General features: G+C 59.0%; 60 protein-coding genes, 1 tRNA gene and 1 pseudogene (2 of these 62 cut by a window edge). 34 read left to right on the top strand and 28 right to left on the bottom strand.

Annotated features, from left to right (window positions below):
- Positions 1 to 547 carry the 3' portion of a 4-hydroxythreonine-4-phosphate dehydrogenase PdxA gene (pdxA, locus tag H3L91_RS00600; RefSeq protein ID WP_007341435.1) on the top strand. 431 nt of this gene lie to the left of the window's left edge, so the window shows 547 of its 978 coding nt (coding positions 432-978); its start codon lies off the left edge, out of view; the stop codon is at positions 545 to 547.
- 64 nt (positions 548 to 611) lie between these two features.
- Positions 612 to 1,298 carry an N-acetylmuramate alpha-1-phosphate uridylyltransferase MurU gene (murU, locus tag H3L91_RS00595; protein ID WP_007341434.1) on the top strand — a complete coding sequence of 229 codons (687 nt, stop codon included), beginning with the start codon at positions 612 to 614 and terminating at the stop codon, positions 1,296 to 1,298.
- Positions 1,299 to 1,627: 329 nt separating this feature from the next.
- On the opposite strand, the gene H3L91_RS00590 is transcribed toward murU, so the two are convergent.
- Both H3L91_RS00590 and H3L91_RS00585 read right to left on the bottom strand, forming a co-directional pair.
- Positions 1,628 to 1,912, bottom strand: coding sequence for a hypothetical protein (locus H3L91_RS00590; protein ID WP_007341433.1), 285 nt, complete (start codon positions 1,910 to 1,912; stop codon positions 1,628 to 1,630).
- Between the two features lie 253 nt (positions 1,913 to 2,165).
- Positions 2,166 to 2,954, bottom strand: a complete 789-nt coding sequence (locus tag H3L91_RS00585) for an inositol monophosphatase family protein (protein WP_040658500.1) — start codon at positions 2,952 to 2,954, stop codon at positions 2,166 to 2,168.
- A gap of 98 nt (positions 2,955 to 3,052) precedes the next feature.
- Here H3L91_RS00585 and H3L91_RS00580 point away from each other — a divergent pair, with 98 nt between their 5' ends.
- Positions 3,053 to 3,772 (top strand): 16S rRNA (uracil(1498)-N(3))-methyltransferase, encoded by a 720-nt coding sequence (locus H3L91_RS00580; RefSeq protein WP_007341431.1) that lies wholly within the window; start codon positions 3,053 to 3,055, stop codon positions 3,770 to 3,772.
- Between the two features lie 136 nt (positions 3,773 to 3,908).
- A complete protein-coding gene (prmA, locus tag H3L91_RS00575) occupies positions 3,909 to 4,796 on the top strand; it encodes a 50S ribosomal protein L11 methyltransferase (RefSeq protein WP_007341429.1) in 888 nt (295 codons plus the stop codon).
- Between the two features lie 257 nt (positions 4,797 to 5,053).
- On the opposite strand, the gene rsmG is transcribed toward prmA, so the two are convergent.
- Positions 5,054 to 5,686, bottom strand: coding sequence for a 16S rRNA (guanine(527)-N(7))-methyltransferase RsmG (gene rsmG / locus H3L91_RS00570; protein ID WP_007341427.1), 633 nt, complete (start codon positions 5,684 to 5,686; stop codon positions 5,054 to 5,056).
- A 183-nt stretch (positions 5,687 to 5,869) separates the two neighbouring features.
- Between rsmG and H3L91_RS00565 the strand changes: the two genes are divergently transcribed.
- The 9 genes from H3L91_RS00565 to H3L91_RS00525 all read left to right on the top strand — a co-directional run bounded on the left by H3L91_RS00565 (position 5,870) and on the right by H3L91_RS00525 (position 12,925).
- A complete protein-coding gene (locus H3L91_RS00565; protein ID WP_007341426.1) occupies positions 5,870 to 6,520 on the top strand; it encodes a pyrimidine 5'-nucleotidase in 651 nt (216 codons plus the stop codon).
- Positions 6,521 to 6,665: 145 nt separating this feature from the next.
- The gene (mnmG, locus tag H3L91_RS00560) at positions 6,666 to 8,618 is read left to right on the top strand and encodes a tRNA uridine-5-carboxymethylaminomethyl(34) synthesis enzyme MnmG (RefSeq protein WP_483406985.1); all 1,953 of its coding nucleotides are present in this window, start codon (positions 6,666 to 6,668) and stop codon (positions 8,616 to 8,618) included.
- A 385-nt stretch (positions 8,619 to 9,003) separates the two neighbouring features.
- Positions 9,004 to 9,459, top strand: coding sequence for an HvfX family Cu-binding RiPP maturation protein (locus H3L91_RS00555; RefSeq protein WP_007341423.1), 456 nt, complete (start codon positions 9,004 to 9,006; stop codon positions 9,457 to 9,459).
- A 75-nt stretch (positions 9,460 to 9,534) separates the two neighbouring features.
- Positions 9,535 to 9,819, top strand: coding sequence for an HvfA family oxazolone/thioamide-modified RiPP metallophore (locus H3L91_RS00550; RefSeq protein ID WP_007341422.1), 285 nt, complete (start codon positions 9,535 to 9,537; stop codon positions 9,817 to 9,819).
- 205 nt (positions 9,820 to 10,024) lie between these two features.
- A complete protein-coding gene (locus H3L91_RS00545) occupies positions 10,025 to 10,900 on the top strand; it encodes an HvfB family MNIO-type RiPP peptide maturase (RefSeq protein ID WP_007341421.1) in 876 nt (291 codons plus the stop codon).
- Positions 10,890 to 11,618, top strand: a complete 729-nt coding sequence (locus H3L91_RS00540; RefSeq protein WP_007341420.1) for an HvfC family RiPP maturation protein — start codon at positions 10,890 to 10,892, stop codon at positions 11,616 to 11,618. Before H3L91_RS00545 ends, H3L91_RS00540 begins: the two co-directional genes overlap by 11 nt.
- Positions 11,615 to 12,205, top strand: coding sequence for a sigma-70 family RNA polymerase sigma factor (locus H3L91_RS00535; RefSeq protein ID WP_007341419.1), 591 nt, complete (start codon positions 11,615 to 11,617; stop codon positions 12,203 to 12,205). The genes H3L91_RS00540 and H3L91_RS00535 overlap by 4 nt, the downstream gene beginning before the upstream one ends.
- A complete protein-coding gene (locus tag H3L91_RS00530; RefSeq protein ID WP_007341418.1) occupies positions 12,202 to 12,372 on the top strand; it encodes a zf-HC2 domain-containing protein in 171 nt (56 codons plus the stop codon). Before H3L91_RS00535 ends, H3L91_RS00530 begins: the two co-directional genes overlap by 4 nt.
- A 340-nt stretch (positions 12,373 to 12,712) precedes the next feature.
- A complete protein-coding gene (locus tag H3L91_RS00525; RefSeq protein ID WP_007341417.1) occupies positions 12,713 to 12,925 on the top strand; it encodes a hypothetical protein in 213 nt (70 codons plus the stop codon).
- Between the two features lie 11 nt (positions 12,926 to 12,936).
- Here the strand turns inward: H3L91_RS00525 and H3L91_RS00520 are convergent, their stop codons facing one another.
- Positions 12,937 to 13,632, bottom strand: coding sequence for a hypothetical protein (locus H3L91_RS00520; RefSeq protein WP_007341416.1), 696 nt, complete (start codon positions 13,630 to 13,632; stop codon positions 12,937 to 12,939).
- A 369-nt stretch (positions 13,633 to 14,001) separates the two neighbouring features.
- On the opposite strand from H3L91_RS00520, the gene mgtE reads away from it, so the two are divergent.
- Both mgtE and H3L91_RS00510 read left to right on the top strand, forming a co-directional pair.
- Positions 14,002 to 15,441 carry a magnesium transporter gene (gene mgtE, locus H3L91_RS00515; RefSeq protein WP_007341415.1) on the top strand — a complete coding sequence of 480 codons (1,440 nt, stop codon included), beginning with the start codon at positions 14,002 to 14,004 and terminating at the stop codon, positions 15,439 to 15,441.
- Positions 15,442 to 15,807: 366 nt separating this feature from the next.
- Positions 15,808 to 16,347, top strand: a complete 540-nt coding sequence (locus tag H3L91_RS00510) for a gamma carbonic anhydrase family protein (protein ID WP_007341413.1) — start codon at positions 15,808 to 15,810, stop codon at positions 16,345 to 16,347.
- Positions 16,348 to 16,710: 363 nt separating this feature from the next.
- Here H3L91_RS00510 and rsfS read toward each other — a convergent pair whose 3' ends face one another.
- From rsfS to minC, 5 genes are read right to left on the bottom strand one after another with little or no spacing between them, the layout of a single operon-like run.
- Positions 16,711 to 17,100, bottom strand: a complete 390-nt coding sequence (gene rsfS / locus H3L91_RS00505) for a ribosome silencing factor (protein WP_007341411.1) — start codon at positions 17,098 to 17,100, stop codon at positions 16,711 to 16,713.
- A gap of 57 nt (positions 17,101 to 17,157) precedes the next feature.
- Entirely contained in the window at positions 17,158 to 18,078 is a 921-nt protein-coding gene (locus H3L91_RS00500; RefSeq protein ID WP_007341410.1) for a hydrogen peroxide-inducible genes activator, read from the bottom strand.
- Complete coding sequence (gene minE / locus H3L91_RS00495; RefSeq protein WP_007341409.1) at positions 18,075 to 18,350, bottom strand: cell division topological specificity factor MinE; 276 nt, start codon at positions 18,348 to 18,350, stop codon at positions 18,075 to 18,077. Before minE ends, H3L91_RS00500 begins: the two co-directional genes overlap by 4 nt.
- A gap of 1 nt (position 18,351) precedes the next feature.
- Complete coding sequence (gene minD / locus H3L91_RS00490) at positions 18,352 to 19,164, bottom strand: septum site-determining protein MinD (RefSeq protein ID WP_007341408.1); 813 nt, start codon at positions 19,162 to 19,164, stop codon at positions 18,352 to 18,354.
- 43 nt (positions 19,165 to 19,207) lie between these two features.
- Positions 19,208 to 19,921: a septum site-determining protein MinC gene (gene minC, locus H3L91_RS00485; protein WP_007341407.1), complete on the bottom strand. Its 714-nt coding sequence runs from the start codon at positions 19,919 to 19,921 to the stop codon at positions 19,208 to 19,210.
- Positions 19,922 to 20,135: 214 nt separating this feature from the next.
- Here minC and H3L91_RS00480 point away from each other — a divergent pair, with 214 nt between their 5' ends.
- The 7 genes from H3L91_RS00480 to H3L91_RS00450 all read left to right on the top strand — a co-directional run bounded on the left by H3L91_RS00480 (position 20,136) and on the right by H3L91_RS00450 (position 24,335).
- Positions 20,136 to 20,789 carry a cell division ATP-binding protein FtsE gene (locus H3L91_RS00480; RefSeq protein ID WP_007341405.1) on the top strand — a complete coding sequence of 218 codons (654 nt, stop codon included), beginning with the start codon at positions 20,136 to 20,138 and terminating at the stop codon, positions 20,787 to 20,789.
- The gene (gene ftsX / locus H3L91_RS00475; protein WP_007341404.1) at positions 20,786 to 21,697 is read left to right on the top strand and encodes a permease-like cell division protein FtsX; all 912 of its coding nucleotides are present in this window, start codon (positions 20,786 to 20,788) and stop codon (positions 21,695 to 21,697) included. Before H3L91_RS00480 ends, ftsX begins: the two co-directional genes overlap by 4 nt.
- Positions 21,698 to 21,875: 178 nt before the next feature.
- Positions 21,876 to 22,265, top strand: a complete 390-nt coding sequence (locus H3L91_RS00470; RefSeq protein ID WP_040658495.1) for an ElaB/YgaM/YqjD family protein — start codon at positions 21,876 to 21,878, stop codon at positions 22,263 to 22,265.
- 88 nt (positions 22,266 to 22,353) lie between these two features.
- The gene (locus tag H3L91_RS00465) at positions 22,354 to 22,755 is read left to right on the top strand and encodes a phage holin family protein (RefSeq protein WP_007341402.1); all 402 of its coding nucleotides are present in this window, start codon (positions 22,354 to 22,356) and stop codon (positions 22,753 to 22,755) included.
- Positions 22,748 to 23,029 carry a hypothetical protein gene (locus tag H3L91_RS00460; protein WP_007341401.1) on the top strand — a complete coding sequence of 94 codons (282 nt, stop codon included), beginning with the start codon at positions 22,748 to 22,750 and terminating at the stop codon, positions 23,027 to 23,029. Before H3L91_RS00465 ends, H3L91_RS00460 begins: the two co-directional genes overlap by 8 nt.
- Positions 23,030 to 23,307: 278 nt before the next feature.
- Positions 23,308 to 23,844 (top strand): COG4648 family protein, encoded by a 537-nt coding sequence (locus H3L91_RS00455; RefSeq protein WP_040658493.1) that lies wholly within the window; start codon positions 23,308 to 23,310, stop codon positions 23,842 to 23,844.
- Positions 23,845 to 24,062: 218 nt separating this feature from the next.
- Positions 24,063 to 24,335 (top strand): hypothetical protein, encoded by a 273-nt coding sequence (locus tag H3L91_RS00450; RefSeq protein WP_182109843.1) that lies wholly within the window; start codon positions 24,063 to 24,065, stop codon positions 24,333 to 24,335.
- Between the two features lie 189 nt (positions 24,336 to 24,524).
- Here the strand turns inward: H3L91_RS00450 and H3L91_RS00445 are convergent, their stop codons facing one another.
- From H3L91_RS00445 to H3L91_RS12525, 6 genes are all read right to left on the bottom strand, one after another.
- Positions 24,525 to 25,733, bottom strand: coding sequence for a beta-ketoacyl-ACP synthase (locus H3L91_RS00445; protein WP_007341398.1), 1,209 nt, complete (start codon positions 25,731 to 25,733; stop codon positions 24,525 to 24,527).
- A 3-nt stretch (positions 25,734 to 25,736) separates the two neighbouring features.
- A complete protein-coding gene (locus H3L91_RS00440; protein ID WP_007341397.1) occupies positions 25,737 to 26,267 on the bottom strand; it encodes a hypothetical protein in 531 nt (176 codons plus the stop codon).
- Positions 26,268 to 26,390: 123 nt separating this feature from the next.
- Positions 26,391 to 27,218, bottom strand: coding sequence for a CPBP family intramembrane glutamic endopeptidase (locus H3L91_RS00435; protein WP_007341396.1), 828 nt, complete (start codon positions 27,216 to 27,218; stop codon positions 26,391 to 26,393).
- A gap of 160 nt (positions 27,219 to 27,378) precedes the next feature.
- Positions 27,379 to 27,555, bottom strand: coding sequence for a hypothetical protein (locus H3L91_RS12535; protein ID WP_007341395.1), 177 nt, complete (start codon positions 27,553 to 27,555; stop codon positions 27,379 to 27,381).
- Positions 27,510 to 27,782, bottom strand: a complete 273-nt coding sequence (locus tag H3L91_RS12530) for a hypothetical protein (RefSeq protein WP_007341394.1) — start codon at positions 27,780 to 27,782, stop codon at positions 27,510 to 27,512. Before H3L91_RS12530 ends, H3L91_RS12535 begins: the two co-directional genes overlap by 46 nt.
- Positions 27,783 to 27,785: 3 nt before the next feature.
- The gene (locus H3L91_RS12525; RefSeq protein WP_007341393.1) at positions 27,786 to 28,124 is read right to left on the bottom strand and encodes an alpha/beta fold hydrolase; all 339 of its coding nucleotides are present in this window, start codon (positions 28,122 to 28,124) and stop codon (positions 27,786 to 27,788) included.
- A gap of 216 nt (positions 28,125 to 28,340) precedes the next feature.
- On the opposite strand from H3L91_RS12525, the gene H3L91_RS00425 reads away from it, so the two are divergent.
- The 4 genes and pseudogenes from H3L91_RS00425 to H3L91_RS12155 all read left to right on the top strand — a co-directional run bounded on the left by H3L91_RS00425 (position 28,341) and on the right by H3L91_RS12155 (position 33,143).
- Positions 28,341 to 30,194 carry an ATP-binding domain-containing protein gene (locus H3L91_RS00425; RefSeq protein ID WP_007341392.1) on the top strand — a complete coding sequence of 618 codons (1,854 nt, stop codon included), beginning with the start codon at positions 28,341 to 28,343 and terminating at the stop codon, positions 30,192 to 30,194.
- Positions 30,191 to 31,870: a DUF7017 domain-containing protein gene (locus H3L91_RS00420; protein ID WP_007341391.1), complete on the top strand. Its 1,680-nt coding sequence runs from the start codon at positions 30,191 to 30,193 to the stop codon at positions 31,868 to 31,870. The genes H3L91_RS00425 and H3L91_RS00420 overlap by 4 nt, the downstream gene beginning before the upstream one ends.
- Before the next feature lie 104 nt (positions 31,871 to 31,974).
- Positions 31,975 to 32,700: pseudogene (locus H3L91_RS12240) on the top strand (oxidoreductase).
- Positions 32,701 to 32,810: 110 nt separating this feature from the next.
- Positions 32,811 to 33,143 (top strand): beta/alpha barrel domain-containing protein, encoded by a 333-nt coding sequence (locus tag H3L91_RS12155; RefSeq protein ID WP_007341387.1) that lies wholly within the window; start codon positions 32,811 to 32,813, stop codon positions 33,141 to 33,143.
- Between the two features lie 199 nt (positions 33,144 to 33,342).
- Here H3L91_RS12155 and H3L91_RS00410 read toward each other — a convergent pair whose 3' ends face one another.
- The 8 genes from H3L91_RS00410 to H3L91_RS00375 form a co-directional block, all read right to left on the bottom strand.
- Positions 33,343 to 33,771, bottom strand: a complete 429-nt coding sequence (locus tag H3L91_RS00410) for a type II toxin-antitoxin system VapC family toxin (protein ID WP_007341386.1) — start codon at positions 33,769 to 33,771, stop codon at positions 33,343 to 33,345.
- On the bottom strand, positions 33,771 to 34,016 hold the full coding sequence (locus tag H3L91_RS00405) for a type II toxin-antitoxin system Phd/YefM family antitoxin (protein ID WP_007341385.1): 246 nt from the start codon (positions 34,014 to 34,016) through the stop codon (positions 33,771 to 33,773). The genes H3L91_RS00410 and H3L91_RS00405 overlap by 1 nt, the downstream gene beginning before the upstream one ends.
- 242 nt (positions 34,017 to 34,258) lie before the next feature.
- Positions 34,259 to 35,500, bottom strand: a complete 1,242-nt coding sequence (locus tag H3L91_RS00400) for an NAD(P)/FAD-dependent oxidoreductase (protein WP_007341383.1) — start codon at positions 35,498 to 35,500, stop codon at positions 34,259 to 34,261.
- 481 nt (positions 35,501 to 35,981) lie between these two features.
- Positions 35,982 to 37,136, bottom strand: coding sequence for an HlyD family secretion protein (locus H3L91_RS00395; protein ID WP_007341382.1), 1,155 nt, complete (start codon positions 37,134 to 37,136; stop codon positions 35,982 to 35,984).
- Between the two features lie 86 nt (positions 37,137 to 37,222).
- Entirely contained in the window at positions 37,223 to 38,884 is a 1,662-nt protein-coding gene (locus H3L91_RS00390) for an MFS transporter (protein ID WP_007341381.1), read from the bottom strand.
- A gap of 268 nt (positions 38,885 to 39,152) precedes the next feature.
- Positions 39,153 to 40,583 (bottom strand): efflux transporter outer membrane subunit, encoded by a 1,431-nt coding sequence (locus H3L91_RS00385; RefSeq protein ID WP_007341380.1) that lies wholly within the window; start codon positions 40,581 to 40,583, stop codon positions 39,153 to 39,155.
- 403 nt (positions 40,584 to 40,986) lie between these two features.
- Complete coding sequence (locus H3L91_RS00380; protein ID WP_007341379.1) at positions 40,987 to 43,305, bottom strand: MMPL family transporter; 2,319 nt, start codon at positions 43,303 to 43,305, stop codon at positions 40,987 to 40,989.
- A 44-nt stretch (positions 43,306 to 43,349) separates the two neighbouring features.
- On the bottom strand, positions 43,350 to 43,688 hold the full coding sequence (locus tag H3L91_RS00375) for a hypothetical protein (protein ID WP_007341378.1): 339 nt from the start codon (positions 43,686 to 43,688) through the stop codon (positions 43,350 to 43,352).
- 225 nt (positions 43,689 to 43,913) lie between these two features.
- Between H3L91_RS00375 and pyrH the strand changes: the two genes are divergently transcribed.
- A complete protein-coding gene (pyrH, locus tag H3L91_RS00370; protein ID WP_007341377.1) occupies positions 43,914 to 44,633 on the top strand; it encodes a UMP kinase in 720 nt (239 codons plus the stop codon).
- 132 nt (positions 44,634 to 44,765) lie between these two features.
- On the opposite strand, the gene hemL is transcribed toward pyrH, so the two are convergent.
- Together hemL and H3L91_RS00360 are read right to left on the bottom strand one after the other, a co-directional pair.
- The gene (hemL, locus tag H3L91_RS00365) at positions 44,766 to 46,049 is read right to left on the bottom strand and encodes a glutamate-1-semialdehyde 2,1-aminomutase (RefSeq protein ID WP_007341376.1); all 1,284 of its coding nucleotides are present in this window, start codon (positions 46,047 to 46,049) and stop codon (positions 44,766 to 44,768) included.
- The gene (locus H3L91_RS00360; RefSeq protein WP_007341375.1) at positions 46,046 to 46,474 is read right to left on the bottom strand and encodes a hypothetical protein; all 429 of its coding nucleotides are present in this window, start codon (positions 46,472 to 46,474) and stop codon (positions 46,046 to 46,048) included. Before H3L91_RS00360 ends, hemL begins: the two co-directional genes overlap by 4 nt.
- 140 nt (positions 46,475 to 46,614) lie before the next feature.
- Here H3L91_RS00360 and H3L91_RS00355 point away from each other — a divergent pair.
- The 6 genes from H3L91_RS00355 (at position 46,615) to H3L91_RS00330 (ending at position 51,782) form a co-directional block, all read left to right on the top strand.
- Positions 46,615 to 46,690: transfer RNA gene (locus H3L91_RS00355), tRNA-Lys, on the top strand.
- A gap of 46 nt (positions 46,691 to 46,736) precedes the next feature.
- Positions 46,737 to 48,275 carry a murein biosynthesis integral membrane protein MurJ gene (gene murJ, locus H3L91_RS00350; RefSeq protein ID WP_007341374.1) on the top strand — a complete coding sequence of 513 codons (1,539 nt, stop codon included), beginning with the start codon at positions 46,737 to 46,739 and terminating at the stop codon, positions 48,273 to 48,275.
- Positions 48,276 to 48,751: 476 nt separating this feature from the next.
- Positions 48,752 to 49,411 carry an amino acid ABC transporter permease gene (locus H3L91_RS00345; RefSeq protein WP_040658491.1) on the top strand — a complete coding sequence of 220 codons (660 nt, stop codon included), beginning with the start codon at positions 48,752 to 48,754 and terminating at the stop codon, positions 49,409 to 49,411.
- Positions 49,401 to 50,069, top strand: a complete 669-nt coding sequence (locus H3L91_RS00340) for an amino acid ABC transporter permease (protein ID WP_040658489.1) — start codon at positions 49,401 to 49,403, stop codon at positions 50,067 to 50,069. The genes H3L91_RS00345 and H3L91_RS00340 overlap by 11 nt, the downstream gene beginning before the upstream one ends.
- 1 nt (position 50,070) lies before the next feature.
- The gene (locus H3L91_RS00335) at positions 50,071 to 50,802 is read left to right on the top strand and encodes an amino acid ABC transporter ATP-binding protein (RefSeq protein WP_007341371.1); all 732 of its coding nucleotides are present in this window, start codon (positions 50,071 to 50,073) and stop codon (positions 50,800 to 50,802) included.
- 113 nt (positions 50,803 to 50,915) lie between these two features.
- Positions 50,916 to 51,782: a cysteine ABC transporter substrate-binding protein gene (locus H3L91_RS00330; protein WP_040658486.1), complete on the top strand. Its 867-nt coding sequence runs from the start codon at positions 50,916 to 50,918 to the stop codon at positions 51,780 to 51,782.
- Between the two features lie 295 nt (positions 51,783 to 52,077).
- Here the strand turns inward: H3L91_RS00330 and H3L91_RS00325 are convergent, their stop codons facing one another.
- The gene (locus tag H3L91_RS00325; protein ID WP_007341369.1) at positions 52,078 to 52,869 is read right to left on the bottom strand and encodes a 3'-5' exonuclease; all 792 of its coding nucleotides are present in this window, start codon (positions 52,867 to 52,869) and stop codon (positions 52,078 to 52,080) included.
- 252 nt (positions 52,870 to 53,121) lie between these two features.
- Here H3L91_RS00325 and H3L91_RS00320 point away from each other — a divergent pair, with 252 nt between their 5' ends.
- Complete coding sequence (locus tag H3L91_RS00320) at positions 53,122 to 53,922, top strand: DsbC family protein (RefSeq protein ID WP_040658484.1); 801 nt, start codon at positions 53,122 to 53,124, stop codon at positions 53,920 to 53,922.
- On the opposite strand, the gene H3L91_RS00315 is transcribed toward H3L91_RS00320, so the two are convergent.
- Positions 53,900 to 54,274 carry a hypothetical protein gene (locus H3L91_RS00315; protein WP_154647163.1) on the bottom strand — a complete coding sequence of 125 codons (375 nt, stop codon included), beginning with the start codon at positions 54,272 to 54,274 and terminating at the stop codon, positions 53,900 to 53,902. The genes H3L91_RS00320 and H3L91_RS00315 overlap by 23 nt on opposite strands.
- Positions 54,271 to 54,452, bottom strand: partial view of a hypothetical protein gene (locus H3L91_RS00310; protein WP_244958470.1) — the 3' portion only. Its footprint extends 697 nt past the window's final position; the window shows 182 of its 879 coding nt (coding positions 698-879); its start codon lies beyond the right edge, outside the window — the gene reads right to left on this strand; its stop codon occupies positions 54,271 to 54,273. The genes H3L91_RS00315 and H3L91_RS00310 overlap by 4 nt, the downstream gene beginning before the upstream one ends.

Here is a 54,452-nt window from a genome sequence, read left to right as displayed (position 1 = left end):
ACGCGTCGTCATGATGCTCGCCGGCGGCGGCCTGCGCGTCGCCCTCGCCACCACCCACCTGCCGCTCAAAGACGTGCCCGCCGCCATCACCCGCGCATCCCTGTGCGAAACCGCCCGCATCCTGCACCGCGAACTGCGCCGCCGCTTCGCCCTGGCCGCCCCCCGCATCCTCGTGGCCGGCCTCAACCCCCACGCCGGCGAAGGCGGCCACCTCGGACACGAAGAAAACGACACCATCATCCCCGCCCTCGAAACCCTGCGCTCCGAAGGCATAGACGTGCGCGGCCCCCATCCCGCCGACACCCTGTTCCAACCCTTCATGCTGCGCGACGCCGATGCCGTGCTGGCCATGTACCACGACCAGGGCCTGCCCGTGCTCAAATACGCCGCCTTCGGACGCGGCGTCAACATCACCCTCGGCCTGCCCTTCGTGCGCACCTCCGTCGACCACGGCACCGCCCTTGCTTTGGCGGGCACAGGCCAGGCCGACGGCGGCAGCCTCATCGAAGCCGTCAAAACCGCCGTAGAAATGGCACAGGCCGTCTGAAAACGCAGTTTCGGCGCAGCCAAAAACGCTTTTTCAGACGGCCTCCAATCACCGAAAGGACACCATGAAAGCCATGATACTGGCCGCCGGACGCGGCGAAAGAATGCGCCCGCTCACCGACGCCACCCCAAAACCCCTGTTGCAGGTCGGCCGCGAAACCCTTATCGGCTGGCACCTGCGCCGCCTCAAAGCGGCCGGCATCGAAGAAGTTGTTATCAACCACGCCTGGCTCGGCCGCCAAATCGAGGCGCGGCTCGGCAGCGGCGCGGACTACGGCGTGCGCATCGCCTACTCGCCCGAAGGCGGGCAGGGCTTGGAAACCGCCGGCGGCATCGCCACCGCCCTGCCGCTCTTGGGCAAAAAACCCTTCCTCGTCGTCAACGGCGACATCCTCGCCGACATCAACTTCACCACCGCCGTGCGCCGCAGCGAAACCCTCCTCGGCGACGGCCTCGCCCACCTCTGGCTGGTGGACAACCCGCCGCACCACCCCGAAGGCGACTTCGCCCTGCTGCCCGACGGCCTCGTACGCACCGCCGGCGACACACGCCTCACCTTCGCCGGCTGCGGCCTCTACCGCCCCGAACTCTTCGCCCACACCCCGCCGCACCAGCCCGCCAAACTCGCCCCCCTCCTGCGGCTGGCGATGAAGGAAGACCAAGTGCGCGGCCGCCGCCACAACGGCCTGTGGCTCGACGTCGGCACGCCGCAGCGGCTGGAAGAAGCACGCCGCATCGCCTCGGCCTGGTAGCGCGGCCGCCCCGCCGCATTTGCCCGCCGTAACGGTCTGAGGCCGTCCCCGCCTACGCGGGGATGACGTTTCTGAAAACGCAGTTTCGGCGCAGCCAAAAACATAAAAACGGTTTTTCAGACGGCCTGTTTTCTATCCACCCGTGCCGAACCTAAGGTAGGGTGTGTCGCCCAGAGGCGACGCACACGGTTTCTGCCGCCCAACAAATCCGCGCGGCTTACCAAAAACCAAACCGCGTGCGTGGCTTGCGCCACACACCCTACCTAACGGCAGAGGCCGTCTGAAAAAACAAAATCTGCTTTTCAGACGGCTTGTCGTTTATAAGGCGTTCAGAGGCTGTAAGAGGCGACGGAGGAGGCGATGTCCTGCATGGTGTGCTGGTGTTCGAGGGCTTCGCCGACGGTGAGGCCGTAGCGGGCGGCGGTGTCGCGGCCGGTTTGTTTGGCGATTTCGGCCTGGGTTACGAATTCGAGCAGGGTTTCGCGCTCTTCTTCGCTCAGGCAGCGCAGCGCGCCGGCGTGGAGTTTGAGGTCTTCGTAGTCGTGGATGACGATGGTTTTGGGATCGAAGGCGGCGCGCCATTCGTTGCGCAGCATGTTGATCAGTTTTTTCATAATTGCCCCGTAGGTGTTTTTGTTGTGCGGGGATTATAGTACGGCTTTCTGACGAATGGTATGTTTTTTTGACGGGCGGCGTATCGGGTTTGCGCGGCGGGCGAAAAAAATGCCGTCCGACGAGCGGACGGCCAAACACATTATGGGAAAACGTCATAGAAAACACCGGACGGGCAAGGGATTAACCCGACCGGTGCGGCGGATTATACGGGGGGATGGGCGGGTGTCAATTCTTTTACATTTTAACAAGCGTTTACTGGTTGGCGCGTATCCAGGCGAGCCAGGGGGCGAAGAGTTCGGGGCTGAGGGCGGCGATGGCGGAGCGTTGGAAGGTGTGTTCGCCGCTCCAAAAATCGTCGCCTTCGAGGGTGGCGAGGCTGCCGCCGGCTTCGGTGAGGATGAGCGCGCCGGCGGCGTAGTCCCACAGTTTCTGGCCGCCGTGGACATATACGTCCATGCGGCCGGCGGCGAGATAGCACCAGTCGAGGGTGCTGCTGCCCATGCTGCGGATGCTGCCGACGGGGGAGAGGGTGTTGATGCGGCCGGCGAGTTTGCCCGAGCGCAGGTATTTGATTTCGACGCCGGCGATGGCGCGGTGCAGTTTTTTGCCGCGCACGGCCAGGGGCAGGGGGCGGCCGTTGAGGAACGCGCCGCCGCCGGATTGGGCGGCGAAGCATTCGCCGGCGACGGGGTCGTACACGACGCCGAGCACGGGCTTGCCTTGGCGCATAAGGGCGGCGGAGAGGGCGAAGTGGGGGAAGCCGTTGGCGAAGTTGGTGGTGCCGTCGATGGGGTCGACCACCCACAGGCCGTCGTAGTGGTGCAGCCAGAGGTCGCGCTGGGCGGACTCGTTCATTTCTTCGCCGAGCATGGGGCATGCGGCGATGCGCGGCAGGGCGGCGGCGAAGGCGGCCTGCGCGGCGAGGTCGGCTTCGGTGAGGATGCTGCCGTCGGTTTTTTCGTCGGCGGGCACGCTGAGAAAGCGCGGCATCACTTCGGTGCGGGCGATGTGTTTCACCAGTGTTTGTAGGGCTTGCAGCACGGTGCCTTCCTCCTTTTGTTTGTGTATGGCCGTCTGAAACCCTTTTTCAGACGGCCTCTTGTATAATCGCAAACTATATTAACCGATTTTTACCGATTATGCCCCGCTTCTTCGCCGATGCCGCGCTGTGCCGTGGCGCAACCGTCGCGCTGCCCGACAATGTGGTGCGCCATCTGCACGTTTTGCGCTGCCGCGCGGGCGAAAAAATCGCGCTGTTCAACGGCAACGGCCGCGAGTATGCCGCCGTGCTTGCGCGGGTGGACAAGCGTGCCGCCATGGCGGAAATTTTGGACGAGAGGCCGTCTGAAAACGAGTCGCCGCTGGCGGTTACGCTGGTGCAGGCCGTGTCGGCGGGCGAGCGCATGGATTTCACCCTGCAAAAAAGCGTGGAGCTGGGCGTGGCGGCCGTTATCCCCGTTATCAGCAGCCGTTCGGTGGTGCGGCTGGACGGCGAGCGGGCGCAAAAGCGCGTTGTCCGCTGGCAGGAAATCGTCGTGTCCGCCTGCGAGCAGAGCGGCCGCTGCGTCGTGCCCGAAGTGCGCCCGCTGCTGCCCTACGCGCAGGCATTGGCCGCGCTGCCCGATGCCGACGCGAAGCTCTTGATGAGCCTGAACAACCGCCAAAGCCTGCGCGGCATCCCGCCGCCGCAAAGCGTCATCCTGATGGCCGGCCCCGAGGGCGGCTGGACGCATGAGGAGGAGGAGGCAGCCTTTGCCGCCGGTTTTTCCGGCCTCACCCTCGGCCGCCGCGTGCTGCGCACCGAAACCGCCGCCCTTGCCGCCCTCGCCGCCATGCAGACTTTGTGGGGCGATTTTTAAAACCCGGTATCAAATAAATACATGAGGTAAATACATGAGGCCGTCTGAAAACGCAGTTTCGGCGAAGCCAAAAACGGTTTTCCCACTTTTCAGGCGGCCTCCGAATCCCGCCAACCCGATATTCAGAAAGCCAGCCATGACCTACCGCCAAATCACCCTCACCGTAAACGAGCGCGCCGCCGAAGAACTCTCCGACGCCCTGATGGCGCACGGCGCACTCTGCGCCGCCATCGAAGACGCCTACGCCGGCACCGACGAAGAACAGGCCCTGTTCGGCGAACCCGGCATGAGCACCGAACAGATTTGGCAAAACAGCAAAATCGTCGCCCTGTTTGCCGAAGATGCCGACCCTGCCGCCAGCCTCGCCGCCGCTGCCGCATCCCTCGGCATCCCTGTTCCCGAATACCGCAGCGAAGACGTGCCCGAACAAGACTGGGTGCGCCTCACCCAGGCGCAGTTCGACCCCATCAAAATCTCCGACCGCCTGTGGATCACCCCCTCCTGGCACGACGCGCCCGACCCCGCCGCCCTCAGCCTGCGCCTCGACCCCGGCCTCGCCTTCGGCACCGGCAGCCATCCCACCACCCGCCTGTGCCTGCAATGGCTCGACCGCAGCCTCAAAGGCGGCGAAAGCGTGCTCGACTACGGCTGCGGCTCGGGCATCCTCGCCATCGCCGCCCTCAAACTCGGTGCCGCCGCCGCCGACGGCACCGACATCGACCCGCAGGCCGTGTCCGCCGCCGAAAACAACGCCGCCGAAAACGACGCGCCCGCCCGCTTCTTCCTGCCCGATGCGCTGCCCGCCGGACAATACGACATCGTGCTTGCCAACATCCTCGCCAACCCTCTGCGCCTGCTCGCCGCCCTCTTGGCCGAGCGCACCAAAACCGGCGGCCGCATCGTCCTCTCCGGCCTCTTGGCCGAACAGGCCGAAGAGCTTGCCGCCATCTACGGCCAATGGTTCGACCTCGATCCCGCCGCCACCGACGAAGGCTGGGCCTGCCTGAGCGGCGTGAAACGCTGAATCGCCGCCGCATGCGGAGAGGCCGTCTGAAAACGCGGTTTCGTTTTTCAGACGGCCTCTGCTTCGTATGCAGGGTGTGTGGCGCAAGCCACGCACGCGGTTTCTGCTTGGCAACGGTTTTTCGGCGGCAAATGAAACGGGAGGCCGTCTGAAAACCGGGTAGGGTGGGTCTTGACCCACCGTTTTCACGGGTATCGTTATGGTGGGTCAAGACCCACCCTACCTGTTAAGCCGTTTGCCAAAATCCGCGCGGGGCATTACGGATTCGGCGCGGTTTGCAGCAGCACCATATGCCGTTCCGCGTCCAAACCCGGCACGGTGAGTTTGTCCACCGACACCACCCGCGCCCATTGCGGCAGACGCGCGATTTCCGCGTGCGGGTACACGCCTTTCATCGCCGCCCAGCGGCCGCCCGCTGCGGGCAGGCTGCGGGTGATGGAGACGAAGTCGGCCAGCTCGGCGAAGGCGCGGCTGCTGACGATGTCGGCCTGTTTGCCCGCCAGTTTTTCCACGCGGCCGGCGGCGACGGACACGTTGTCCAGCCCCAGTTCGATGGCCGCCTGTTGCAGAAAGGCGGTTTTTTTCGTGTTCGCGTCGCACAGGGTTACGGCCAGGTCGGGGCGGCAGACGGCGGCGGGGATGCCGGGCATGCCGCCGCCCGAGCCGACGTCGATCAGCGTGGCCGCGCCGTCGAGGTAGGGCAGCAGGGTGAGGCTGTCGAGCAGGTGGTGGCTGACCATTTTGGCGCGGTCGCGCAGGGCGGTGAGGTTGAAGGCGGCGTTCCATTTTTCCAGCAGGGCGAGGTATTCGAGCAGCAGTGCCTGCCGCTCGGGCGCGACGGCCAGGCCCATGGCGGCGATGCCGGATTGCAGTTGCTGTTGTGCGTCCATAGGGGTTTTTCGGTGGTTCGGGAAAACGCGCGATATTAACACGCGGGCGGGAAGCGGTGCTTTGAGGCCGTCCCCGCCTACGCGGAGATGACGTTTCTGAAAGCGCAGCTTCGGCGCAGCTAAAAGCGGTTTTCAGACGGCCTGCCGTTTATAATCGCGCCTTTTGCAAACCGCCCTGAAAACATGTCCCAAACCGTCTGGCTGTTCGACCTCGACAACACGCTGCACCGCGCCGAGGCGGGCATTTTCCAGCTTATCAACCGCCGCATGACCGAATGGCTCGCAGCCAATCTGTGCCTGTCCGCAAGCGAAGCCGACCGCCTGCGCCGCCAGTGGTGGCACGAACACGGCGCAACCCTCGCCGGCCTGCGCCTGCACCACCCGCAGGCCGATTTGGCGGACTTTCTGCGTTTTGCGCACCCGATGGACGGCATTCTCGCCCGCCTTTGCGGCGAAACCGGCGCGGCAGAGGCGGTGGGCGGTTTGCGCGGGCGCAAGGCGGTGTTGTCGAACGCGCCCTCGTTTTATGTGCGCGAACTCGTATCCGCGCTCGGCCTGTCGGAATGCTTCGTCTCACTGTTGGGCACCGACGACTGCGCCTACGCCTGCAAGCCCGACCCCGATGCCTACATGGCCGCCTGCGCCGCGCTGGACGCGCCGCCCGAATGCTGCATTATGGTGGACGACTCCGCCGCCAACCTCGCCGCCGCGAAACGGCTGGGGATGCGCACCGTGTGGTTCGGCGCACACGCACACCAGCTGCCCGTGGCCGACTGCGCCGCACGCGACATGGCCGAATTGGCGGCGTGGGCGGCGGAGGCCGTGCCCGCTTAAAGCGAGCGGCGAAAGCGCGTACAATCCGCGCCTTGCCCGCCAAACCGTTTCCGGCTGCGCCGAAGCTGCGCTTTCGGAAACGGTTTTCAGACGGCCTCAAAACGCGTTGAGGCCGTCCCCGCCTACGCGGGGATGACGGAAGGGGATAGTTTGCAAAGGTTTCAGGCCGTCTGAAACCCTAAAACCCGAAAGACACACACAAATGACCACCATCACCTACCCCCACACCTACGACATCATCATCGTCGGCGGCGGACACGCCGGCACGGAAGCCGCACTCGCCGCCGCACGCATGGGCGCGGACACGCTGCTGCTCACCCACAACATCGAAACCCTCGGGCAGATGTCCTGCAACCCGTCTATCGGCGGCATCGGCAAAGGGCATCTGGTGCGCGAAGTTGATGCGCTCGGCGGCGCGATGGCCTTGGCGACCGATCTGTCGGGCATCCAGTTCCGCCGCTTAAACGCCAGCAAAGGCGCGGCGGTACGCGCCACCCGAGCGCAGGCCGACCGCATTCTCTATAAAGCCGCCATCCGCGAAATGCTGGAAAACCAGCCCAATTTGGACTTGTTCCAGCAGGCGGTGGACGACATCCTGCTTGACGGCGAGCGCGTATCGGGCGTGAAAACCGCGATGAATGTCGTGTTCAAAGCCCGCGCCGTGGTGCTCACCGCCGGCACATTTTTGGCGGGCAAAATCCACATCGGTTTGGAAAACTATTCTGGCGGCCGCGCAGGCGACCCTGCCGCACAGTCGCTTTCAGGCTGCCTGAAAGAGCTGAACCTGCCGCAAGGTCGTCTGAAAACCGGCACGCCGCCGCGCATCGACGGGCGCACGATTGATTTTTCCGTGCTGGAAGAGCAGCCCGGCGACACGCCGATACCCGTGATGTCCGTGCGCGGCAACGCGGCGATGCACCCGCGCCAAGTGTCGTGCTGGATTACCCACACCAACACGCAAACCCACGACATCATCCGCACAGGCTTCGACCGCAGCCCGATGTTTACCGGCAAAATCGAAGGCGTCGGCCCGCGCTACTGCCCGTCTATCGAAGACAAAATCAACCGCTTCGCCGACAAAGACAGCCACCAGATTTTCCTCGAACCCGAAGGCTTAACCACCAACGAATGCTACCCCAACGGTATCTCCACCAGCCTGCCGTTCGATATCCAAATCGCGCTCGTGCGCAGCATGAAAGGCCTGGAAAACGCCCATATCCTGCGCCCCGGCTACGCCATCGAATACGACTACTTCGACCCGCGCAACCTCAAAGCCAGCCTGGAAACCAAAACGATTAACGGCTTATTCTTCGCCGGACAAATCAACGGTACAACAGGCTACGAAGAAGCCGCCGCGCAAGGCTTGCTCGCGGGCGCAAACGCCGTACAGTATGTGCGAAACCAAGAGCCGCTGATTCTGCGCCGCGAACAGGCGTATCTCGGCGTGTTAGTCGATGATTTGATTACCAAAGGCGTGAACGAGCCTTACCGCATGTTTACCAGCCGCGCCGAATACCGATTGCAGCTGCGCGAAGACAACGCCGATATGCGGCTCACCGAAGACGGCCGCAAAATCGGCTTAATCGGCGACGCGCAATGGCGCGCGTTCAACGAAAAACGCGAAGCCGTCGAGCGCGAAATCCATCGGCTCAAAACCACTTGGTACACGCCGCAAAAGCTGTCCGAGTCCGAACAAATGCGCGTATTCGGGCAAAAACTCAGCCGCGAAGCCAACCTGCACGACCTGCTGCGCCGCCCCAATCTCGACTACGCCGCCCTGATGACCCTGCCCGACGCCGCACCGCTCGCCACGCTGCCTGAAAACGTGGCGGAACAGGTGGAAATCCAAGTCAAATACCAAGGCTACATCGACCGCCAGCAGGAAGAAATCAACAGCCGCCGCGACATCGAAACCCTGCGCCTGCCCGCCGAAATCGACTACGCCAAAGTGAAAGGTTTGTCCGCCGAAGTGCAGCAGAAACTCAACGCCCACAAGCCCGAAACCGTGGGACAGGCGAGCCGCATTTCGGGGGTAACCCCCGCTGCGGTCGCGCTGTTGATGGTGCATTTGAAGCGCGGGTTTAAAGGGGCGAAGTAAACGACAAAGGCAGCCTGAAAAGCGTGTAAACCGTTTTCAGGCTGCCTTTGTCATGCTGATCAAGAAACCACCCTGTCCGCCTGCTGCGCCGCCATCACATCAGCCCAACTGCACGGCATCATCAAACCCGAAACCCTGCGCGAAACCGCAAGCTATCAGGGGCAAAGTGCGCCGGACAAATCCCAACCACACAACCGATAGGCAGCCTGAAAATCGTTTTTCAGGCTGCCTATTTGTTGTCTTTCAGGTAGCTTGAAAATTTTTTCTCATTTAAAAACAACACACAAAATATTTTTTTATTCTTCCCTGTAAGAAACCTTGTCAAGCTGCCGTCCAACGCTGCATAAGGAAACACAAACAACGAAACAACAGAAAGGAAGTTATCATGCACTGCACTAAAAAACAGCTTGAAAAGTTTTGTCCGCTCATCGGCGAAGCCGTCGGCCAGCTCGGACTGCGTCTCCTGCTGGCGTATGAATTCTTCGAATCCGGCCTGACCAAATGGAACGGCGAAAACTGGTTCGCCGAAATCCAAGACCAGTTCCCCTTTCCCTTTTCGCTGTTTTCGCCCGATGCAAACTGGTACGCGGCAATGGGTAGCGAGCTGCTGTTTCCCGTGCTGCTGCTGTTGGGGCTGTTCACCCGCTTTTCCGCTTTCGCGCTGATGGTGCTGACCGCCGTGGCGTGGTATGCCGTCCACGCGGGCAACGGCTACAATATCGGGCAGGGCGGCTACAAGCTGTCGCTGATGTACATCGTGATGCTGCTGCCGCTGCTGGGGCAGGGCGCGGGCGCGCTGTCGCTGGACTATCTGTGGAAACGCTACCGCAGCGGCAAATAAACCGATTTTTTAACGCCGACGAAGCCGGGCGTTTTCAGGCTTCATTTTTTAATCTTTTTATTGGAGTACACCATTATGAAAAAATCTTCCGCAATCGCATTGGCCGGCGCTTTGGCGCTGACTTTGGGCACTCAGGCCGTTGCCGCTCCCGCCGCGAAACAAGACGCGCCTGCCGTGAACAAAACCATGAAAGCCAAAGCCAAAACCAAAGCCGCTGAAGGCAAATGCGGCGAGGGCAAATGCGGCGCGTCGTCCAAAGCTGCCGAAGGCAAGTGCGGCGAAGGCAAATGCGGCAGCAAAGCGCCTGCCACCAAAGCTGCCGAAGGCAAATGCGGCGAAGGCAAATGCGGTTCGCACTAAGCCCGCAGGCATAAGCCGACCCCGTTTTCAGGCTGCCTCTGCCAACTGCCTCGGGCAGCCTGAAAACCCCCGCAAGGGCAAACCTCCGCCCTGCCGCCGTTTGGCGGAAAACCGTGCCGCCGCGCCGTTTTCCGCGAAACGGCAGCCTGAAAAACCATACGGCCTGCTCCCAGAGGCAGCCTGAAAACCACAATAAGGAACCGCCATGACCCGAACACTACACGGCGCCGGACTCGGCTACCGCCGCGACCTGGCAGACGATTTTCTCAACCTGCCCGCCAACAGCCCCATCGCCTTTATCGAAGCCGCGCCCGAAAACTGGCTGAAAATGGGCGGCGCGGCGCGCAAACGCTTCGACGAAGCCGCCGAACGCCTGCCGCTGGCCTTGCACGGGCTGTCCCTCTCGCTGGGCGGGCAAGCCCCGCTGGATACCGACCTGCTCGCCGGCATCAAAGACATGATGCGCCGCTACGGCTGCACCTTCTTTTCCGACCACCTGAGCTACTGCCAAGACCTCGGCGGGCATCTTTACGACCTGCTGCCGCTGCCTTTCACCGCCGACAGCGTGCGCCACACCGCCCGCCGCATCCGCCAAGTGCAGGATTTTCTCGGCTGCCGCATCTCGGTGGAAAACACTTCCTACTACCTGCACAGTCCGCTGGCGGAAATGAACGAAGCCGAATTTCTCAACGCCGTGGCGCAGGAAGCCGACTGCGGCATCCATCTGGACATCAACAACATCTATGTGAACAGCGTGAACCACGGGCTGCTCGCGCCGCACGATTTCCTCAACACCGTCGATATGGCGCGGGTGAACTACATCCACATCGCCGGCCACGACGACGAAAACCCGCAAATCCTCATCGACACCCACGGCGCGCCGGTGAAAGACAACGTGTGGGACCTGCTCGCCGCCGCCTACCGCCGCATGGCGCACATCCCGCCCACCCTGCTGGAGCGCGATTTCAACTTCCCGCCCTTTGCCGAGCTGGAAGCCGAAGTCGCCCGCATAGCCGGCATCCAAGCCGCCGCAATGCAACCCGCCGCCGCCATAAAAACGGAGTACGCCCATGCAGCCTGAAAACGCCTCCGCCGCCTTCCAAGAAACGCTTGCCCGCGCCGTGCGCCAAGGCAGCGCCGACCCCGCCGCGCCGCTGGATGCCGAACGCCTCGCCGTGTATGCCCGCCTGGTGCGCAACAACATCAACGGCTTCATCCAACGCTGCTACCCGCAGGCCGCGCGCTACGCCGACCCCGAGCAATGGGCGGACGCCAAAGAAGCCTTTGTTGCCGAAGGCAGCGCCCACAGCCCCTATTTCCAAGACATTCCCGGCGAATTTCTCGCCTTCTGCCGCCAAGGCCGCGCCGCTTTCAGGCTGCCCGAGCACATCTTGCAGCTGATGCGCTTCGAGCACAGCCAATTGGTTGCCGAAACCGCCGCCACCCCGCCCAACGCCGCCTTCGAGTGGGACGAAGACACCCCCTTCGCGCTGTCCCCCGCCGCCGTCATCGCCGAATACCCGTTCAACGTGTGCGCCGACGAACCCGATTTTCAGGCTGCCCCCACCGCCGTAGCCGTGTGGCAGGACGCAGGCGGCAGCGTGTACCACAGCCCGCTGGACGAAATCGACCGCATCCTGCTGCAAGCCGCCGCCCAGTCCCCCCTGTCGCAGGCGCAAATCTGCGAAAGCCTCGCCGGCGTGTCCGAACAAGCCGCCCAATGGCAGCCTGAAATCGAACGCCGCTGGCAGCAATGGGTGGACGCCGACGTGCTGCTGCCCGCGGAGCGCAGCGCGTGAGCGCCGCCCTGCAATGGGACGAAGCCGATTTGGTGGCGCTGCAAAGCGACTTGCTGCGCTTTGCCCGCATCCAAACCGGCAACGCCGAAACCGCCGAAGACCTCGCCCAAGAAACCCTGCTCGCCGCCCTGCGCCACCGTGGGCAGTTTCAAGGGCGTGCCCAGCTCAAAACCTGGCTGTTCGCCATTTTGAAAAACAAAATCAACGACTACCTGCGCCACAAGCAACGCCACAGCAGCGTGTTCGCCGAAACCCCCGCCGAAATGGAGCTGGACGAACTCTACGAAGCCCGGTTTGACCCAAGCGGGCATTGGAATGCCGACGGCATCCCCGTCCACCAGCGCAGCCCCGAACAGGATTTGGAAAACCGCCAGTTCCAAGCCGTATTCCAAGCCTGCCTCTACCGCCTGCCCGAAAACACCGCCCGCGTCTTCATGCTGCGCGAAATCATGGGCTGGGACGCGCCTGAAATCCAAAGCCACTGCGGCATCAGCGCCGCCAACTACTACACCGTGATGCACCGCGCCCGCGAAGCCCTGCGCCAATGCCTGCAAATCAAATGGTTCAACCATCGGGAGCCGACATGAAAACATGCCGCCAAATCACCGCCCTCATCTCCCAGCGCGCCGACCGGCCGCTCACCCGCAGCGAACGCCTCGCCCTGCGCCTGCACCTGATGATTTGCCCCCACTGCCGCGAATACGCCCGCCAGCTTGCGTTGATCCAACGGGCGGCGAAGAAATTCGAGCCTTAGGGCGCAAAAGCCGCCAAAACGTTGATTGCCGACACGCCCCGGGGGCTGTTGGCAATCAGCCTTGCGGAGCGGGGGAATACGCGCCGCCTCGGGAACACGCTCTGCAACGGGCAAAAGGCCGTCTGAAAAAAGGTTTTCAGACGGCCTCTGATGTTTGTGCAGGGTGTGCGGTGCAGCCGCGCACGCGGTTTTGGTATCCCGCACAGTCAAGACCGCGTGCGTCGCCGGGGCGACACACCCTACCTCATGCACCGCTGTTACGTTGTCGGCGTAATGCCGGCTTTTTGTTGTTTCACTATAAATCCCGTCAAAAGGCCGTCTGAAAACGTGAAAACGTTTTTTGGCTTCGCCGAAACTGCGTTTTCAGACGGCCTCTAACATTTTGCAGGATGTGCGGTGCAGCCGCGACGCGGTTTCAGAATCCCTGCACGGCAAAGACCGCGTGCGCGGCTTGCGCCACACACCCTACCTTCGCTACGTTTGGTTTGCCATGGGCGGGATGGGAGAAAGGCCGTCTGAAAAGTGTTTCCACGTTTTCAGACGGCCTTTGTGATGGCGGCCGCTTTATTTCACGAAGCGGGCGTCGGCTTTGAACGGTTCGCTGCTGGTGGGTTTGGCGGTATAGAAGCGGGTGAAGGTGCTGTCGAGCTTGGTTTCCACCGCTTTGCCGTCGATCACCGCGCCGGCGGTGAGTTTCACGCCGCCGCCGCTGGTTTCGCCTTTTTTCATGTTGGGCAGTTCCAGCTCGGTGATTTTCAGATAGGGTTTTTCCACCACGGCTTTTTCGTTCATGAGCTGTTTGCCGACGGGACGGATTTTCTCGTCGGGGGTGTGCGGCGCGCTGCCGCCGTTGTCGTCCACCACGCCGATGTTGATTAGGCGGGCGCGGGCGGGGTCGGGTTTGCCGTTGGCCACGGGGATGCCGACAAACAGTTTCACGCCGCGATGCACATAGGCTTTTTCGCGCCACTGGCTTTGGCCTTCTTTGGGCGGCTTGGTTTCGGCGGCGGCGGAGTAGGTGCGCCCCATAATCATGATTTTGTAGCCGGGGATTTTTTTGCCGGACAGGCCGTCGGTGATGTCGTCCACCAGCTCGGGGGCGGTGAGGTCTTTGTTGGCCAGCACGCGGGCGGAGGTTTCGGCCAGATAGGCGGGTTTGCCGCCGATGGTGAGCTGCTGCTGGTGGCCGAAATCGGCGGCGGCGGCGAAGGGGGCGGCGGCCAGTGCGGCGGCCAGCAGGGTTGCGGTTTTTTTCATCATGCTCTCTCTTTGTTGGAAAAGTTGCGGGAAACGGTTGCCGCGCAGGCGGCGCGGCGGGCGTATTGTGCTATGAATGGTAAATATTATCAAGATTTGTCAGAAAATGTCGGCCTTGTGTAGGCTGCGGGCAACACATCAGGCCGTCTGAAAGTGCAGCTTCGGCGTAGCCAAAACGCGGCTTCGGCGCGGCGCAAACGCTTTTCAGACGGCCTGATACGCCCGCTTGTGCTACAATGCCGCCCGTTTACAACCTTCCCGCCTGTGCCGCAGGCAGCCAGAAATGGACTCTTCCGGTTCGCCCTCTCCCTTATCTTTCATTTACAAATAATCCCGCTGAAGCCCCGCCGCCTTCACGCGGGCGGAGCATCCATGAACGCCCACACACCCGTCCCCGCCCCCCGCGCCGACGCGCCGCGCCTCGATTTGGACATCGACCGCGTACACGAGCTGGCCGCCGCCCTGCTGCCGGTTTACGCGCACATCAACGCCGATACGCCGCTGGCCGATCCCGAACAAAATTCATGCCTGACCGAGCTGCGCGGCATCCTGCACGAGCTGCATCCGGCCGACATGGCCGCGCTGCTCGAATCGCTGCCGCCCAAAGAGCGTGTGCTGGTGTGGAAGCTGGCCGAGCCGGAAGACGACGGTGCCGTGCTTTTGGAAGTGTCCGAAGCCGTGCGCGAAACGCTGCTCGAAGCGATGAACCGCGAGGAAATGCTGGCGGCGGTGGAAGACATGGATGCGGACGAGTTGGCCGAGCTGGCCGACGACCTGCCGCACCAGGTGGTGTACGAAGCCCTGCAAACGCGCGACGAGGAAGAGCGCGAGCAGGTGAAGGCGGCGATGTCCTACGAAGACGGCACCGTCGGCGCGCTGATGGACTTCGAGCTGGTGAGCGTGCGCGCCGACGTGTCCTGCGAAGTGGTGCTGCGCTACCTGCGCCGCTTCGACAGCCTGCCCGACCACACCGACAAAATCTTCGTGGTGGACGAACAAGACGTGCTTATCGGCGTGCTGCCCATCCGCAAGCTGCTGATTTCCAACCCTGAAGAGCTGGTGGAAAACGTGATGGCCACCGATGTGGTACGCTTCTCGCCCGAAGATGACGCCGAAGAAGCCGCGCAGGCGTTCGAGCGTTACGACCTCGTTACCGCGCCCGTGATCGACGCTTCGGGCAAACTCATCGGCCGCATCACCGTCGACGAAATGGTGGACGTGATCCGCGAAGAATCGGAAGCCGACATTTTGAACATGGCCGGTTTGCAGGAAGAAGAAGACCTGTTCGCCCCGGTGTGGGACTCGGTGAAAAACCGCTGGACCTGGCTGGCGGTGAACCTGTGCACCGCCTTTGTCGCCAGCCGTGTCATCGGCGCGTTTGAAGGCAGCATCCAGAAAATCGTCGCCCTGGCCGCGCTGATGCCGATAGTGGCCGGCATCGGCGGCAATTCGGGCAACCAAACCATCACCATGATTGTGCGCGCGATGGCCGTCGGCCAGCTTGCCGACATCCAGGCCGGCCGCCTGCTGAAAAAAGAAGTGGGCGTCGCGCTGGCCAACGGCCTGATTTGGGGCAGCGTGATGGGCGTGCTCTCCTACGCCCTCTACGGCAGCATCGGCATCGGCCTCGTGATGGTGGCCGCCATGACCCTCAACCTGCTCCTGGCCGCCGTGGTCGGCGTGCTGATTCCCATCGTGATGGAAAAACTCGGCCGCGACCCCGCGCTGGGCAGCTCTGTGCTCATCACCGCCGTAACCGACTCCGGCGGCTTCCTGATCTTCCTCGGCCTGGCCACCGTGTTTCTGACCTGAGGCGTGATACGCATAATAAGAGGCCGTCTGAAAACCTGTTTTACGGGTTTTCAGACGGCCTCTGCCGTTAAATTGCAGGTCGGATTCTCGAATCCGACATTTTCCGCAGGCTTTCCCTGCCGCGCGGGATGTCGGATACAAGTATCCGACATCTACGGCTTGTGTTTTCAGACGGCCTCAGAGGCAGATTGAAAGCGGTAGCGTAGGTCGGGCATTCATGCCCGACAAACCGGCAGATTTGAACACGTCGGGCATAAATGCCCGACCTACTGGTCAAGGCAGGGTGTGGCAAGCCGCATACACGGTTTCAGACGGCCTTTTGCTACAATGCCCGCCGCCCGCACCGTTTTTTGAAAGGAAACAGACATGGACAATATCCGCCCCTTCGACCGCCATCTGCCGCAGCTTGGCGCAGACGTGTACATCGACCCCGCCGCCGTGGTTATCGGGCGGGTTGCGCTGGGGGAGGGTGTGTCGGTGTGGCCGTTTGCCGTGCTGCGCGGCGACGTGAACTTTATCCGCGTGGGTGCGCGCAGCAATATTCAGGACGGCTGCGTGCTGCATGTTTCGGGGGCGTCTGCCGCCAAGCCGGAAGGCTCGCCGCTGGTGCTGGGCGAGGACGTTACCGTCGGCCATCGGGCGGTGCTGCACGGCTGCACTGTCGGCAGCCGCGTGCTGGTGGGCATGGGCGCGGTGGTGCTGGATGACGCGGTGGTGGAAGACGAGGTGATCATCGGCGCGGGGGCGTTGGTGCCGCCGCGCAAACGGCTGGCGGGCGGCTTCCTCTACACGGGCTCGCCCGCCAAGGCGGCGCGGGAGCTGACGGCGGCGGAACGGGCGTTTCTGCGGCAGTCGGCAGCGAATTATCTGGCCACGGCGCGAGTGTATCGGGAGGGCGCGGAATAGGGCAGACAGAGGCCGTCTGAAAAACCGGTGTGCGGCTTTCAGACGGCCTCTGCCGCTTTGAAAACGTGCCCATGCTTTATGTGCAACGCCAAAGCAGGTATGGCGGGACAAGATAGAAAATATATGTCGCAGGCCGGGCTTCAGCCCGGCTAAACCATTAATTCACCAATATTTTGCCTGGCTGAAGCCCGCCTACATCCTACGGCAGGTTCGGCGTGGCGGTAAGGCGAAAGGCCGTCTGAAAAACCGGATTTGCGGTTTTTCAGATGGCCTCTGCTGTTTTGGAAAACACGCCGATTTGTTATGCGGCAGGGAACGCGTGCGCCGCCTCGGGGCGACACACCCTACGTCAGGTTCAGGGGTTCAGTTGTCGGCAGCGTGCCAGATTGGGACTGCGCCTTGTTGGTAGCGGGGTTTTTCGCCGCCCCAGAGGGTGTCGATGTCGTAGAAGTCGCGCACGGCCGGCTGCATGACGTGGACGACGAGTTCGCCCGCGTCAACCAGCGTCCATTCGCCGCTGTCGCCTTCGGTGCTGAGGATTTCAAAGCCGGCTTCTTTGAGGCCGACGGCAACGTTGTTGGCAAGGGCTTTGACCTGGCGGGTGCTGTCGCCGCTGGCGATAATCATGCGGGAAAACAGGGTGGTTTTGTCTTGGGTGTGCAGGATGCTGATGTCTTTGGCTTTGATGTCTTCGAGGGCTTCGGTGGCGACGGCCACCATGCGTTCGAGGTTTTGCTGTTCTTGTTCGGTCATGTTTTTTCCTGTGCAGGCCGTCTGAAAAGCGGCTTTCAGACGGCCTGCCGTTGTGGTTCAGAGTTCGGCGAAGGTTACGCCGGCAAGCTGGGAGGCGATGACGGCGCGGCGGATGGCGGAGAGGGCTTTGGGGCGGACGAAGTTGCGGCGGCAGGCGATGGAGACGCGGCGCACGGGGGCTTCGCCGGCAAAGGGGATGATGCTGAACAGGAGGTGGTCGTTTTCGGTGAGGGCGGTGGCGGGCATGACGCTGATGCCCAGGCCGCTGGCGACCATGTGGCGGATGGTGTTGATGGAGCTGCCCTGCAAGGTGCTGGCCAGGCCGTCGATTTTTTGTTTGGCGGCCAGTTCGCTGCAATTTTCGAGTATGTTGTCGCGCATGCAGTTGCCTTCGGTGAGCAGGAGGACGTTTTCTTCGGCGAGTTCTTTTTGGGTTACGGCGTCGAGTTCTTCGAATTTGTGGCCTTTGGGGACGATGACGAAGAAGGGTTCGCTGTACAGCGGCTGGGTGGTGATGCCGGCTTCGCGGAAGGGTTCGGCGATGACGATGGCGTCGAGTTCGCCGCGTTTGAGGGCGTCGGTGAGGACGTGGGTGTAGTTTTCTTCGAGCATCAGGGGCATGCCGGGGGCGATTTCGCGCAGGGAGAGGATGAGTTTGGGCAGCAGGTAGGGGGCGACGGTGAAGATGAGGCCGAGGCGGAAGGTACCGGCCAGTTCGTTTTTGCCTTCGTCGGCCAGGCGGAAAATCATATCGGCTTCGTGCAGTACGCGCATGGCCTGGGTGATGATGCGCCCGCCCGCGCCGGTGATGATGACTTCGTTGCTGCTGCGGTCGAACAGGGGGACGGCCAGCTCTTCTTCCAGCTTTTTGATGGCGATGGAGAGGGTGGGCTGGCTGACGGCGCACCGCTGGGCGGCGCGGCCGAAGTGCTTTTCTTGCGCCACGGCCACGATGTAGCGCAGTTCGGTGAGGGTCATGGCTGTGCCTTTTTCTGTTGGTCGGGCAGGGTGATGTTGAGTTCCAATACGTCCAGCCCGTCTTGTTTTTCCTGCGAGATGCGGATGTCGTCGAGGGAGACGTTGACGTATTTGGACAGCACTTCGAGCAGCTCTTTGCGCAGGGTGGGCAGGTAGTCGGGGGTGGCGTTCGCGCCCTGCGCGCGCTCTTGGGCGATGATGATTTGCAGGCGGTCGCGGGCGAGGGCGGCGGATTTGGGCTTTTTGCCGAACAGTTTGTCTATCAGCGACATGTCAACCTCCGAAGATGCGTTTGAAGAAGCCTTTTTTCTCGGCGTCGAGAAAGCGCATTTCGCGGTTTTCGCCCAGAAGGCGGGCGACAACGTCCTGATAGGCGGCGGCGGCCACGGCGTCTTCCTGGTGGATGACGGGCTCGCCGGCGTTCGATGCCTGCAAGACGTTTTGCGATTCGGGGATGACGCCGATGAGGGGGATGCGCAGGATGTCTTTGATGTCGTCCACGGAAAGCATTTCGCCTTTTTCCACGCGCTCGGGGGAGTAGCGGGTGATGAGCAGGTGCTCCTTCACTTTGCCGCCCCGCTCGGCTTGGCGCGATTTGCTCTGCAAGATGCCCAAAATACGGTCGGAATCGCGCACGCTGGACACTTCGGGGTTGGTGGTTACGATGGCTTCGTCGGCGAAGTAGAGTGCCATCAGCGCGCCGGTTTCGATGCCGGCGGGGGAGTCGCAGATGACGTATTCGAAGCCCATTTCGCCGGTGAGGGTGTTGAGGACTTTTTCCACGCCTTCGCGGGTGAGGGCGTCTTTGTCGCGGGTTTGCGAGGCGGGCAGGATATAGAGTTTGTCGCAGTGTTTGTCTTTGATGAGTGCCTGGTTGAGGGTGGCTTCGTTTTGGATGACGTTGATGAGGTCGTACACGACGCGGCGTTCGCAGCCCATGATGAGGTCGAGGTTGCGCAGGCCGACGTCGAAGTCGATGACGGCGGTTTTGTGGCCGCGCAGGGCGAGGCCGGATGCGATGCTGGCGGAGGTGGTGGTTTTGCCCACGCCGCCTTTGCCGGAGGTTACAACAATGATTTTTGCCACGGTTTTTCCTTTTGTTTGGGGATGTTGAAAATTCGGGGGCGGGTCAGGCCGCGATGGCGGCGATGACCAGCCGGTCGTCTTGCAGAAAAATCTGCACCGGCTTGCGGTGCAGGTGTTCGGGCAGGCGTTGCTCGAAGTTGCGGTAGATGCCGGCCACGGACACCAGCTCGGCCTGCATGGACTGGATGAAGATGCGCGCGTCGCGCCGCCCCGCCGCGCCGGCCAGCGCACGCCCGCGCATGGGGGCGTAAACGTGGATGTTGCCGTCGGCAATCAGCTCCGCGCCTTCGCTCACCATGCCGGTAACGATCAGATCGGCGTTTTCGGCATACACCTGCTGGCCGGTGCGCACGGGTTCGGACACGAATACGGTGGGATGGCCGCCGCTTTTCGCCGCGCCGCCCACTTGGCGCGCGATTTCGTCCACCGTGCCCGCGTCGGCGGTTTCGATGGGTGCGGCCGCGCCTTTGCCGGCGGGGCTGTATGCCAAACCGGCGGCGGCGGCGGCCTGCTCCCACGCCTCGCCGCGCAGGGCGGCGACGGGCAGGCGGTGTTTGCGGAACACGGCCAGAAGGGCGGAGAGCGTTGCGGCATCGGGCGCGAGTGCCTGCAAATCAAGGATCAGCGGCAGGTTCAGCTCGCGGTATTGCGCCGCGCATTTGGCCAGAGCCGCGTCGGCCGCCGCCGCGTCCGCGCTGTTGGCGCGCACGGCGAGCGCGTCGGTGCGGGCGGACTTGATTTCAAAAGCGGCTTTCATTTCGCGTTTACCATAAATTTTTTAAATGGGCGGCAGTTTACTGTATTTGCCTGCCCGCTTCAAATCGGCCGCCTTTTTCAGACAGCCTCAAAGCCGCGCAAAGAGGCCGTCTGAAAAAGCGTTTGCGCACGGCTGCGGCGGCCTTTCAGACGGCCCCGATGCGTTTGGGCTATAATGCGCCCCTTGTTTTCCCACAGCGCAGCGTTCCTAAAAAATGATACGTTTCGAGCAAGTTTCCAAAACCTACCGGGGCGGTTTTCAGGCACTGAAAAACGTCAGCTTCGAGATCGCCAAGGGCGAGATGATTTTTGTGGCCGGACACTCGGGCGCGGGCAAGTCCACCGTGCTCAAACTCATCGCCGCCATCACCCGCCCCACCTCGGGCAAAGTGTGGATCAACCGCCAGGACACCGGCCGCCTCGACGACAACCAAGCCGGCTTTTTGCGCCAGCACATCGGCATCGTCTTCCAGGACCACAAAATCCTGTTCGACCGCAACGTGCTGCACAACGTGCTGCTGCCGCTGCAAATCGCCGGCTATGGCCGCGCCGAAGCGGAAAAGCGCGCCCGCACCGCCATTGCCAAAGTCGGCCTCGGCGGCCGCGAAAACGCCGCCCCCGTAACCCTCTCCGGCGGCGAACAGCAGCGGCTGTGCATCGCCCGCGCCGTCGTCTGCCAGCCCGGCATCCTGATTGCCGACGAACCCTCCGCCAACCTCGACCGCGCCTACGCGCTGGACATCATGGAACTCTTCAAAACCTTCCACGAAGCGGGCACCACCGTCATCGTCGCCGCCCACGACGAAACCCTGATGGCCGACTACGGCCACCGCATCCTGCGCTTGCAGGAAGGCAGGTTCGCCGCATGAACTACCTCTCCCTGCACCTTGCCGCCGCCAAATCCGCCGCCCGCAGCCTGCTGAGCCAGCCCCTGGCCACCCTCCTCGTCCTCCTCATGCTCGCCGTCGCCATGACCCTGCCGCTCGCCCTCTATCTGGGCATCGAAAGCAGCCGCGCCGTGCTGGGCAAACTCAGCGAAACCCCGCAAATCACCCTCTACATGGAACAAACAGCCGCCGAAGCCGACAGCCGCGCCGTGCAGGAACTCGCCGCCGCCGACAAACGCGTCGGCAAAAGCGAATTCATCGGCAAAACGCAAGGGCTGGGTGAGTTGCAAAACAGCATGGGCGCGCAGGATCTGGTTTCCCTGCTCGACGGCAACCCCCTGCCCGATGTTTTCGTCATTACCCCCCAGCCCGGCCTCACCCCCGAACAAACCCAAGCCCTGCGCCAAGACCTCGCCGCCCTGCCGATGGTGGAGTCCGCCGAACTCGACACCGAATGGCTGCAAACCCTCTACCGCATCGACACCCTCGTGCGCCGCATCCTCACCTTCCTCGCCATCACCCTCAGCGTCGCCTTCGTCCTCGTCGCCCACAACACCATCCGACTGCAAATCCTCGCCCGCAAAGAAGAAATCGAAATCACCAAACTCCTCGGCGCACCCGCCTCCTTCATCCGCCGCCCCTTCCTCTACCAGGCCGCCTGGCAGAGCCTGCTTTCCGCCGCCCTCAGCCTCGCCCTGTGCGCCTGGCTCACCGAAACCACCCGCCCCCTCGTCGCCCAAATCTTCCGCCCCTACGGCATCGATATCGGCTGGCGTTACTTCCGCCTCTGGGAAGCCCTCGCCGTCTGCGTTATCGTAACCGCCCTCGGCATCGCAGGCGCATGGCTGGCCACCCGCCGCCACCTGCTGCGCTTCAAAGCCGACAGCTGAACACGTCTTTGAGGCCGTCTGAAAAATGCGTTTTCGGCTGCGCCGAAGCTGCATTTTTCAGACGGCCTCAATCATTAAAGTTTTACCGTCGCACTGCGCAAATTAATACCGTTTAACATTGCCCCCGCCCCGCTTTGCTATACTGCCCGCCTTCCCAACCCCCTATCAGGAGCAGTAAATGAGCAAATACGACCAAGCAGACTTTGAAGCCCGCAAAGCCGCCATGCTGGAAGAAATCCGCGCCGTCATGGACGACGTGGAAGAACTCTACAACAACGGCCGCGAGCGCGGCGAAGAAGAAATCGCCGAACTCAAAGAAAGCCTCGGCGGCAAACTCGACGCCGCCAAACGCAAACTGCGCCGCTTTGAAGAAGAAGCCGCCGACAGCCTGAAACGCAACTCCGCCTACGCCAAAGAAAAATTCCGCAACTTTGAAGAAGAAGCCGGCAAACGCATCAAACGCCGCGCCAAAGAGGCCGACAAAGCCGTCCACGAAAAACCCTACTACGCCATGGGCTTCGCCGCCCTCGCCGGCCTCGTCGTCGGCGTCCTGCTCAACCGCCGCTAACCGGCGCAGGCTCAAAGGCCGTCTGAAAACTCATTTTCAGACGGCCTGCTTCCATCAAACCTACCCCAAACCCGACACGGAATCCGCCATGGGCATCAAAGACGAAATCGGCCACGCCAAAATCCTGTTCGACAAAGGCACCGACCTGCTGCTCCTGCGCCTGCGCCTGCTCACCCTCGACCTCGCCGACCAAGCCGCAAGCACCTTCAAAATCGCCGCTGCCCTGCTTCTGGCCGCCGTCCTCCTCTTTGCCGCCGTCCTCGCCCTCATGTTCGGCCTCAACCGCCTGCTCGGTGACACCGCCGCCCTCACCGTATTTTTCACCACCGCCACCCTCTGCGTCCTGCTCGCCCTCCTTTCCCTGCGCCGCATCATCGCCCTCTGGCGCACGCAAAACGAAAACCTGGCCGCCGCCGTACAAGGCATCCGCGACGACATCGCCTGCCTGCGCGGCGAAACCGCCAAACACAAAGAGGCCGACGATGAATGAACAACAACGCCAGACACGCGAACTGCTCGAACTCGAAATCCAACTCGCACGCCTGAAAGTGCGCGCCGAACACATCCGCCTGCGCCAGCTCAAACAACAGCGGCAGACCCGCCGCGCCAACCTTGTGCGCACCGCCGAACTCCTCGCCGCCGCCTTCGCTGACAGCCGCAGCAGCCGCACCGCCCGCACCCTCGCCCCCCGCCCCCTGCGCCGCCTGTGGCCCCTCGCCTGGCTGGCCTGGCACTGGCTGCGCCACAAAAACGGCAGCCGCTGAGGGCGAACCCGTTTTCAGACGGCCTGAAACTTTTACCGAACCTCAGGTACTGCCAAACCCGTTTTCAGGCCGTCTGAAAACGCAGCTTCGGCGAAACCGAAACCCGATTTCCGTCATTCCCGCGCAGGCGAGAATCTTGTTTGAATTGCGGAAATTTTTGCCAAAACAATCTGCTGCCCGAATCCGACTAAGATTCCCGCCTGCGCGGGAATGACGTGATTTGGGTAATTAGGCGTTTCGCAAACATTTCAAACTGCTTGAACATTTCCATTCTAACCATGCCCGCCGCCAAAATCCTGCTCACCCTTGCCAGTCTCGCCTATCCGCTTCTATGGTATTACGGGCGTGAAAACGGCGCGTTTTTCTGGCTCGCCGCCGCCATGTGCGTGCTGTGGCTAATCCGCGCCGCCATACCGCAAACGCTGGGGCAGCGGGCGGTTGCGCTGTTGCTGGCTGCGTTTTTCGCCGCCGTTTTGGTGTTCAGGCTGCCCGATTCGATGTATTGGTATCCCGTTGCCGTCAATGCGCTGATGCTGGCGGTGTTCGGAGGCAGCCTGTTTGCCAAACAAACCGTCATTGAACGCCTCGCCCGCCTGCAACACCCAAACCTGCCACCCGAAGGCGTGCACCACACGCGGCGGGTAACGCAGATTTGGTGCGGATTTTTTGTGTTTAACGGCGGCATGGCGGCACTGCTGGCATGGAGCGGGCGGCATGACTGGTGGGCGGTTTACACGGGGATTGTGTCGTATATCCTGATGGGCGTGCTGTTTGCGGGGGAATGGGTTTACCGCAAGCTGGTGTTGAAAGTGTGAAGCCATCCCCGCCTGCACGGGAATGACGGCATTGCTTATTTTTCAGGCTGCCTCAGGGGTTTTGCAAAGGTTTCAGATGGCCTTTATTGCGCTGCTTGTTCTGCCGTGCTGTTGAAACCAAACGCCATTCAAATGCTTTCTTTTAACTTGTTAAGGTCGATCATCAGGATAAAGAGAAAGTAAAAATCCATAGAATAAGCCCCGCTAAGAAAGATTTTTTGCACGATTTCGCTGTTCAGACAAAGAGACCCGCATACCCAGCCGTTTGTTTCTGCATTCCAAGACAGCCAGATTTGCATCACTGCCAAACAGGAAACCGCTATCCTAATCAAAAATACTTTTTTATTTGCCCAAGCTCTTTTTATGTCCAACAAGGCGATGTGGTTTTGCAATTTAAAGCCCAATCCCTGCATTTTTCCAATGAGCGCGAACACGCAGCCGAGCGCAATCCAAAAAGGTTGGTGGGGCTGGTAAAAGGGCAGGAAAAGTAAATTGAGCAGTAACGAATAGTTCCATAGGTATCGGTTGACTAAATTATTAAGAAATTCTTTTTTTTTTTTTCATCCATATCCATCTATCCTCTTAAACGATTAAGGCAGCCTGAAAACGAGTAAAGCGCGGTTTAGCGAAGCGAAAACAGCATCTAAAAAATGGTTTTCAGGCTGCCTTTTTCGCGCCGTTTACATTTCGCCGATGATTAACACCGCATTACTCCCGCCAAACGCAAACGACGAGCTCGCCGCAATCCGTTTTTCAGACGGCCACACGCTGTTTTCGTCGGTAAGCGCGATGGAGGGCAGTTCGGGGTCGGGTGTGCCGTCCCAGAGCTGTGGCGGGAGTTTGCCTCGCGGGTTGGTGTCGCGGCTGGCAACGCCCCATGCAAAGGCGGCTTCCAATGCGCCTGCTGCGCCGAGGGTGTGTCCTGTGCTGGGTTTGGTGGAAGTGCAGGGCGTTTGGCTGCCGAACACTTGGGCGACGGCGCGGCTTTCCATGCTGTCATTGTGGCGCGTGCCGGTGCCGTGCAGGTTGATCCAGCCGATGTCCTGCGGGCTGAGGCGGGCGTGGTTGAGGGCAGCCTGAAACGCCTGCGCCGCGCCCAAGCCGTCGGGGCGGGGCGAGGACATATGGTAGGCATCGCTGCTTGCGCCGTAGCCGAGCAGTTGCATTTTGCCGCCGAAATCGGCATCGCGGGTCATCACGAATGCGGCGGCGGCTTCGCCGATGTTGATGCCGTTGCGGCGGGCGGAAAAGGGGTTGGCGAGGCCGTCCGACAACACTTCCAACGAAGCGAAGCCGTTGATGGTTAAGGGCGACAGGGTGTCTGCGCCGCCGCAAATTACGGCATCGGCAAGGTTGGCGCGCAACAGCCGTGCCGCGCTGATGAGGGCGCGCGCGCCTGATGTGCAGGCGGTGGAGACGGTGTAGCGCAGCCCTTGCAGGCCGTACACTTGGGCGACAAATTCGGCGGGCGCGTTCATGGTGTGCTGCAACTGGTTAAACGGTTTGTCCGCCCAGCCGCCGCCGTGGGAGACGTGTTCAAACAGCGGGATATTTTCGTCCGCGCCGCTGGTGGACGTGCCAATCACCACGGCGACGCGGTGGCTGCCGTAGCGGGCGAGGGCGGTCTGAATGTCGGGTTCGATTTGGGCGAGGGCGTGCCAGAGTAATTGGTTGTTGCGGCTGCGGTGTTCGGCGGCAAGGTCGTTTGAAAAAGGGCGCAGGGTTTCGCCAACCGCGCCGAATGCGTAGGGTTCGCCGCGCACCCATTGCTCGGAAAAGGTAAGCGGGCTGTCGGCACTCGGGTTCAGCAGCGCGTGGATATGGGTTTGCAGTCCGCTGCCGAGTGCGCTGGTTACGGCGGGGCGGCTGAGGTAAACGGGGGTGGTCATGGTTTATTCTTCAATGGGCTGGGCTGTCCAGCGGGTTTGGTCGGGGAAGGCGATGTCAAAGCGGCTGCCGCTGTGCGCCACGCACCACAAATCGCGGTTGCGGTAGCGGAATAATGCGCCGCTGCCTTCGGGGCAAAACGTCTGATGGCTTTCAGACGACGTTTCAGGCTGCATCTGCTGCACATCGGGATACAGCGTTTCGGCGCGGCGGGCGGCAATCAGCGGCAAAAGCGCGGCAAACAGGCGGCGCGATTGGGCGTTGGGCATGATGAAGCCGTCGTTTTTCCAGCCGCGCGGGGTAACGGTCTGCCGCGACACGGGCGCGCCGAGCGCGTCGGTCTGCACAAAGCGGATGCCGTCTGAAAGCTGCTCCACCGCCAGTAGGCTGGTCTGCACGGTCTGCCCTGCGGCATCGGTCTGTTCCAGCTTGAACCACTGCACCTGCTGCGGCAGTGCGGGCAGGGTTTGCAGGTGGGGCAGCGCGGTGCAGGCGGCAAGGGCGAGGGCGGCTGCGGTGATTGGGATAAGGCGCATGGGGATTCCTTTGGGTTGGGGATTGGGGTTTCAGACGACGTTTGGGGTTTCAGCGTGTAGGTCGGGCATTGATGCCCGACAGTTTTTTAATTTCCCAGTGCTTGTCGGACATGAATGCCCGACCTACGCGCTGTATTTGGCAAAAAACAGTTTGTGGTCTTTGGCAATCATCGCAATCACGAACAGCAGGAAAATCAAGGTTTGTATGATTTTGGTATCGGGGTGCGTGTTGAAAATTTCATTGCCCGTGTTGGCAGCCAGATGAAACAGCACGCTTATCCAAATATTGCGTCCGAATTTGCAGTACAGCCAGTTCATAATCAGCACAAACAGGAAAATACTGGCGGCATAGTTAATGGAAGCCAGCGCGCCTTCCGCGACCACATGGCTGTGGTAATAGCCTTTCACAAAAGCCAGCGGCAGATGCCACACCACCCAATACACGCCGAAAATCATAGAAGTGGAAAACAGGCTGAATTTTCGCAACAGCGCATCTGTGCCGTAACTGTGCCACGCCAATTCTTCAACCAGCGGGGCAAAAGTCAGCACAAACCATGCGGATACAAAGGCGGACTGGAAAGACGGCTGCCCCGAAATATGAAACTGCGCCCAGCTATATCCGAAAAAGGTGGAAATCACTTGCGCCGCCATAATGGAGCCGTATGTCAGCAGCAAAATCAGCGCGATGGCAAACGGCGAAAAATGCTGGCGCAAGGACAGGCGGTGTTTCAAATCATTCCATAAATCGGCATCTTGGCGGAACAAATGCAGCGCAATCAGCATGGGCGACACCAAGCCCGCGATCCCTAACACGGTTTGCCCGATTTGCGTGGCAGATGTCTGCTCGGGCAAATGGCTCAAATATGCCATGCCGAACCACAGCACCGCTGGAATCAGCATTGACCAAAAATAGAAGAAAATGGGTCTGTTGTATTTGGTTAGGATAGTCATGGTGTATCGGCGTCCTGTTGGTTTGGCGGTATGGGTATTTTTCAGGCTGCCTTTGGGGCTGTTGGATAGGCAGCCTGAAAAGCCGTGTAGGTCGGGCATTCATGTCCGACGTTTTTTTAAATTGGTTGGGGCTGTCGGGCATAAATGCCCGACCTACTCACTACGCCAGCTTGTAAAACACTTTCATCGTCGCCCATAAAATATTGGGCTGCTTTTTTATCACTTCATGCGCGGCAAACGGCACGTTCATCAGATGCGCGGCGAGCAGGACTTGGCGCAAGCCGTTCAGGGCTATGGCGGAGAGCAGGAAATCGTCTTCGCCGCGCACCGCCAGCACGGGGCTTTGATGTTGGCGGTGTTTTCATTCGGGAACCCCGCCGCCGTGTCGTCCGTCCACAGGCGGCGCAGGTCGGTAACCAGCGCGTCCAAATCGGGGCGGGGGTTGTGTTTTTGGTAGGCGGCGACCTGTTCGGGCATCTGCTCGCGCACATCGGCAACGGTGAGGCTTGCCATCATTTCGCGCGGGGTGTCGCGGCTGTGCCATTGCGCGCCGACGGTCAGCACGGATTACACGCGGGCATCGGCGGCGGCGATGCGGTAAGCGGTTACGCCGCCGTCGCTGAATCCGAACAGGTGAAACTGGCGCATCCCGACGGCTTCAATAATCTGCCGTGCGTCGTCGGCGGTTTGGGCGTAAGTCAGCGACACATCGCCGCGCGTGGAGCGTCCGTGTCCGCGCGTGTCGATGGCAAGGGTGCGGAAATGCGCTTGCAGGCGGGGCAGCAGCGGGGCGAAGTCCTCCGCCGAACCGAGTCCGCCATGCAACAGGACAATGGCGGGCGCGTCGGCTTTGCCGCCAAGCTGGTAGGACAATTCGGCGTTTTGGTAATGCAGGGTTGCGGTCATGGGGTTGCTCCTGTTTGTCGGAGAAACGGCGCGGTTTGGCGCGGCGAAAGCAGGTTGTGCCAATAAAGAGAATTTATTGACAATTAGAAATGTTCTGGTAATATTTAATTAATAATTACAACACAATATGAAATATTTTACCAACCTATAGAATACATTTTAATTAACTTATTATTTGATTATAACCCTACTAAGTCAAATTAGAAAGTCATAAATATGCAACTTCCGTTACAACATATTTTAGATTTTATCTCTAGTTCTAAGCATACATTTGCATTAACAGGTATGACAAAAACAGGGAAAACAAAGCTACTGCATCAGCTTGCCAAAAATTTATCTAAGAATAAAATAGAATATATTATCTTGTACCCTAATATGCGTTTAGTTGGTTCTAAGGGTAAAAGTATTTACCAACACTTGTATTCATCCTCTTTGGAAACAGAAAAATTTCAATTGATGGAACAAGAAGAAACCGCCTCCTCCAAAACTATGCCATTGCGTGCGAATTCGGATTCTAAAAACTGTATTTATTTACTGGATAATGCTCATTTGCTAAGTAATACTGCTTTTACTACACCAGACGGTAAACGATATGGCAGTGGTAAACTGTTAGATGATTTATTTCAATTCATTGATTTTTCTGGAAGCAAACGCAAAGCTATATTTTTTGGGGATCCCTATCAAATTCAGCGTGGTGATATTTTGAGCCAATGCGAAGACAGTTATGTTTTGCCGCTGCTGGACATTGATGCTCCAAATCTTTTGGGGGCTTTAAAAATGGCAACACATTTAGCTCATGCACTACAACAACATAGTTTTGCCTCTTTATCTTATTTTCCTGATTCGAAGTTAATTGCTCAAAAAGATAAATCCATCGCTGCTCAAGAGATTTTATCGCATTATCAAAATGATGAGCCTGTTTGGTATTTGACTGAAACACATGAACAAAGTATGCGGTTTAGCCAATGGTTGCGTTCAAAATTAGGATTGTCCAATTTTTTGTCAATTGGTGATTGGTTAGAGATTTATGTTTGGCAAGATGATGAAAATAGGACTATATATTCTGGAAATCTTGAGCGTATTTCAGTTACTCAACCAACAGAAGAAATTAAGCAACCATTAAAAGGGCGTGATAAACCTATTTCATTCCAATTACAAGATATTACCTTAGCCAATAAATCAAACAACCCCGTTTTAGTGGAATTTTTGATTAATGAAAAACCTGAATTAGGTGCAGATATAGCAATTGCTGTAAAAGCTTGGAAAAACCAAAAGGAAAAAAAGAAAAAAACAGAGGTTAATCTTGCTTATGTACGCTACGGCTATGCTGCTACAGTACATCACGCACAAGGAATGGATCGCGATATTTGTTATATTAACTGTGCCCATAGTGCAGGGAAGCATTCGGAAGGTTATTTCCGTTGGCTGTATTCGGCTTTAACTGTTGCCACTGAAAAAACGATTTTGCTTAATTTCACACCAGTAACGCCTTTTGATCAAGCAATTTGGAAAATAAACAATCAAGCAGAGCAAATTGTCGAACAAATTGCAATAGGAACAGGTTGGATGCTGCCTGAAAATAGTGAAACTGATTTTTCAAATAAATTGAAAGAATACCTTCATCAAATAGCCGAATGTTGTCAGTGCCGTTTGGTTCATCAATCATCACACCCTTATTTGGAAAAGTATTGTGTTCAAACAGGGCAGGGAGAATTTGGTTTGCAGATTGCTTATAAAGGCAACCATCGAATTAGTAAATGGCAACATAATGCAAAAGAAGAACAATATAGTATATTGATTAATTTGGCGGTTGAGTGCGTGGCAAAATCTCCATATACCCCCACTCAGCAAGTACTTTTTAATCACATCTGCCAAAATTTACCTGATTGGAAACCAGTTTCTGTTATTCCTGAAAATGATTACCGGCTAAGTATTGTATTAATGAAGCAGTGGCAGGAACGTATCCAATTCACCCTTAACTTTGACAAACAAGGCGTTGTATCCAGCGTGCATGTTCATGCTGTTACTGATCTTGATTTGATTGATGTAGTAAGAGAAAAACTATCATGAATTATCAAAATCCAAGTGAGCATATTAAAGCATTACGAAAAGCGGGCAATTTTCAGGCTGCCATTGAGCGGGGCAAGGCATATATCAATGATTTTTATGTATTGATTCAAATCAATTGGGCATATTATGGTCTGATTAAGCAACAGGTTGCCGAAATTATTGCTAAACTGGAACAAACCCCGCCTAATTACGCCAAGATCAAACAAATTTATGATACGGCACGAGAATATGCAAAACTACCTAACCGTCGGGCAGATTCGTCTTTGTCTAATATCTTGCGTGAATTAACCAAGCTATCTGCGTATTCGCCTGATTATTTGAATTTTATTTATTGGGTAGTGCGAATTGATGGTATTCAGGATGACGATTGGCAAGCTGGCGAATATCAAGGAAAGCAGTTTTCTCCTTTGGTTTGCAGTATTGCTCGGGGTTTGGCGAAATGGGTAAGTCATTTTTCTCAGCAGGCAACATCGGCAGATGTGGAACATATTATTGGATGGCTGGAGAATACCCGTTCAGTTGCAGTTGGTGATGATGTTTTATGGTTGGATTGGGATAGAGTGAAATTACTTAAACAATTGGGTAAACATCAAGAAGCTGCTCAAACTTTAGGTTATCTATTGAAAAATAAAAATAAAGAATTCTGGTTATGGCAAAAAGCAGGGCAACTCTATGCTTCAGAACAACCCGATTTAGCTAAAGCATGTTTTTGTCAGGCTCTACAATGTTGCCAAAAACCTGAATTCAGTGTGAACGTACATATTGATTTAGCACAATTATTGATAGAACAAAATGAAACAGCTTGGGCAAACGGTGAAGTATTACAAACAAGGAATATTCGTGAACAGCATGGTTGGAAAATAGACGATGCCTTACAAAAATTATTAGATGCAGATTGGTATTCTCCTGAGAATGCACTGTCCAATGAGGAATTAATCAAACAATATCAACAATATGCCCCTGAAGCTTTAGTTTTATGTTTTGATGATGTACAGGAATATGATGCTAATTTTGATACGGTATTTACTTTACCTTTGCCAGCAGATGCCCCAAAAAATAAGAATCCAAAAAAACTAGCAAAATTTATTTTCCGCCCTAATGAAAAAAGGAAAGCTATTTCAATTGTGGGTACAGAAACAAAAGAGGTTGCATATTTTCAGTCAGGGACACCCGTTTGCTTATTAATCGGAAAAGCAGCCAATGGACGACAAACTATTCTGCACATCAGCTCTCGTGAAAATGGTCAATTATGGGATTGTGCAGACAAACGAAATGGCGTAGTAGAGAATTTAAAAAACAATAAGATTGGGATATTTTTTAATCGTAATAGCTATGTATCAGCATCAATGGGAGCATGGCAAGGAGATTTGCCAAATATAGGCGATAACGTATTGGCTTATACGGCGTACAATCAAAAAAAAGAAACGCAAGAAATATTATTAGCACAAGCACAAATAGATGTTTTTTTGAAAAATGAAGATATAAAAATAATTTCAGGCTGCTTGAAACGTCATGAAAAAGGCTTTGCTTTTGTAGAGGATGTATTCGTTGCCTCATACCTCCTACAAAATTTTGATGATGAAAGTGAATTACAAGTAGAAATTATTGCAATTTATAGTAAAAACCCAAAAAAATCAGAATTTAGTTGGCGTGCAATTAAAATTAAAACCAAATAAATTCCAGTTCCTAAAATTGTCAAAATTATTTTGAGCTGTCTGAACGGATTTAGACGGCGTTTTTTAGGCTGTTTTTTTATCAAAATTATTCCATATTCGGATAAATGTTATCCGTTTTACCCCGTTTATCCGAATACGCATGGTGTTTATACTGGCAACACTTTCAACCAAGCCCAACAGGACACCGCAACATGAAACTCTTACAACCCTACACCCTAGGCAACCTGAAACTCAAAAACCGCATGGTGATGGCGGCGATGACCCGCAGCCGCGCCGACACAGACGGCATCGTCGGCGCGATGGCCGCCGAGTATTACACCCAACGCGCATCCGCAGGACTGATTTTGTCCGAAGCCGTCAACATCTCCGCCGACGCGCTCGGCAGCCCGCTCACACCGGGCTTGTTCACCGCCGCGCAGATAGCCGCATGGAAAAAAGTAACCGCCGCCGTACACGAACAAGGCGGGCTGATTTTCGCCTAACTGTGGCACACAGGTCGCGTCGCCCATTCCATCAAACGCAACGGCGTGCTGCCCGCCGCACCCAGCGCGGTAAAAATTGAAGGCATGCAGCATTTCACATCGCAAGGGCCGAAAGACTACGAAACCCCGCGCGAACTGACCGCCGCCGAAATCTGCCAAATCGTCGCCGACTACGCCCAAGCCGCGAAAAACGCCGTTGCCGCAGGCTTTGACGGCGTAGAACTGCACGCCGCCAACGACTATCTGCCGCAACAGTTCCTCGCCGATTCCGCCAACCTGCGCCAAGACGAATACGGCGGCAGCATCGCCAACAAAGCCCGCTTCACGCTGGACGTATGCGCGCGCTGATTGACGCGGTCGGCGGCGAACGTGTCGGCATCAAAATCAGCCCGCTGCACCCCTACGCAGGCATCGCGTTTGACAACCCCGTGGCAAGCTACGAATAGCTCATCGGCTAGTTGAATAAACTGGATTTCGCCTTTGTGGAAATCATGCAGCGTTCGCCGATGTTTCCGCTGTTGCCGCACTATCCGCAGGGCGACGAGTTGGCAATCTTCGCGCCGATGGTGCAGGGCAAAACCGTGATTGCAGGCACGGGCTACACCGCCGAAACAGGCGAAGCCGCGCTGGAAAACGGCGCAGCGGATTTGATTGCCTACGGCGCGGCGTTTTTGGCGAATCCCGACCTGCCCAAACGCTTTGAACTGGGTGCGGAACTGAACACGCCCGACCGTGCTACGATGTTTGGCGGCGGCGAGCGGGGTTATACGGATTATCCGTTTTTGAAATAAGGGGGAATGGGAAAGGCAGCCTGAAAATGGGGTTTCAGGCTGCCTTTTGGCTTTTCAGACGACCTTTGAGGCAGCCTGAAACCCGTCTTCTCTAATGCTGACGGGGAGGGGAAGTAGGTCGGGCATTCATGCCCGACGTTTTTTGTTCCAGGATTTGTCGGGCATGAATGCCCGACCTACTCCCCTTTGGTTTTTCAGACTATGCCTTGCCCGCAAACGGATTGAGCAGCGGCACGTTCAGTTCAGCAAAGTCCCGCACGTTACGCGTTACCAGAGTGAGGTCGTGGCGGATGGCGGTGGCGGCGATGAGCGCGTCGTTGTAGGGGCGTTGGTCGGGAACGTGCAATCGGGCGCAGATGCGGGCGGTGTGGCGGTCTATGGGCAGGATGCGTTGGTCAAAAGTGGGAATCACGGTGTCGTTGAGCCAGTGTTGCAGGCGCATAAATTGGGCTTCGTCGCCGCGATGCTGCACGCGCAAAATGCCTTGTTCTATTTCCAGCAGGGTAATCACGGAAAGATGGCAGTCGTCAAAACTGACCGAATGCGTCCATTGTTCCAATGCCGCATCGGCTTGCCCCCGGCTGATTTTGCGGATTTCGGAAACGACATTGGTATCAAGTAGATACATCAGAACAACTCCTCGCGGTCGGCGATAATGCAGCGTGGAAATTCCACGTCAATCAAATCGGCTTCGGGGTCGGCAAGTTTGTGCGCCAAGCTCGCTTTTTTGCCTTGCAGGTTTTGATACGCCGCATAGTTCATCAACACATAGGCTGGCTCGCCACGGTCGGTGATGCATACGGGGGCGGTGTCGCTCATGTTTTTGGCTTTGGCAACGTTTTGGTTAAATTCGCGGCTGCTGATGGTTTGCATGGTCGTCTCCTATAATGTAGCAACGTTTGCACATTGTAGCCGATTGGCTGGAAAAGACAAGGCAGCCTGAAAAACGGCGGGACGGTTTTTCAGGCTGCTTTGGGTTTGCTATTCAAGATGATGGGGAAGATTTCAGATTGAAACCTTTATAAAGCCGTTACGGCGTATTTTAAGATAAACAGGTCGGTGTTTGTCCGGGCATCAATGCCCGACCTGCACCTGTTTTCAGACGACATCAACACTTATTCAAACGCCAAATCCCCCACCAGTTCCGCCAGCGTGTTGAGCCGCTGCTCCGATTTTTCCACAAACGGGTTTGCGGTATCCCACGCATAGCCCGCGAGAATGGACGAAATCATGCGGCCGATTTCGGGGCTGCGGTTGGGGGCGTACACCACGTTTTGGAAGCGGTTGTCGTACCAGCCGTCAACATAGGTGCGGAAGGCGTTCACGCCCACCATCAGCGGTTCGGCGAACTCGGTTTGCCAGTCTGCCGCGCTGCCTTTGAGCTGTCGTGCGAGCAGGTCGGCGGCGAGTTTGGCGGAGTGCAGCGCGATGGTTACGCCCGATGAGAACACGGGGTCAAGAAATTCGGCGGCGTTGCCCAAGAGTGCGAAATGTTTGCCGTAAAGGGCTTTGACGTTGGCGGAATAGCCTTGGATGCTGCGGTAGGGGAAGCCGTTTTCCCATTTGGAATGTTGAAACAATTCAACGAGATTGGGGCAGTCGGCAACCATTTTTTTCAACACGGCTTCGGGTTCGCCCGCGAGTTTGTCGGGCGTGCCGACCACGCCGAGCGAGCAGGTGTTGTCGCCGAAGGGGATTGTCCAAAACCACACATCGCGGTGCTGCGGGTGGGTGGTAATCAGGATTTTGTTGCGGTCAAAATCCGCATCGGCGGCGATGTTGTCGGTGATGCGGGTGAAATGCGCCATGCGCGGGGGCAGGTGGGACGGGGTTTCCAAGTCCAGCAGGCGCGGCAGCACGCGCCCGTAGCCGCTTGCGTCCAAGACGAAACGGGCGGTGAGTTCGTATTTTTCGCCCGTGTCGGTTTCCACGCTCAAACGCGCCGTGTCGCCGCTGTTGTCAAACGCGGTTACGCCGTGCCCGAAGCGCACTTCCACGCCTTGTTTGGCGGCTTCGTCAATCAGGATTTTGTCAAACACTTCGCGGCGCACTTGGAACACCGTGCCCGGGCCGTCTGAAAATTTCTCGGTGAAGTCAAACGCGGTGCGGCGGCTGCCCCATGCGAACGCCGCGCCGTTTTTAAACTGAAAGCCTTTTTCGGCGCGCACGGCATCGGCAAAACCGGCTTCTTCCAGCATTTCCATGCAGTGCGGCAGCAGGCTCTCGCCAATCACAAAGCGCGGAAAATGCTGTTTTTCCAGCACGCATACTTTGAAGCCCTGTTTGTTAAGCAGGGCGGAGGCAACCGAGCCTGACGGGCCTGCGCCGATAACGGCGACATCAAATTGAGCAGACATTTTTTATCCTTTAAATATGAAGTGGGAATGGGCGGCACGCTTGGGCTGCCCGTGTTGTAAAAAACGTTAAATGTGAAACGGTGTGATTTTACCTGTGATTGATGCCGTCTGAAAGCGTGTTGCGGGTGTTTGGGCTGCAACCTTGGCGAACCTCGAAGTAAACAAGAAATAGTTAAATCGCCGTCATTCCCGCGCAGGCGGGAAATCTTGTTTGAAGCCAAGCAATAGCTTGTTTATTCAAGCATTCTTGAATTCCAACAAAATTCCCGCCTGCGCGGGAATGACAGTAGTTGGGTGGGTTTTGAGGTTTTGCAAAGGTTTCAGGCTGCATTGGGTGGCGTGCAAAGATAAGGCCGTCTGAAAACATATTTTTCGGTTTTCAGACGGCCTTTATGGCTGTATTAAGCGGAACGCCTGTCAATGGGCGGGCAAGTCCCTGCGCCGAGCAGATGTTGTTAAATTGAACGGCTTAATGTTCGGCTTACTTCGTAGCAATGTTCACTTCCGCCGACATCCCCGGCGCGAGGCGTTCCAAATCCTGTTGCCCTGCGTCAAATACGATTTTTACGGCGATGCGTTGGGCGATTTTGACGAAGTTGCCCGTGCCGCTGTCGGCTTTAATCAGGCTGAATTCGGAAGCGGTGGCGGGCGAGATTTCGGCGACTTTGCCGCTGAACGCCTTGCCGCCGAGTGCGTCGATACTCACGCTGGCACTCTGCCCGATTTTCACGTTGGCCATATCGGTTTCTTTGATGTTGGCGATGATCCAGCGTTCGGGTGGCACGACGGACATCAGCTGCGTGCCCGCGCTCACAAGCTGCCCTTGTTTTACGCTGACTTCGCCGAGTTTGCCGCTGGCGGGTGCGTAAATCACAGTATGCCCCAAATCCTGTTTTGCCAAGTCCAGCAGGGCTTGCGCGTTGGCGATGCCCGCCTGTGCGCCCTCGCGCCCTACGCCCGTGTTGATGATGTTCTGCTGCGCCACGGCGTATTGCTCCTGCGCCTGTTTCAGGCCCGCTTCGGCTTGTTTAACGGCGGTTTGCGCGGCATCGCGGCTGCTTTGCGACACGGCATCGGCACTCACCGCCTGTATGCGCTGCCATTCGCGGCGGGCGCGGTCAAGCTGGGCGCGGGCGTTGTCAATCGCGGCTTGGTTGGCTTTGGAGACGGCGAGGGCGGAGGCTTTGTCCTGCACGGTTTTGTTCAACGCCGCCTGCTGCCCCGCCAGCCCAGCTTCGGCTTGGGCGACTTTGGCGCGGTAGGGCGCGGGGTCGATTTCCACCAGCGGCTGACCGGCTTTTACGTTGTCAAAATCGCGTACTAGAACTTTCTGCACATAGCCGCCCACGCGCGGGCTGACGGTGGTTACGCTGCCGCGCACATAGGCGTTGTTGGTGTAAACCTCGCCCATGCCGAAGGGCGGCAGGCGGAAGGCATACAGGGCAAGCACCACGCCGATTGCGCTGGCGGCGAGTATGCCGATGCTGCCGAAACGGTGTTTTTCAGGCTGCCATTGGGCGGGCTCTTGCGGCTCGGACGGGGTTTCAGACGACGTTTCAGGCTGCATCTTGGGCTGCGGCACGGCGGTTTTTTGGGATTCGGTGTCGGGTTGTTCGGGGGTGTCGGGTTGGGACATTTTTTGCTTTCCGTTGATTTGGGGGTTGATTCGGTTAATGGGTTGGTGCGGTGGTTTTCAGGCTGCCTTTAATGCCGTCTGAAACACTATTTCCCCAACGCCGCAAACACTTTCGCCTTCTCCGCCGCCAGAATATCAATCTTGTAATAACGGCGGTACAGCCACAGGGCGACGGCGACGAGGGTCGATACCGCCGCCATCGCCGCCAGCAGCGCGAACAGGTCGCTGTATGCCGCCACCGCCGCTTCTTTGCCCGCCTGCGCGGTGATTTGCGAGACGGCGCGGCCTTGCAGCAGCACGGGGTCGGAGAGCGTGGCGGAGAGGGCGGCGGCGTTGCGCTGGATGTCGGCGGCGAGCGCGGGGTTGGAGAGGGTCAGGTTTTGCGCGATGGCGGCGAGGTGGTCGCGGGTGCGGTAAGTTAAAAACGCGCTGAATGCCGCCGCACCCGCCAGCCCGCCGAGGGTTTGCGACAGGCCGAACACGGCGGAGAAGCTCATCATGTGGTCGGGGCTTTTCGCCAGCGCGCGCAGTGCGCCTTCAAGCATCATCGGCCCCATAAACAGCAGCGAGGCAAAGGCAACGATAAACTGGCTGAAATAAAGTTGCGCGGGGCGGGTCTGCATGCCCACGCCGATTTCCAGCCACGCACCGAGGGCGAAACAGGCGAGCGCAACCATCACGGGGCGGCGGATGTCGTTGATATCCAGCAAAATCAGGCTGCCGACCACACCCGCCAGCATTCCGCCCGCAACAATCAGGTAAAACGTGCTCATCTGCGCGCTGCCCATGCCCACCGCGCCCATCAGCCCCGCCGCGCCGACGGTCTGCTCCGAGGTCAAGAGCCGCGCCATCACGCCCATCACGGCGAAGATGAGGATTTGCGGCACGGTCATCCAGTGCCAGTCCAGCATCGGCTTGTGCCGCGTCGATTCGATGTACAACGCCAGCCCCGTCAGCCCCACACCGCCCGCGAGCAGCCAGCCGAGCCACTGCGTCGTCCACCACACCGTGCGCCCCTGCACGAGAAAGGCGCACAACAGCGCGATGCCGGAGGCGAACAGGGTAAAGCTGAGCGCGTCGGTCAGCGTGAACGATTTGCGCACGGTGATGCCGGGCGGCAGCGGCAGGGCGAACAGGCAGGCGGTGCAGGCGAGCGCGAGGGTAGCCTGAAAGGCGAACACGCCGTTGAGGTCGCCGTCGCCATACAGCAGCGGCACGAGGCTCTGCGCCAGCGGCGTGCCGACCTGCATCAGCCCCAGCCCGAACACCAGCCCGACCAGCTTTTTCGTGCCGGTAAAGCCCTGCATCATGTAGTAAATCGACAGCACCAGCAGGCCGCTGGCGGCGACGGCGGCGGCAACACACGCGATGAGTTCCACTTCGTAATGGTGATAAACCAGTTGCAGCAGGCTGGCGGCAAGCTGGGCGAACAGGGTGATGCGGACGAAGCGTTGCAGGCCATACGCCTTGCGGACTTTGAAAAAGAGGACGCTCATGCAGGCGTAAGCCATGAAATACGCCGCCTGAATCCAGCCGCCCTGCTGCAAATCGAGCGACAAATCGCCGCGCAGTTGCGGCAGCGAGGCGGTGAGCAGCCCGTTTTGGAAGCCCGACGACAGCGCGAGTAATAAACCGATGGCAAGATACGCGAGCCGCCGCTTTTTCGGATGCTCGGGCGAGGCGGGCGAACCCGGCATAAAGGGCATTTCATGCGGCTTGAAGGTGTAGCCGCCGGATTGCAGGGGCATGGGGAGTCCTTATGGGTAGGTCGGGTAGGGATGCCCGACTAGCTTGCTGGTTTTCAGGTAGCCTTTGCGTTTCAGGCTGCCTCAAACTTTCGTCATTCCCGCGCAGGCGGGAATCTTGTTCGGGTTTCGGCGGCAGTGGTTTTTGCTGCCTTTTGATGCGGCTCAACCAAGATTCCCGCCTGCGCGGGAATGACAGCAAAATTTTGTTTCAGAAGACATTTAGGATTTTAGCTTCGCAGAAACTCGCGTTGCTCGTTTTCAGGCTGCCTTATTTGTCCGCCGCAAAACCTCCGCCAAAGGCGGTATTTAACGCCAGCCACGCGGTAAACAGTTTCGCCTGTGCCTGCGCCAGTTGCGCTTCGTTTTGCAGGGTTTCGTCCTGCGCTGTCAGAAAATCCAGTTTGTTGTCCAGCCCCGCGCGGAAGCGGCTTTGCGCGGCGGCGGTGTTGCGGCGGGCGAGCGCGGTCATCTCGGTCTGGTCGCGCACGGCGGCTGCGGCGGTTTCGTACTGCGTGAGCGCGTCGGCGGCTTCGCGCAGGGCGGTGTAAACGTTTTTGTTGTAACGCGCCGCCTGCTCGTCAAACTCGGCTTCCTTGCGCGACAGGTTCGCCCGCAACGTGCCGGAAGTAAAAATCGGCAGGCTCACGCTCGGCAGCAGTCCGGCGAGAAACGACGACGAATGCGGCAGGTTGCCGATTTCCACATTGGACAAGCCCGCCAGCGCCTTGATGGTAATGTTCGGATAAAACTCGGTTTTTGCGCTGGCAACCAGATGGCGGCGGGCGGTCAGTGCCTCGCGCTGCGCCGCCAAATCGGGGCGTTTGCCGAGCAAATCGGCGGTGAGCTGCGACACGGGCGGCGCGGGGGTGGTGGCGGCGGGATTGGGCGCGAAAGTGTCCAACGCCTGCGCCGGTTGTCCTGTCAGCGCGGCAAGCACGTGGCGCACTTGGGCAATATTGCCGTCCAAATCCGACAAGGCAGCCTGAAAACGGCTGTTGCCCTGTTGCACGGCATAGAGTTTGCTCGGTGCAAGTTGTCCTGCGCGAATCAGCTCGCGCACCACCTGCTCGCGTTCGCGGTTCAACTGCGCCCGCTGCGCCACGCGCTGCCGCGTTTCCAGCAGCAACTGCCATTGGCGGTAATACGTCGCCACGCCCTGCGCCAGCAGCAGCCGCGTCTGCGCGATTTCGTATTCCACGGCGCGTTGCTGCCCCAGCGCGGCTTCCAGCTGGTGCTTGTATTTGCCGAACACATCTGGCGACCATTGCCCTTGCAGTTGCAGCGATTCATAAGTGATATTGGTGCCGTGGTCGCCCAGCAGCCGCTTTTCCAAATCGCTGATGAGTTCGGGCTTCTCGCGCTCATTTACGCCGTCGCGGTGCAGCAGTGCACCGCTCAGCCCCAATCCAATCTTCACGCCGCGCTGCGAATCCGCCAAATCCACCCCCGCCTGCGCCTGCCGCAAGCGCGCCTGTGCCGCCGCCAAATCGGGCGAACGAGCGAGGGCGGTGTCAATCAGGCCGTCGAGCTTGGCATCGTTGAGCGCACGCCACCATTGCGGCGCAATCGGCGGCTGCGGGCTGGCGGGCAGACCGAGCGTTTCAGCGGTTTCCACGGCGGCGGGGGTGTGTTTGGGATGGGTGGCGCAGCCTGAAAACAGCGCGGCACAGAGGAAAAACAGGGGAAGGCGTTTGAACATTTTGAAAACAGACAGAAAAATGGAAATCGGGACGATTATAGCGAAAAGCGTAGCGGGGCTGTGTCGGAAAATGTGAACGTGTCAGGCCGTCTGAAAACGGAATGATGGTTTTCAGACGGCCTTTCGTGTAGGTCGGGCATCTTGGTTTTATCCGCCGTAAATAAAAACGTCGGGCATCACAATGCCCGACCTGCTTGGCTTTCTGTATGCTTCAATCTGAAACCTTTGCAAAACGCCTAAATTTCCCGGCTACTGTCATTCCTGCGTAGGCGGGAATCTTAGTAAGATTTAGGCAATAGTTTGTTTTTTCAAAAATTTCTTGTTATCAAGCAAGATTCCCGCCTACGCGGGGATGACGGCATTTTTTATTTTTTCAGGCTGCCAATAAGGTTTTGCAAAGGTTTCAATCTGCCAACAACGCCCCCGCCAGCCAGAGATTAAACCCCACGCCTATCGTTACCGTCAGCCCGAATGCGGCAACGGCGGGCGTGCTGCTGAATGCGAGCAGGGCGAAGGAAAGGGCGGTGGTGGCGGCGGCGAGCAGCATGCCGCCCAAGCGTGCGGCGGCGGTGTGTTTGGCGGTTACGGCATAAACGGCGTAATCCACGCCGATGGCGGAAACGAGCAGCAGCCCGAACATGGCAAACAGGCTCACGGGAATGCCCAGCCAGCCGAGCGCGGCAACGGTGCAGACGGCGGCGGCAAGCGGCACGGCAAGGATTTTGCTGCCGCGTTTTGCGCCGAACATCCGCCACAGCAGCAGCCACGCCAGCGCGTAGGAGGCGAGTTTCAGCCATGCGGCTTGGTTGCGCGTGTGGTGGAAGAGGGCGTTGAGGTGGGCGCGTTTGTCTGCCCAGTGTGTGCCTGCAAGGCCCAGTGCGGCGGTGCGGACGGCGGCTTCGTCTGTCAAACCGTTCAAGCGCACGACGGCGGCGTAGCGACCGCGTTCTACTTCGCCCAGATACAGCGGCTGCCATGCTTGGGCGAGCGCGGTTTTCAGGCTGCCTGAAAGCGTGAGCGGCGGCGTGTCGGCTGCCTGAATCAGGGCTTGGCGTATGGTTTCGCTTGGGATACCGATGTCGGCGAGCGGCTGCCAGTTTTCAGGCTGCCCTGCGAGTTCGCGCAGGTGGTGTTGCACTTGCTGCTGCGCGGCAACGGGGGCGATAAATTGGTCTAGCGATTGGAAGCCGCCGAGTTTGCCTTGGGCAACGAGCGGTTGCAGGGCTTGGGCGAGTTCGGCGTTTTTGGCGAGCAGCGCGTCTTCGCTGGCGGCTTCGGCAACGATGTAGCGTCCGCCGAAATCGGTGCCGCTCAATTCGCCGATGCGCTGCACTTGCGCCAGCATTTCAGAGGGCATATTGACCCATTGGCGGATGTCGTCGTGCCAGTCGCTGCGCCACAGCCCTACCGCCAAGAAAATGCCGCCGAGCGCAAGCCAGCCGCGTTTGTGCAGACGCTTGTTCAGACGACCTTTCAGGCGGAGTAATCTTTCCGTCAATTTCGCAAACGGCACGGCTTTTGCCTGATAACGGCGAAACAGCGGCGGCAGCCACAGCACGGTTGCGCCGAACGCGCCCAGCAGCGCGAAGCCCGAAAACACGGCGGTTTGGCGCAGCACGGTCAGCGGCGTGAACCACAGCAGCGCGTAGCCCAACACGGTAATCAGCAGGCTCACGGCAAAGCTGGGCAAAACGTGTTTCATCGCGCTCTCAGACGACCATTTTTCGTTTTCAGGCTGCCTGAAAACCGACGGCGCAAGCCAGTGCAGCGGAAAATCCACCAGCATGCCGACCAAACTCGTGCCAATCACAATCGTCAGAATATGCACTTCGCCGAACACCGCCAACGCCGCCGCCAGCCCCGTGAGCATGCCCGCCGCCAGCGGCAACGCCAGCCAGAACACGCGCGCGCTGCGGAACACCCACAGCAGCAGCGCAAACGTGGCCAGCGTGCCGGCGATGCTCATGGCTTTGCTTTCCGCTTCGGCGGCGGTTTTGGATGCGGCGGCAAACAGCGCGCCGCCCGCTGAGAGCGTTTCGGCACCGTGTTTTTGCGCGATGGCGCGGCTGTCGCGGATGAGCGGCAGCAGCGTGCCGTTGCCGGCAAAACGCGTGTCTGCCGCCAGTTTGCCGCGCAGCCATACCCATGTTTTGCCGTCCGCCTCCGTGAACAACATGCCGTTGTCCATATTCCACTGCAAACGGCTTTGCGGATTGGCTTTCGCCGCCACAAACCGCCCGAAGCCCAGCCAGTCTTGTTCCAGCGACAGCGGCGAAACGGCGGCAAACGGGTTCGCCGCATCTTCGGCGCGGGTTTGGAAATACCGTTTCGGTTCTTGAAACAGCAGCCGCGCCTGCTCCTGCGGCAGCGTTGCCTGCGCCAAACGCTGCATATCGGCGCGCACGCTGTCCAAATCGGGCATCACGCTGCTGTCTACCTCGGCAAACACGCCGCTTTCCCGCCATTTGCCGGCGATTTCGGCGGCAGCCTGAAAAGCCGTTTCCGCATTTGCGCTGCCTGTGAGCATGACGATTTGCCCGTTCAACTGCGCCTCGCCCGCTTTGTCGGCGGCAACCAGCAGCGCGTCGGGCTGCTGCTCGGCGGGGAGCAGGGCGGCGAGGTCGGTTTGCAGCGGCTGTTTGGCGGCGAAGGAATAGGCGAGGAAGGCGGCAAGCAGGAAAAAAGCGGCCGTGAAAAGACGGCGCAGGAGGCGGGAACTCATCTTTCAGACGGCCTTAATGTTGTCGGTTGGCGGCAAATCGCAAATCAGTAGCTTGTGGCGCAGAACTGCTCGCCCTTGTTGGCGGCCACGCCGTAGCAGGTCAGCCCCATGCTGGCGGCGTTGCCGTTTTTCACCTGGCCGCCGGGCTTGCCGTTGACTGTGGTTTTGCCGTTTTTCGTTTCCACTGCCACCGCCGCGCCGCCTTTCTGCTGCCATTTGAGCGAGCTGCCGGATGCGTCCTGGCATTTGGTTACCGTGCACGCGCCTTCGCCGGCGACATTGCCGTTTTTGTAGTGCACGCACTGCTGGCTGCTCTGCGTGCAGGCGGCGTGGGCGGAGCAGGCGCACAGGCAGAGCAGGGCGGCGGCGAGTTTGGTTTTCATGGTGTTGTCTCCTAATCGGAATGTTGGAAAAGGCCGTCTGAAACGGCAGACGGATTGTAAACCGAAACGCCGCGCCGCGCCGCCTGCCGCCGCGCCCGTTTGACGCAAAACAGCTTCCGCTTCCCCCCGCCGGAATTTTTTCAGACGGCCTCTCGGGCGCGGCGCGGGATAAGCGTATAATGCCCGCCGTTTTGCCTTCCCACCCCGTTATATAAGGAATCCCACATGACCGCCCCTCTCAAATACAAACGCGTCCTCCTCAAACTCTCCGGCGAAGCCCTGATGGGCGCCGACCCCTTCGGCATCAACCGCGACACCATCATGCGCATCGTCGGCCAGGTGAAAGAAATCGCCGATATGGGCGTGCAGGTCGGCATCGTCGTCGGTGGCGGCAACATCTTCCGGGGCGTGTCCTCGCAGGCCGCCAGCATGGACCGCGCCACCGCCGACTACATGGGCATGATGGCCACCGTGATGAACGCCCTCGCCCTCAAAGACGCGTTCGAGTCGCTGGGCGTGAAAGCCCGCGTCCAATCCGCCCTGTCGATGCAGCAGATTGCCGAAACCTACGCCCGCCCCAAAGCCATCCAGTATCTGAAAGAAGGCAAGGTCGTCATCTTCGCCGGCGGCACGGGTAACCCCTTCTTCACCACCGACACCGCCGCCGCCCTGCGCGGCGCGGAAATGAACTGCGACGTGATGCTCAAAGCCACCAATGTGGACGGCGTGTACACTGCCGACCCGAAAAAAGACCCCGCCGCCACCCGCTTTGACACCATCACCTTCGACGAAGCCTTAAACAAAAACCTCAAAGTGATGGACGCTACCGCCTTCGCCCTCTGCCGCGAACGCAGGCTCAACATCGTCGTGTTCGGCATCGCACAGGAAGGCGCGCTCAAACGCGTTATCGCCGGCGAAAACGAGGGCACGCTGGTGCACTGCTGATTGATTGCACGAATAGACCGAGAGGCCGTCTGAAAATCCGTTTTACGGGTTTTCAGACGGCCTATTTAAATGCCGCGTCGGGATGTAGACCGGTTTTCCGCTTTCAGGCTGCTTTTTTGGCAGATTGTTTTTTCAGACGGCCATTGCCTTAAACACTTCTTTCGCGGCCGCCGCGGTTTCTTCGATCAGCCCGCTGGTGTGCGCGGCGGAAACGAAGCCTGCTTCGTAGGCGGAGGGGCCGAAGGCGACGGATTTGTCGAGCATACCGTGGAAGAAGGTTTTGAAGCCGTCCACATTTGAACGCGCCATGTCGGCGTAGTTTTGCGGCAGACGGTCGGCAAAATACAAGCCGAACATGCCGCCCACGCTGTCGGCGGAGAATGCCACGCCCGTCTCGGCGGCGGCGGTTTTGAAGCTGTCAACCAACTGCGCGGTGCGCTCGGTGAGGTTTTCGTAGAAGCCCTGCCGTTGGATGATTTCCAGCGTTTTCAAGCCTGCGGCGACGGCGACGGGGTTGCCCGATAATGTGCCCGCCTGATACACGCCGCCGAGCGGGGAAATGCAGGCCATGATGTCTTTGCGCCCGCCGAACGCGGCCAGCGGCATACCGCCGCCGATCACTTTGCCCATGGTGGTCAAATCGGGCGTGATGCCGTGCAGCGACTGCGCGCCGCCGAGCGCAACGCGGAAACCCGTCATCACTTCGTCGTAAATCAGCACCGCGCCGTGTTTGGCGGTAAGCTCACGCAAGGCTTTGACAAAGTTTTCAGACGGCCTGACCAAGTTCATATTGCCGGCAAACGGCTCAACAATGACGCAGGCGATTTCGCCGCCGATTTGCGCGAAGGTTTCTTCCAGTTGGGCGACGTTGTTGTATTCCAACACCAGCGTGTGTTTGGTGAAATCGGCGGGCACGCCTGCGGAAGAGGGATTGCCGAACGTGAGCAGGCCGCTGCCCGCTTTCACCAGCAGGCTGTCGGAATGGCCGTGGTAGCAGCCCTCGAATTTGATAATTTTGTCGTGGCCGGTAAAGCCGCGTGCGAGGCGGATGGCCGACATGGTGGCTTCCGTGCCCGAGCTGACCAGGCGCACCTGTTCGACGCTGGGCACGAGTTTGGCGATTTCTTCGGCAATCACAATCTCGCCCTCGGTGGGCGCGCCGAACGACAAACCGCCCAAAGCGGCTTCGCGCACGGCTTCGATTACTTCGGGGTGGGCGTGGCCGACAATCGCCGGCCCCCAAGAGCCGACGTAATCGATGTATTTTGTGCCGTCTGCGTCCCACACATACGCGCCCTCGGCTTTTTGAATAAAGCGCGGCACGCCGCCCACGCTGCCGAAAGCGCGCACGGGCGAGTTCACGCCGCCGGGGATGATGGATTTGGCTCGGTTAAACAGGGTTTCATTGCGGGTCATGGGGTTTCCTTTTCGGATTGGGGGGATTTTTTAGGCCGTCTGAAAATGTCTTGGATCAGGCTGCCGACGGGGGAATCGATGTCGTTTTTGACATCGTGGCTGAAACGGTAGTCGGCCACAGTGTCGCCCGCGTAATCGACGCACAGCTTCCATGTGTCGTAGCGGGTTTTCATGTAGAAATAACCGGTCAGGAAGGTGTACAACGGCAGCGTCGTGATTTCATAGGTGTAACAGCCGTTGCTGTAATAGCGCGAAGGCTTGCCGAACATGGCTTCCATATCGGCGCGGGTGGTCTGCCCTTTGACGATTTTCCGCGCCAGCGTTTCTTCGCTTTCGCGGCGAAGAAAGGCGTTTTCGCGCTGCCTGAAATCGGAGGCGCAGGCGGCGAGCAGGAATATGGAAACGAGCAGGGGCAGGCGGCGCACGGCGGTTTTCCTATGGGTGAAAGCGCGGCATTTTACTATTTTTCAGACGGCCTCCGCCGCCGCGCGGCAAAAAAACAGAGAAAACGCTTGACACGTTTGCCTGAGCCCATTATTATCCGCGCTTCTTCAAATTCATCGCCGGGTCGTTAGCTCAGCCGGTAGAGCAGCGGACTTTTAATCCGTTGGTCGAGCGTTCGAATCGCTCACGACCCACCATTCATCAAGCCAGGTTGCAAAACTTGGCTTTTTTTTCGCAACGGCTATGAACCTGCTCCCCATCCTCGGCAAACTCGGCAGCATGACCATGCTCTCGCGCATCCTCGGCTTTGTCCGCGACATGATCATTGCGCGGGTGTTCGGCGCGGGCGATGCCACCGACGCGTTTTTCACCGCCTTCAAGCTGCCCAACCTGCTGCGGCGCATCTTCGCCGAAGGCGCGTTCGCGCAGGCGTTCGTGCCGGTGCTGGCCGAATACAGAGAGACCAAATCGCCCGAGGCGACGCGCGAGTTTGTGCAGTACATCGCCGGCATGCTCACCTTCGCGCTCACCGTCGTAACCGCCCTCGGCGTGCTGGCCGCGCCGTGGATTATCGGCATCACGGCGACGGGCTTTGCCAAAAATCCCGACAAATTCGCGCTGGCAACCGACCTGCTGCGGATTATGTTTCCCTATATCTTTTTGATTTCCCTGTCGTCTTTCGTCGGCTCTATTCTCAATACCTACCACAAATTCCAAATCCCCGCCTTCACGCCGGTTTTGCTCAACCTGTCGTTCATCGCCTTTTCCCTGTTTTTCGTTCCCTATTTCGACCCGCCGGTTACCGCGCTGGCCTGGGCGGTGTTTGTCGGCGGTATCTTGCAGCTGGCCTTCCAACTGCCCTGGCTGGCGAAACAGGGCTTTCTCAACCTGCCCAAGCTCGATTTCAAAAACTCGGCGGTCAACCGCGTGGTCAAACAGATGATGCCCGCCATCTTCGCCGCCAGCGTGGCGCAGATTTCCCTTGTTATCAACACGATATTCGCCTCCTACCTGCAAAGCGGCAGCATTTCCTGGATGTATTACGCCGACCGCCTCACCGAACTGCCCACCGGCGTGCTCGGCGTCGCCCTCGGCACCATCCTGCTGCCCACCCTGTCCAAACACGCGCTCGGGCGCAACCCGCGCGAGTTTTCCAAGCTGCTCGACTGGGGGCTGCGGCTGTGCTGCCTGCTGGCCGCGCCCGCCGCGCTGGGGCTGGCCGTGCTCGCCTACCCGCTGATCGCCACCATGTTCGTCAACAAAGGCTTCACCGCCCACGACGCGGTGATGACCAAAAACGCGCTGATGGCCTGCTCCTTCTGCGTTGTCGGCCAGATTATGATCAAGGTGCTCGCGCCCGCCTTTTATGCCGAACAAAACATCAAAACGCCGGTGAAAATCGCCGTGTTCACGCTGGTTGTTACCCAAATCATGAATCTTGCCTTCATCGTGCCGCTCAAACACGTCGGCCTCTCGCTCTCCGTCGGCCTCGGCGCATGCCTGAACGCCGCGCTGCTCTACACCCTGCTGCGGGTCAAAGGACTGTACCGCCCCGAAGCGGGCTGGCGGGGCTTTCTCGCCAAACTCGCCGCCGCGCTGGCGGTGATGGGCGGCGGCCTGTTGGCGGCGCAAACCTTGATGCCGCTCGAATGGATAGACGTGCGCGGCTGGCAGAAAGCCTTGCAGCTTTTCTGGCTGGTGCTTCTGGGCATCACCCTCTACTTCACTTCGCTTGCCGCACTGGGCTTCCGTCCGCATCATTTCCGGCGTGCGGAAAACTGAGGGCGGGAACAAGAAACGCCGCATCACGCGCATAGTAAGAGGCCGTCTGAAAACCGTAAAACCGGTTTTTCAGACGGCCTCTTACCCTCTTTGTTGCACAGCGCAGCAGGTCGGGCATTCATGCCCGACTAACACCGGCGAATTTGAAAAACGTCGGGGCATAAATGCCCGACCTACTGTAACGAGCGTAGGGTGTGTGGCGCAGCCACGCACGCGGTTTTGATGTTTTGGGGAAACCGCGCGGATTTGTTGCACGGCAGAGAACGCGTGCGTCGCCTTGGGGCGACACACCCTACGTATGACCCGCCATTCCGTTATCCCTGCCTGTGTGGGAATGACGGCATTTTTTCAGACGGCCTCTCCCATCTTCCAACTCCTTATACCCTTTTTCAGACGGCCTTATTCCGCAGGGCTATTTGCCGTGCGCGCTTACAAAACCATACAATGCCGCCTTTTCCCGTTTCCCGCGCCGTTTCATGAACTGGACCTATCTTTTCAACGCCGTGCCCAAATTCGCCGAGGCCGCCAAGCTCACGCTGGAACTCTCGCTGTACGGCATCGCCCTGTCGCTGCTGTTCGGGCTGGCGGTGGCGGTGGTAACGGCCTACAAAATCCGGCCGCTGTACGCCCCCGCCCGCGCCTATATCGAGCTTTCGCGCAACACGCCGCTGCTGATCCAACTTTTCTTCCTGTATTACGGCCTGCCCAAGGCGGGCATCAAATGGGACGGCTTCACCTGCGGCGTGATCGCGCTCGCCTTCCTCGGTGCGAGCTACATGGCCGAGGCCCTGCGCGCGGGCATCCTCGCCGTGCCGCAGGGGCAGATTGAGGCGGGCAAGGCGGTGGGGCTGAGCCGATGGCAGGTTTTCCGCTATGTGGAGCTGCCGCAGGCGTGGGCGGTCGCCCTGCCGGCGGTGGGGGCGAACGTGCTGTTTCTGATTAAGGAAACTTCCGTTGTCAGCGCGGTGGGCGTGGCCGAGCTGCTGTTCGTTACCAAAGACATCATCGGCATGGACTACAAAACCAACGAAGCCCTGCTGCTTCTGTTTGCCGCCTACCTCGTCATCCTGCTGCCGCTCTCGCTTTTGGCGCGGTGGGCGGAAAACCGCGTGCGGAGTGCGAAATATGGTGCTTGACTGGCTTTTCGAGGGGCAGAACATCGCCCGTTTGGGCAAAGGGCTGCTGCTGACGGCGCAGATTTCCCTGCTTTCGGTGGCCTTCTCCTGCGTGTTCGGCACGCTGTTCGGACTGCTGCTGCGTTCGCGCAACCGCCTTCTGCGCTTTGCCGGCCGCCTGTATCTGGAAACCGTGCGCATCGTGCCGATTTTGGTGTGGCTCTTCGGCTTTTATTTCGGCCTGTCGGTGTGGACGGGCGTGCACATCGACGGGCTGTGGGTGTGCGTGTGGGTGTTCACCCTGTGGGGCGTGGCCGAAATGGGCGACTTAGTGCGCGGCGCGCTCGAATCGGTTGAAAAACACCAAACCGAATCCGCCCTCGCCCTCGGCCTGAGCCGGCGGCAGGTTTTTGTCTACATCGAACTGCCGCAGAGCGTGCGCCGCGTGCTGCCCGGCGCGATCAACCTCTTCACCCGCATGATCAAAACCAGCTCGCTGGCCTCGCTTATCGGCGTGATCGAAGTGGTGAAGGTCGGCCAGCAGATTATCGAAAACTCGCTGCTCACCGTGCCCAACGCCTCGCTTTGGGTGTACGGCCTAATTTTCATCCTCTACTTCCTCTGCTGCTGGCCGCTGTCGCTCTTGGCGGCGCGGCTGGAAAACAAATGGGAACACTGACATGGCACTCCTGAGCGTGCGCAAGCTGCACAAACAATACGGCAACACCACCGCCCTGCAATCGCTGGATCTCGAATTGCACAAAGGCGAAGTCATCGTCCTGCTCGGCCCCTCCGGCTGCGGCAAATCCACCCTCCTGCGCTGCATCAACGGCCTCGAAGAACACCAGGGCGGCGAGATTGCGATGGAAGGCGTCGGCACCTTCGGCAAAGACGTTTCCTGGCAGGCCGCGCGGCAGAAAGTCGGCATGGTGTTCCAAAGCTACGAGCTGTTCGCCCACATGAGCGTCATCGACAACATCCTGCTCGGCCCCCTGAAAGTGCAAAAACGCAGCCGCGCCGAGGCCGAAGCGCAGGCCGACAAACTGCTCGAGCGCGTCGGCCTGCTCGACCGCAAAAACGCCTACCCGCGCGAACTCTCCGGCGGGCAGAAACAGCGCATCGCCATCGTCCGCGCCCTCTGCCTCAACCCCGAAGTCATCCTGCTCGACGAAATCACCGCCGCCCTCGACCCCGAAATGGTGCGCGAAGTGCTCGAAGTCGTCCTCGAACTCGCCCGCGAAGGCATGAGCATGCTGATCGTTACCCACGAAATGGCCTTCGCCCGCAAAGTGGCTGACCGCATCGTCTTCATGGACAAGGGCGCGATCATCGAAGAAAACACCCCCGAAAACTTCTTCACCGCGTCGCAAACCGAACGCGCCAAACAGTTCCTTGCCGGCATGGACTACTGAACAAAATGTAGGGTGTGTCGCCCCAAGGCGACGCACGCGTTTCCTGCCGCAAGATTTTCAGACGGCCTCAAACCGTCCGCCCCTTTACCCACCCGCAACCGAAAGGAAAACACATGCAGCTCAACAGCAAATTCAAAGCCCTGCTCGCAGGCGCAACCCTCGCCCTCGGTCTGGCCGCCTGCGGCGGCAGCGGCGACACCGCCCAATCCGCCAGCGGCACACCCGCCGCCCCCGCCGCCGACACCGTGGCCGCCATCAAAGAAAAAGGCGTCATCCGCATCGGCGTGTTCGGCGACAAACCCCCCTTCGGCTACGTGGACAGCCAGGGCAAAAACCAGGGCTTCGACGTCGAAATCGCCAAAGAAATGGCCAAAGACCTGCTCGGCAGCCCCGACAAAGTGGAATTCGTCCTCACCGAAGCGGCCAACCGCGTCGAATACGCCCGCTCCGGCAAAGTCGACCTCGTTCTGGCCAACTTCACCCAAACCCCCGAACGCGCCGAAGCCGTCGATTTCGCCGCCCCCTACATGAAAGTCGCCCTCGGCGTCGTTTCCCCCGACAAAAAACCGGTTACCGACATCGCCCAGCTCAAAGACCAAACCCTGCTGGTCAACAAAGGCACCACCGCCGACGCGTTTTTCAGCAAAAACCACCCCGAAGTGAAACTGCTCAAATTCGACCAGAACACCGAAACCTTCGACGCCCTCAAAGACGGACGCGGCGTCGCCCTCGCGCACGACAACGCGCTCTTGTGGGCATGGGCGAAAGAAAACCCCGGCTACGAAGTGGCCATCGGCAACATCGGCCCGGCCGAAGTCATCGCCCCCGCCGTGAAAAAAGGCGACAAAGCCCTGCTCGACTGGGTGAACGCCGAAATCGCCGCCATGAAAAAAGACGGCCGCCTCAAAGCCGCCTACGAAAAAACCCTCAAACCGGTGTACGGCGACAAAGTGAAACCCGAAGACATTTTGGCCGAATAAACCCGCCTGTTTTTTGTCAAACGTTTTTTGTTAAAACAGAGAGGCCGTCTGAAAAACGCGAAAACGCTTTTCAGACGGCCTCTTTTGCGGATTGATAACGCACACGCCGATAACGCAACAGCGGCGCATAAGGTAGGGTGTGTCGCCCCGAGGCGACGCACGCATTCTTGGCCGTGCAGGGATTCCGAAACCGCGTGCGCGGCTTGCGCCACATCCTGCACAACATCAGAGGCCGTCTGAAAACGCAGTTTCGGCAAAGCCAAAAAGCGTTTTCAGACGGCCTCTATCCTTGTATTCACCCCCACGCCGCGAGGAATTCCTGCCAGTGTTGCTCGCCCGCAAGGCCGGTCAGATAGTTTTTCAAACGGCGGATTTCCTGCTCGTATTCGTCGGCGTCCATCGCGCCGCCCATCAGGCAGAAACGCAGGTACATCAGATAGGTGTTGGCCGCGTCGGTTTCGCAGTAGTCGCGGATGTCTTTCAGACGGCCTTCCCGATACGCCTCCCACACCTTGCCGCCGTCCATGCCCAGCTTGCCGGGGAAGCCGCACAGCTTGGCCATCTCGTCCAGCGGCACGGCGGCGCGGGGCTGGTAGAGCGACAACAAATCCATCAGGTCGCAGTGGCGGCTGTGGTAGCGGCTGATGTAGTTGTTCCACTTAAACTCGCGGCTGTCGCCGAAACCGCCTTCGCCCATGTCCCAGTAGCGGGCGGCTTCGATGCCGTGGATGAGGGCGCGGTAGTGCAAAACCGGCAGGTCGAAGCCGCCGCCGTTCCAGCTCACCAGCTGCGGCGTGTGGCTTTCCACCAGCTCGAAAAAGCGGGCGATGACGGTTTCTTCATCGTCGCCGATGTCGCCGATGGTGCCGACGTGGATTTTGTCCTGCCCCCAGCGCATGCAGCAGGAAACCGCTACCACACGGTGCAGGTGCAGCGGCATGAAGTCGCCGCCGGTTTTGGCGCGGCGTTTCTGCTGCGCCCATTCCACGACTTGCGCGTCGGACAAATCGGCGGGCAGGCCGTGCAGCAGGCGGATGCCGTGCGCGTCGGGCACGGTTTCGATGTCGAAGGCGAGGATGGGGATCATATGGCTCACTCCTTTTGCAGGGTCTGTTGACAATCAACGGCTGCGGCGGCTTTTGCGGCAGCGCGGCGAGGATGGCGAGGCATTGTTCGGGCGTATGCCACTCGGGCAGATTCAGAGCCACAGCGGCTTCTCCGTCGGCAAAACGAGCGGATTGTGCCGCAGGCTGCGGCTTTTGTCATGCAAAATGGCAGGCGGCGGCGGCGGTTTTTCGGCATAATGGCGGCCTTTTGCAACCTTGAAAACCAAGAAGATATGAACAGAAAACTCATGTCCGCCCTCTCCGCCGCCTTCCTGATGCTGGCCGCCTGCGGCGAAAACCAAGCGCAGGTCGCCAACCACGGCGCGAAATCCGCCGCCAAGCCCGCGCCCGCCGCCCGACTCGACCCCACCGTGGAAAAAAACATCCGCACCAAACTGGAAAAAGCCTACGCCGAGCAGCAGATCAAAGTGCAGGCCGTTTACGCCACCCCGCTGGCGCACCTGTATGAAGTGGTGCTCAGCGGCAAAACCGTGGTGTACACCGACGCGCAGGCCGACTATATGCTGGTGGGCGACTTTATCGACGTGAAAAACCGCAAAAGCCTCACCGACGAGCGCAACGCCGAATTGAGCGCGGTGGAATTCGACAGCCTGCCCTTCGACAAAGCCATCAAAGAAGTGCGCGGCAACGGCCAGCTGAAAATCGCCGTCTTCTCCGACCCCGACTGCCCCTACTGCAAACGGCTGGAACACGAGTTTGAGAAAATGACCGACATCACGATCTACAACTTCATGATGCCGCTGGCCAGCCTCCACCCCGACGCGGCGCGCAAGGCCGAACAAATCTGGTGCCAGCCCGACCGCACCGCCGCTTGGACGACCTGGATGCGCAAAGGCAACATGCCGCCCAAAGCCGCCGCCTGCGACAACCCCGTCGCCGAAACCACCTCGCTGGGCGAACAGCTCGGCTTCAACGGCACCCCCGCCCTGGTCTTCCCCAACGGCAAAACCCAGGCCGGTTTCTCCCCGCTGCCGCATCTGGAAAAACTCATCAGAGACAACCAGAAGAAATAAACCGGCGCAACAGCATAAAGGCCGTCTGAAAACCGTATTTTGCGGTTTTCAGACGGCCTTTCATATTCTGAAACTTTTGCAAAACCAGGGTCTGTTGACATTCGGCTTGCGAGACGGTTTTTTGAGAAAAAATGCCGAATGCAAGGAAAAAAGCGCGGCAAGGTTGAACATCTGCGGGCATTTTTGACGCGGCAGGCGGGTATTTTTTGCCAAAAACACCGACGCAAGGCTGATTGTCAACAGACCCTAAAATGAAACAAAAAATAGTTAAGTCATCGTCATTCCCGCGCAGGCGGGAATCTTGGTTGGTCTTAAACAATGGCTTGTTTCCGCTATCACTTATGAGCATCAAACAAGATTCCCGCCTGCGCGGGAATGACGCCGTTCGGGGGAGTAGGGTGGTGCGGTTTGGTTTCGGCGGCGAAGCGGCGTTTCCACTTCGTTGAAGCCATGCTTTTCAGACGGCCTTTGTGCTGTTTTCGAGCCAGTCGTAGCAGCATTCCCACAGGGGGATTTCGTCGGCGGGGCTT

It is taken from the genome of Neisseria bacilliformis, from assembly GCF_014055025.1.
Taxonomy (GTDB): domain Bacteria; phylum Pseudomonadota; class Gammaproteobacteria; order Burkholderiales; family Neisseriaceae; genus Neisseria; species Neisseria bacilliformis.
This window is presented reverse-complemented; position numbering and strand designations above follow the sequence as displayed.

Excerpts from the sequence above, each read along its gene's own strand:
- murU (WP_007341434.1), top strand. The coding sequence starts at position 612 with ATGAAAGCCATGATACTGGCCGCCGGACGCGGCGAAAGAATGCGCCCG.
- H3L91_RS00590 (WP_007341433.1), bottom strand. The coding sequence starts at position 1,912 with ATGAAAAAACTGATCAACATGCTGCGCAACGAATGGCGCGCCGCCTTC.
- H3L91_RS00580 (WP_007341431.1), top strand. The coding sequence starts at position 3,053 with ATGCCCCGCTTCTTCGCCGATGCCGCGCTGTGCCGTGGCGCAACCGTC.
- prmA (WP_007341429.1), top strand. The coding sequence starts at position 3,909 with ATGACCTACCGCCAAATCACCCTCACCGTAAACGAGCGCGCCGCCGAA.
- rsmG (WP_007341427.1), bottom strand. The coding sequence starts at position 5,686 with ATGGACGCACAACAGCAACTGCAATCCGGCATCGCCGCCATGGGCCTG.
- H3L91_RS00565 (WP_007341426.1), top strand. The coding sequence starts at position 5,870 with ATGTCCCAAACCGTCTGGCTGTTCGACCTCGACAACACGCTGCACCGC.
- H3L91_RS00555 (WP_007341423.1), top strand. The coding sequence starts at position 9,004 with ATGCACTGCACTAAAAAACAGCTTGAAAAGTTTTGTCCGCTCATCGGC.
- H3L91_RS00550 (WP_007341422.1), top strand. The coding sequence starts at position 9,535 with ATGAAAAAATCTTCCGCAATCGCATTGGCCGGCGCTTTGGCGCTGACT.
- H3L91_RS00545 (WP_007341421.1), top strand. The coding sequence starts at position 10,025 with ATGACCCGAACACTACACGGCGCCGGACTCGGCTACCGCCGCGACCTG.
- H3L91_RS00540 (WP_007341420.1), top strand. The coding sequence starts at position 10,890 with ATGCAGCCTGAAAACGCCTCCGCCGCCTTCCAAGAAACGCTTGCCCGC.
- H3L91_RS00530 (WP_007341418.1), top strand. The coding sequence starts at position 12,202 with ATGAAAACATGCCGCCAAATCACCGCCCTCATCTCCCAGCGCGCCGAC.
- H3L91_RS00520 (WP_007341416.1), bottom strand. The coding sequence starts at position 13,632 with ATGATGAAAAAAACCGCAACCCTGCTGGCCGCCGCACTGGCCGCCGCC.
- mgtE (WP_007341415.1), top strand. The coding sequence starts at position 14,002 with ATGAACGCCCACACACCCGTCCCCGCCCCCCGCGCCGACGCGCCGCGC.
- H3L91_RS00510 (WP_007341413.1), top strand. The coding sequence starts at position 15,808 with ATGGACAATATCCGCCCCTTCGACCGCCATCTGCCGCAGCTTGGCGCA.
- rsfS (WP_007341411.1), bottom strand. The coding sequence starts at position 17,100 with ATGACCGAACAAGAACAGCAAAACCTCGAACGCATGGTGGCCGTCGCC.
- H3L91_RS00500 (WP_007341410.1), bottom strand. The coding sequence starts at position 18,078 with ATGACCCTCACCGAACTGCGCTACATCGTGGCCGTGGCGCAAGAAAAG.
- minE (WP_007341409.1), bottom strand. The coding sequence starts at position 18,350 with ATGTCGCTGATAGACAAACTGTTCGGCAAAAAGCCCAAATCCGCCGCC.
- minC (WP_007341407.1), bottom strand. The coding sequence starts at position 19,921 with ATGAAAGCCGCTTTTGAAATCAAGTCCGCCCGCACCGACGCGCTCGCC.
- H3L91_RS00480 (WP_007341405.1), top strand. The coding sequence starts at position 20,136 with ATGATACGTTTCGAGCAAGTTTCCAAAACCTACCGGGGCGGTTTTCAG.
- ftsX (WP_007341404.1), top strand. The coding sequence starts at position 20,786 with ATGAACTACCTCTCCCTGCACCTTGCCGCCGCCAAATCCGCCGCCCGC.
- H3L91_RS00470 (WP_040658495.1), top strand. The coding sequence starts at position 21,876 with ATGAGCAAATACGACCAAGCAGACTTTGAAGCCCGCAAAGCCGCCATG.
- H3L91_RS00465 (WP_007341402.1), top strand. The coding sequence starts at position 22,354 with ATGGGCATCAAAGACGAAATCGGCCACGCCAAAATCCTGTTCGACAAA.
- H3L91_RS00460 (WP_007341401.1), top strand. The coding sequence starts at position 22,748 with ATGAATGAACAACAACGCCAGACACGCGAACTGCTCGAACTCGAAATC.
- H3L91_RS00455 (WP_040658493.1), top strand. The coding sequence starts at position 23,308 with ATGCCCGCCGCCAAAATCCTGCTCACCCTTGCCAGTCTCGCCTATCCG.
- H3L91_RS00445 (WP_007341398.1), bottom strand. The coding sequence starts at position 25,733 with ATGACCACCCCCGTTTACCTCAGCCGCCCCGCCGTAACCAGCGCACTC.
- H3L91_RS00440 (WP_007341397.1), bottom strand. The coding sequence starts at position 26,267 with ATGCGCCTTATCCCAATCACCGCAGCCGCCCTCGCCCTTGCCGCCTGC.
- H3L91_RS00435 (WP_007341396.1), bottom strand. The coding sequence starts at position 27,218 with ATGACTATCCTAACCAAATACAACAGACCCATTTTCTTCTATTTTTGG.
- H3L91_RS12525 (WP_007341393.1), bottom strand. The coding sequence starts at position 28,124 with ATGACCGCAACCCTGCATTACCAAAACGCCGAATTGTCCTACCAGCTT.
- H3L91_RS00425 (WP_007341392.1), top strand. The coding sequence starts at position 28,341 with ATGCAACTTCCGTTACAACATATTTTAGATTTTATCTCTAGTTCTAAG.
- H3L91_RS00420 (WP_007341391.1), top strand. The coding sequence starts at position 30,191 with ATGAATTATCAAAATCCAAGTGAGCATATTAAAGCATTACGAAAAGCG.
- H3L91_RS00410 (WP_007341386.1), bottom strand. The coding sequence starts at position 33,771 with ATGTATCTACTTGATACCAATGTCGTTTCCGAAATCCGCAAAATCAGC.
- H3L91_RS00405 (WP_007341385.1), bottom strand. The coding sequence starts at position 34,016 with ATGCAAACCATCAGCAGCCGCGAATTTAACCAAAACGTTGCCAAAGCC.
- H3L91_RS00400 (WP_007341383.1), bottom strand. The coding sequence starts at position 35,500 with ATGTCTGCTCAATTTGATGTCGCCGTTATCGGCGCAGGCCCGTCAGGC.
- H3L91_RS00395 (WP_007341382.1), bottom strand. The coding sequence starts at position 37,136 with ATGTCCCAACCCGACACCCCCGAACAACCCGACACCGAATCCCAAAAA.
- H3L91_RS00390 (WP_007341381.1), bottom strand. The coding sequence starts at position 38,884 with ATGCCCCTGCAATCCGGCGGCTACACCTTCAAGCCGCATGAAATGCCC.
- H3L91_RS00385 (WP_007341380.1), bottom strand. The coding sequence starts at position 40,583 with ATGTTCAAACGCCTTCCCCTGTTTTTCCTCTGTGCCGCGCTGTTTTCA.
- H3L91_RS00380 (WP_007341379.1), bottom strand. The coding sequence starts at position 43,305 with ATGAGTTCCCGCCTCCTGCGCCGTCTTTTCACGGCCGCTTTTTTCCTG.
- H3L91_RS00375 (WP_007341378.1), bottom strand. The coding sequence starts at position 43,688 with ATGAAAACCAAACTCGCCGCCGCCCTGCTCTGCCTGTGCGCCTGCTCC.
- pyrH (WP_007341377.1), top strand. The coding sequence starts at position 43,914 with ATGACCGCCCCTCTCAAATACAAACGCGTCCTCCTCAAACTCTCCGGC.
- hemL (WP_007341376.1), bottom strand. The coding sequence starts at position 46,049 with ATGACCCGCAATGAAACCCTGTTTAACCGAGCCAAATCCATCATCCCC.
- murJ (WP_007341374.1), top strand. The coding sequence starts at position 46,737 with ATGAACCTGCTCCCCATCCTCGGCAAACTCGGCAGCATGACCATGCTC.
- H3L91_RS00345 (WP_040658491.1), top strand. The coding sequence starts at position 48,752 with ATGAACTGGACCTATCTTTTCAACGCCGTGCCCAAATTCGCCGAGGCC.
- H3L91_RS00340 (WP_040658489.1), top strand. The coding sequence starts at position 49,401 with ATGGTGCTTGACTGGCTTTTCGAGGGGCAGAACATCGCCCGTTTGGGC.
- H3L91_RS00335 (WP_007341371.1), top strand. The coding sequence starts at position 50,071 with ATGGCACTCCTGAGCGTGCGCAAGCTGCACAAACAATACGGCAACACC.
- H3L91_RS00330 (WP_040658486.1), top strand. The coding sequence starts at position 50,916 with ATGCAGCTCAACAGCAAATTCAAAGCCCTGCTCGCAGGCGCAACCCTC.
- H3L91_RS00325 (WP_007341369.1), bottom strand. The coding sequence starts at position 52,869 with ATGATCCCCATCCTCGCCTTCGACATCGAAACCGTGCCCGACGCGCAC.
- H3L91_RS00320 (WP_040658484.1), top strand. The coding sequence starts at position 53,122 with ATGAACAGAAAACTCATGTCCGCCCTCTCCGCCGCCTTCCTGATGCTG.